Origin of the sequence: Streptomyces sp. NPDC087428, assembly GCF_044744085.1 — a bacterium.
GTDB lineage: Bacteria > Actinomycetota > Actinomycetes > Streptomycetales > Streptomycetaceae > Streptomyces.
In genome coordinates this window covers 112,678-164,126 of the sequence record NZ_JBIUXR010000020.1, presented here as the reverse complement: position 1 = coordinate 164,126, position 51,449 = coordinate 112,678, and the positions used below count along the sequence as shown (strand labels likewise).

General features: G+C 69.1%; 65 protein-coding genes, 1 tRNA gene and 1 pseudogene (1 of these 67 running past the window's edge). 22 read left to right on the top strand and 45 right to left on the bottom strand.

Going from position 1 to position 51,449, the window contains the following annotated elements; all coding sequences use genetic code 11:
* Positions 1 to 183: 183 nt before the first annotated feature.
* On the bottom strand, positions 184 to 1,803 hold the full coding sequence (locus ACIO3R_RS34835) for an ABC-F family ATP-binding cassette domain-containing protein (protein ID WP_385040543.1): 1,620 nt from the start codon (positions 1,801 to 1,803) through the stop codon (positions 184 to 186).
* A 90-nt stretch (positions 1,804 to 1,893) separates the two neighbouring features.
* On the opposite strand from ACIO3R_RS34835, the gene ACIO3R_RS34830 reads away from it, so the two are divergent.
* Both ACIO3R_RS34830 and ACIO3R_RS34825 read left to right on the top strand, forming a co-directional pair.
* On the top strand, positions 1,894 to 2,748 hold the full coding sequence (locus ACIO3R_RS34830) for a hypothetical protein (protein ID WP_385040541.1): 855 nt from the start codon (positions 1,894 to 1,896) through the stop codon (positions 2,746 to 2,748).
* 68 nt (positions 2,749 to 2,816) lie between these two features.
* Positions 2,817 to 4,772 carry a hypothetical protein gene (locus ACIO3R_RS34825; RefSeq protein ID WP_402110989.1) on the top strand — a complete coding sequence of 652 codons (1,956 nt, stop codon included), beginning with the start codon at positions 2,817 to 2,819 and terminating at the stop codon, positions 4,770 to 4,772.
* 18 nt (positions 4,773 to 4,790) lie between these two features.
* On the opposite strand, the gene truA is transcribed toward ACIO3R_RS34825, so the two are convergent.
* The 31 genes from truA to rpsJ all read right to left on the bottom strand — a co-directional run bounded on the left by truA (position 4,791) and on the right by rpsJ (position 22,179).
* Entirely contained in the window at positions 4,791 to 5,645 is an 855-nt protein-coding gene (gene truA / locus ACIO3R_RS34820; protein WP_402110988.1) for a tRNA pseudouridine(38-40) synthase TruA, read from the bottom strand.
* A gap of 88 nt (positions 5,646 to 5,733) precedes the next feature.
* The gene (rplQ, locus tag ACIO3R_RS34815) at positions 5,734 to 6,237 is read right to left on the bottom strand and encodes a 50S ribosomal protein L17 (RefSeq protein ID WP_362966950.1); all 504 of its coding nucleotides are present in this window, start codon (positions 6,235 to 6,237) and stop codon (positions 5,734 to 5,736) included.
* Positions 6,238 to 6,490: 253 nt separating this feature from the next.
* Positions 6,491 to 7,513 (bottom strand): DNA-directed RNA polymerase subunit alpha, encoded by a 1,023-nt coding sequence (locus tag ACIO3R_RS34810; RefSeq protein WP_024491600.1) that lies wholly within the window; start codon positions 7,511 to 7,513, stop codon positions 6,491 to 6,493.
* A 138-nt stretch (positions 7,514 to 7,651) separates the two neighbouring features.
* On the bottom strand, positions 7,652 to 8,056 hold the full coding sequence (gene rpsK, locus ACIO3R_RS34805; protein WP_003956432.1) for a 30S ribosomal protein S11: 405 nt from the start codon (positions 8,054 to 8,056) through the stop codon (positions 7,652 to 7,654).
* Between the two features lie 105 nt (positions 8,057 to 8,161).
* Positions 8,162 to 8,542, bottom strand: a complete 381-nt coding sequence (rpsM, locus tag ACIO3R_RS34800; protein ID WP_014047799.1) for a 30S ribosomal protein S13 — start codon at positions 8,540 to 8,542, stop codon at positions 8,162 to 8,164.
* Between the two features lie 194 nt (positions 8,543 to 8,736).
* Positions 8,737 to 8,850: a 50S ribosomal protein L36 gene (gene rpmJ, locus ACIO3R_RS34795; RefSeq protein ID WP_003956441.1), complete on the bottom strand. Its 114-nt coding sequence runs from the start codon at positions 8,848 to 8,850 to the stop codon at positions 8,737 to 8,739.
* 60 nt (positions 8,851 to 8,910) lie between these two features.
* Positions 8,911 to 9,132, bottom strand: a complete 222-nt coding sequence (gene infA / locus ACIO3R_RS34790) for a translation initiation factor IF-1 (RefSeq protein WP_014047798.1) — start codon at positions 9,130 to 9,132, stop codon at positions 8,911 to 8,913.
* A gap of 200 nt (positions 9,133 to 9,332) precedes the next feature.
* Positions 9,333 to 10,169, bottom strand: a complete 837-nt coding sequence (gene map / locus ACIO3R_RS34785) for a type I methionyl aminopeptidase (protein ID WP_363022027.1) — start codon at positions 10,167 to 10,169, stop codon at positions 9,333 to 9,335.
* Positions 10,170 to 10,291: 122 nt separating this feature from the next.
* Positions 10,292 to 10,951: an adenylate kinase gene (locus ACIO3R_RS34780; RefSeq protein WP_385035154.1), complete on the bottom strand. Its 660-nt coding sequence runs from the start codon at positions 10,949 to 10,951 to the stop codon at positions 10,292 to 10,294.
* Positions 10,951 to 12,270: a preprotein translocase subunit SecY gene (gene secY / locus ACIO3R_RS34775; protein WP_363031407.1), complete on the bottom strand. Its 1,320-nt coding sequence runs from the start codon at positions 12,268 to 12,270 to the stop codon at positions 10,951 to 10,953. Before secY ends, ACIO3R_RS34780 begins: the two co-directional genes overlap by 1 nt.
* Positions 12,271 to 12,494: 224 nt before the next feature.
* Complete coding sequence (gene rplO, locus ACIO3R_RS34770) at positions 12,495 to 12,950, bottom strand: 50S ribosomal protein L15 (RefSeq protein ID WP_123461069.1); 456 nt, start codon at positions 12,948 to 12,950, stop codon at positions 12,495 to 12,497.
* 1 nt (position 12,951) lies between these two features.
* Positions 12,952 to 13,134 carry a 50S ribosomal protein L30 gene (gene rpmD, locus ACIO3R_RS34765; RefSeq protein WP_024491595.1) on the bottom strand — a complete coding sequence of 61 codons (183 nt, stop codon included), beginning with the start codon at positions 13,132 to 13,134 and terminating at the stop codon, positions 12,952 to 12,954.
* Complete coding sequence (gene rpsE, locus ACIO3R_RS34760; RefSeq protein WP_123461068.1) at positions 13,134 to 13,736, bottom strand: 30S ribosomal protein S5; 603 nt, start codon at positions 13,734 to 13,736, stop codon at positions 13,134 to 13,136. The genes rpmD and rpsE overlap by 1 nt, the downstream gene beginning before the upstream one ends.
* A 47-nt stretch (positions 13,737 to 13,783) precedes the next feature.
* A complete protein-coding gene (rplR, locus tag ACIO3R_RS34755; RefSeq protein WP_024491593.1) occupies positions 13,784 to 14,167 on the bottom strand; it encodes a 50S ribosomal protein L18 in 384 nt (127 codons plus the stop codon).
* Positions 14,168 to 14,170: 3 nt separating this feature from the next.
* Positions 14,171 to 14,710, bottom strand: coding sequence for a 50S ribosomal protein L6 (gene rplF / locus ACIO3R_RS34750; protein WP_207318317.1), 540 nt, complete (start codon positions 14,708 to 14,710; stop codon positions 14,171 to 14,173).
* A 21-nt stretch (positions 14,711 to 14,731) separates the two neighbouring features.
* Positions 14,732 to 15,130, bottom strand: coding sequence for a 30S ribosomal protein S8 (gene rpsH, locus ACIO3R_RS34745; RefSeq protein WP_024491591.1), 399 nt, complete (start codon positions 15,128 to 15,130; stop codon positions 14,732 to 14,734).
* A 224-nt stretch (positions 15,131 to 15,354) separates the two neighbouring features.
* Entirely contained in the window at positions 15,355 to 15,540 is a 186-nt protein-coding gene (locus ACIO3R_RS34740) for a type Z 30S ribosomal protein S14 (protein WP_362966939.1), read from the bottom strand.
* 2 nt (positions 15,541 to 15,542) lie between these two features.
* Positions 15,543 to 16,100: a 50S ribosomal protein L5 gene (gene rplE, locus ACIO3R_RS34735; protein WP_018550615.1), complete on the bottom strand. Its 558-nt coding sequence runs from the start codon at positions 16,098 to 16,100 to the stop codon at positions 15,543 to 15,545.
* Positions 16,100 to 16,423 carry a 50S ribosomal protein L24 gene (gene rplX, locus ACIO3R_RS34730; protein WP_018550616.1) on the bottom strand — a complete coding sequence of 108 codons (324 nt, stop codon included), beginning with the start codon at positions 16,421 to 16,423 and terminating at the stop codon, positions 16,100 to 16,102. The genes rplE and rplX overlap by 1 nt, the downstream gene beginning before the upstream one ends.
* A gap of 2 nt (positions 16,424 to 16,425) precedes the next feature.
* Positions 16,426 to 16,794, bottom strand: a complete 369-nt coding sequence (gene rplN / locus ACIO3R_RS34725) for a 50S ribosomal protein L14 (protein WP_003966950.1) — start codon at positions 16,792 to 16,794, stop codon at positions 16,426 to 16,428.
* Positions 16,795 to 16,901: 107 nt separating this feature from the next.
* Complete coding sequence (gene rpsQ / locus ACIO3R_RS34720) at positions 16,902 to 17,186, bottom strand: 30S ribosomal protein S17 (RefSeq protein ID WP_024494977.1); 285 nt, start codon at positions 17,184 to 17,186, stop codon at positions 16,902 to 16,904.
* A complete protein-coding gene (gene rpmC, locus ACIO3R_RS34715; protein ID WP_024494976.1) occupies positions 17,186 to 17,410 on the bottom strand; it encodes a 50S ribosomal protein L29 in 225 nt (74 codons plus the stop codon). The genes rpsQ and rpmC overlap by 1 nt, the downstream gene beginning before the upstream one ends.
* Positions 17,410 to 17,829 (bottom strand): 50S ribosomal protein L16, encoded by a 420-nt coding sequence (rplP, locus tag ACIO3R_RS34710; protein WP_003966953.1) that lies wholly within the window; start codon positions 17,827 to 17,829, stop codon positions 17,410 to 17,412. Before rplP ends, rpmC begins: the two co-directional genes overlap by 1 nt.
* A 5-nt stretch (positions 17,830 to 17,834) precedes the next feature.
* Positions 17,835 to 18,674, bottom strand: a complete 840-nt coding sequence (gene rpsC / locus ACIO3R_RS34705; protein WP_362966935.1) for a 30S ribosomal protein S3 — start codon at positions 18,672 to 18,674, stop codon at positions 17,835 to 17,837.
* Entirely contained in the window at positions 18,674 to 19,021 is a 348-nt protein-coding gene (gene rplV, locus ACIO3R_RS34700; protein WP_073733141.1) for a 50S ribosomal protein L22, read from the bottom strand. Before rplV ends, rpsC begins: the two co-directional genes overlap by 1 nt.
* Positions 19,022 to 19,063: 42 nt before the next feature.
* Positions 19,064 to 19,345 (bottom strand): 30S ribosomal protein S19, encoded by a 282-nt coding sequence (gene rpsS, locus ACIO3R_RS34695; RefSeq protein ID WP_015610726.1) that lies wholly within the window; start codon positions 19,343 to 19,345, stop codon positions 19,064 to 19,066.
* Positions 19,346 to 19,357: 12 nt separating this feature from the next.
* Positions 19,358 to 20,194 (bottom strand): 50S ribosomal protein L2, encoded by an 837-nt coding sequence (rplB, locus tag ACIO3R_RS34690; protein ID WP_145765090.1) that lies wholly within the window; start codon positions 20,192 to 20,194, stop codon positions 19,358 to 19,360.
* A gap of 39 nt (positions 20,195 to 20,233) precedes the next feature.
* Complete coding sequence (gene rplW / locus ACIO3R_RS34685) at positions 20,234 to 20,557, bottom strand: 50S ribosomal protein L23 (RefSeq protein ID WP_356322373.1); 324 nt, start codon at positions 20,555 to 20,557, stop codon at positions 20,234 to 20,236.
* Positions 20,557 to 21,207: a 50S ribosomal protein L4 gene (rplD, locus tag ACIO3R_RS34680; RefSeq protein ID WP_363031408.1), complete on the bottom strand. Its 651-nt coding sequence runs from the start codon at positions 21,205 to 21,207 to the stop codon at positions 20,557 to 20,559. The genes rplW and rplD overlap by 1 nt, the downstream gene beginning before the upstream one ends.
* 4 nt (positions 21,208 to 21,211) lie before the next feature.
* Positions 21,212 to 21,856 carry a 50S ribosomal protein L3 gene (rplC, locus tag ACIO3R_RS34675; protein WP_014154591.1) on the bottom strand — a complete coding sequence of 215 codons (645 nt, stop codon included), beginning with the start codon at positions 21,854 to 21,856 and terminating at the stop codon, positions 21,212 to 21,214.
* Between the two features lie 14 nt (positions 21,857 to 21,870).
* Positions 21,871 to 22,179, bottom strand: a complete 309-nt coding sequence (gene rpsJ / locus ACIO3R_RS34670; protein WP_003948644.1) for a 30S ribosomal protein S10 — start codon at positions 22,177 to 22,179, stop codon at positions 21,871 to 21,873.
* Between the two features lie 507 nt (positions 22,180 to 22,686).
* Here rpsJ and ACIO3R_RS34665 point away from each other — a divergent pair.
* Positions 22,687 to 24,357 carry an RNA ligase family protein gene (locus ACIO3R_RS34665; protein ID WP_402110983.1) on the top strand — a complete coding sequence of 557 codons (1,671 nt, stop codon included), beginning with the start codon at positions 22,687 to 22,689 and terminating at the stop codon, positions 24,355 to 24,357.
* Positions 24,357 to 26,576, top strand: a complete 2,220-nt coding sequence (locus ACIO3R_RS34660) for an RNA repair domain-containing protein (RefSeq protein ID WP_402110981.1) — start codon at positions 24,357 to 24,359, stop codon at positions 26,574 to 26,576. Before ACIO3R_RS34665 ends, ACIO3R_RS34660 begins: the two co-directional genes overlap by 1 nt.
* A gap of 25 nt (positions 26,577 to 26,601) precedes the next feature.
* Here ACIO3R_RS34660 and ACIO3R_RS34655 read toward each other — a convergent pair whose 3' ends face one another.
* From ACIO3R_RS34655 to ACIO3R_RS34645, 3 genes and pseudogenes are all read right to left on the bottom strand, one after another.
* Positions 26,602 to 26,811: a DUF397 domain-containing protein gene (locus ACIO3R_RS34655; RefSeq protein ID WP_402110980.1), complete on the bottom strand. Its 210-nt coding sequence runs from the start codon at positions 26,809 to 26,811 to the stop codon at positions 26,602 to 26,604.
* A 52-nt stretch (positions 26,812 to 26,863) separates the two neighbouring features.
* Positions 26,864 to 27,073, bottom strand: a complete 210-nt coding sequence (locus tag ACIO3R_RS34650; RefSeq protein ID WP_402110978.1) for a DUF397 domain-containing protein — start codon at positions 27,071 to 27,073, stop codon at positions 26,864 to 26,866.
* Positions 27,070 to 27,947, bottom strand: a pseudogene (locus tag ACIO3R_RS34645) (helix-turn-helix domain-containing protein). Before ACIO3R_RS34645 ends, ACIO3R_RS34650 begins: the two are co-directional and overlap by 4 nt.
* 163 nt (positions 27,948 to 28,110) lie before the next feature.
* Between ACIO3R_RS34645 and ACIO3R_RS34640 the strand changes: the two are divergent.
* Both ACIO3R_RS34640 and ACIO3R_RS34635 read left to right on the top strand, forming a co-directional pair.
* Entirely contained in the window at positions 28,111 to 28,542 is a 432-nt protein-coding gene (locus tag ACIO3R_RS34640; RefSeq protein WP_402110976.1) for an ATP-binding protein, read from the top strand.
* A 1,247-nt stretch (positions 28,543 to 29,789) separates the two neighbouring features.
* Positions 29,790 to 30,668, top strand: a complete 879-nt coding sequence (locus ACIO3R_RS34635) for a hypothetical protein (RefSeq protein ID WP_402110974.1) — start codon at positions 29,790 to 29,792, stop codon at positions 30,666 to 30,668.
* Positions 30,669 to 30,789: 121 nt separating this feature from the next.
* Here ACIO3R_RS34635 and ACIO3R_RS34630 read toward each other — a convergent pair whose 3' ends face one another.
* The gene (locus ACIO3R_RS34630) at positions 30,790 to 31,407 is read right to left on the bottom strand and encodes a hypothetical protein (RefSeq protein ID WP_402110972.1); all 618 of its coding nucleotides are present in this window, start codon (positions 31,405 to 31,407) and stop codon (positions 30,790 to 30,792) included.
* Positions 31,408 to 31,511: 104 nt separating this feature from the next.
* On the opposite strand from ACIO3R_RS34630, the gene ACIO3R_RS34625 reads away from it, so the two are divergent.
* From ACIO3R_RS34625 to ACIO3R_RS34615, 3 genes are all read left to right on the top strand, one after another.
* A tRNA-Met gene (locus ACIO3R_RS34625) sits at positions 31,512 to 31,585 on the top strand.
* Positions 31,586 to 31,785: 200 nt separating this feature from the next.
* On the top strand, positions 31,786 to 32,049 hold the full coding sequence (locus ACIO3R_RS34620) for a hypothetical protein (RefSeq protein ID WP_402110970.1): 264 nt from the start codon (positions 31,786 to 31,788) through the stop codon (positions 32,047 to 32,049).
* A 36-nt stretch (positions 32,050 to 32,085) separates the two neighbouring features.
* Positions 32,086 to 32,550 carry a GNAT family N-acetyltransferase gene (locus ACIO3R_RS34615; RefSeq protein WP_402110968.1) on the top strand — a complete coding sequence of 155 codons (465 nt, stop codon included), beginning with the start codon at positions 32,086 to 32,088 and terminating at the stop codon, positions 32,548 to 32,550.
* Between the two features lie 154 nt (positions 32,551 to 32,704).
* Here ACIO3R_RS34615 and ACIO3R_RS34610 read toward each other — a convergent pair whose 3' ends face one another.
* Complete coding sequence (locus ACIO3R_RS34610) at positions 32,705 to 33,178, bottom strand: MarR family winged helix-turn-helix transcriptional regulator (RefSeq protein WP_385035131.1); 474 nt, start codon at positions 33,176 to 33,178, stop codon at positions 32,705 to 32,707.
* A 124-nt stretch (positions 33,179 to 33,302) separates the two neighbouring features.
* Between ACIO3R_RS34610 and ACIO3R_RS34605 the strand changes: the two genes are divergently transcribed.
* Both ACIO3R_RS34605 and ACIO3R_RS34600 read left to right on the top strand, forming a co-directional pair.
* Positions 33,303 to 34,181, top strand: a complete 879-nt coding sequence (locus ACIO3R_RS34605) for a DODA-type extradiol aromatic ring-opening family dioxygenase (protein ID WP_402110966.1) — start codon at positions 33,303 to 33,305, stop codon at positions 34,179 to 34,181.
* Between the two features lie 71 nt (positions 34,182 to 34,252).
* Complete coding sequence (locus tag ACIO3R_RS34600) at positions 34,253 to 35,188, top strand: NADP-dependent oxidoreductase (RefSeq protein ID WP_402110964.1); 936 nt, start codon at positions 34,253 to 34,255, stop codon at positions 35,186 to 35,188.
* Positions 35,189 to 35,325: 137 nt separating this feature from the next.
* On the opposite strand, the gene tuf is transcribed toward ACIO3R_RS34600, so the two are convergent.
* The 6 genes from tuf to ACIO3R_RS34570 form a co-directional block, all read right to left on the bottom strand.
* Entirely contained in the window at positions 35,326 to 36,519 is a 1,194-nt protein-coding gene (tuf, locus tag ACIO3R_RS34595) for an elongation factor Tu (RefSeq protein WP_073732686.1), read from the bottom strand.
* 163 nt (positions 36,520 to 36,682) lie between these two features.
* Positions 36,683 to 38,812, bottom strand: coding sequence for an elongation factor G (fusA, locus tag ACIO3R_RS34590; RefSeq protein ID WP_385035125.1), 2,130 nt, complete (start codon positions 38,810 to 38,812; stop codon positions 36,683 to 36,685).
* Positions 38,813 to 38,850: 38 nt separating this feature from the next.
* The gene (gene rpsG, locus ACIO3R_RS34585; RefSeq protein ID WP_014047773.1) at positions 38,851 to 39,321 is read right to left on the bottom strand and encodes a 30S ribosomal protein S7; all 471 of its coding nucleotides are present in this window, start codon (positions 39,319 to 39,321) and stop codon (positions 38,851 to 38,853) included.
* A 2-nt stretch (positions 39,322 to 39,323) separates the two neighbouring features.
* On the bottom strand, positions 39,324 to 39,695 hold the full coding sequence (gene rpsL, locus ACIO3R_RS34580) for a 30S ribosomal protein S12 (RefSeq protein ID WP_003948652.1): 372 nt from the start codon (positions 39,693 to 39,695) through the stop codon (positions 39,324 to 39,326).
* Between the two features lie 451 nt (positions 39,696 to 40,146).
* Entirely contained in the window at positions 40,147 to 41,028 is an 882-nt protein-coding gene (locus ACIO3R_RS34575; protein WP_402110962.1) for a hypothetical protein, read from the bottom strand.
* A 380-nt stretch (positions 41,029 to 41,408) separates the two neighbouring features.
* The gene (locus tag ACIO3R_RS34570) at positions 41,409 to 41,861 is read right to left on the bottom strand and encodes a helix-turn-helix transcriptional regulator (protein ID WP_385035122.1); all 453 of its coding nucleotides are present in this window, start codon (positions 41,859 to 41,861) and stop codon (positions 41,409 to 41,411) included.
* 289 nt (positions 41,862 to 42,150) lie between these two features.
* On the opposite strand from ACIO3R_RS34570, the gene ACIO3R_RS34565 reads away from it, so the two are divergent.
* The 3 genes from ACIO3R_RS34565 (at position 42,151) to ACIO3R_RS34555 (ending at position 43,703) form a co-directional block, all read left to right on the top strand.
* Positions 42,151 to 42,417 carry a WhiB family transcriptional regulator gene (locus tag ACIO3R_RS34565; protein WP_402110960.1) on the top strand — a complete coding sequence of 89 codons (267 nt, stop codon included), beginning with the start codon at positions 42,151 to 42,153 and terminating at the stop codon, positions 42,415 to 42,417.
* A 174-nt stretch (positions 42,418 to 42,591) separates the two neighbouring features.
* Positions 42,592 to 43,437: a hypothetical protein gene (locus tag ACIO3R_RS34560; RefSeq protein ID WP_402110958.1), complete on the top strand. Its 846-nt coding sequence runs from the start codon at positions 42,592 to 42,594 to the stop codon at positions 43,435 to 43,437.
* Positions 43,438 to 43,460: 23 nt separating this feature from the next.
* A complete protein-coding gene (locus ACIO3R_RS34555) occupies positions 43,461 to 43,703 on the top strand; it encodes a hypothetical protein (protein ID WP_385035156.1) in 243 nt (80 codons plus the stop codon).
* A 289-nt stretch (positions 43,704 to 43,992) separates the two neighbouring features.
* Here ACIO3R_RS34555 and ACIO3R_RS34550 read toward each other — a convergent pair whose 3' ends face one another.
* On the bottom strand, positions 43,993 to 44,244 hold the full coding sequence (locus tag ACIO3R_RS34550; RefSeq protein ID WP_385035118.1) for a hypothetical protein: 252 nt from the start codon (positions 44,242 to 44,244) through the stop codon (positions 43,993 to 43,995).
* 410 nt (positions 44,245 to 44,654) lie between these two features.
* Here ACIO3R_RS34550 and ACIO3R_RS34545 point away from each other — a divergent pair, with 410 nt between their 5' ends.
* From ACIO3R_RS34545 to ACIO3R_RS34530, 4 genes are all read left to right on the top strand, one after another.
* The gene (locus ACIO3R_RS34545) at positions 44,655 to 45,065 is read left to right on the top strand and encodes a hypothetical protein (protein WP_385035116.1); all 411 of its coding nucleotides are present in this window, start codon (positions 44,655 to 44,657) and stop codon (positions 45,063 to 45,065) included.
* Between the two features lie 152 nt (positions 45,066 to 45,217).
* Positions 45,218 to 45,814: a phage tail protein gene (locus ACIO3R_RS34540; protein ID WP_385035114.1), complete on the top strand. Its 597-nt coding sequence runs from the start codon at positions 45,218 to 45,220 to the stop codon at positions 45,812 to 45,814.
* Between the two features lie 181 nt (positions 45,815 to 45,995).
* Positions 45,996 to 46,286, top strand: a complete 291-nt coding sequence (locus ACIO3R_RS34535) for a hypothetical protein (protein ID WP_385035112.1) — start codon at positions 45,996 to 45,998, stop codon at positions 46,284 to 46,286.
* A gap of 65 nt (positions 46,287 to 46,351) precedes the next feature.
* On the top strand, positions 46,352 to 46,702 hold the full coding sequence (locus tag ACIO3R_RS34530; RefSeq protein WP_385035110.1) for a hypothetical protein: 351 nt from the start codon (positions 46,352 to 46,354) through the stop codon (positions 46,700 to 46,702).
* 86 nt (positions 46,703 to 46,788) lie between these two features.
* Here ACIO3R_RS34530 and ACIO3R_RS34525 read toward each other — a convergent pair whose 3' ends face one another.
* Positions 46,789 to 47,262 carry a hypothetical protein gene (locus ACIO3R_RS34525; protein ID WP_385041484.1) on the bottom strand — a complete coding sequence of 158 codons (474 nt, stop codon included), beginning with the start codon at positions 47,260 to 47,262 and terminating at the stop codon, positions 46,789 to 46,791.
* Positions 47,263 to 47,304: 42 nt separating this feature from the next.
* Between ACIO3R_RS34525 and ACIO3R_RS34520 the strand changes: the two genes are divergently transcribed.
* The 4 genes from ACIO3R_RS34520 to ACIO3R_RS34505 all read left to right on the top strand — a co-directional run.
* Complete coding sequence (locus ACIO3R_RS34520) at positions 47,305 to 47,823, top strand: hypothetical protein (RefSeq protein WP_385349710.1); 519 nt, start codon at positions 47,305 to 47,307, stop codon at positions 47,821 to 47,823.
* An 81-nt stretch (positions 47,824 to 47,904) separates the two neighbouring features.
* The gene (locus ACIO3R_RS34515; protein WP_402110957.1) at positions 47,905 to 49,098 is read left to right on the top strand and encodes a phage tail protein; all 1,194 of its coding nucleotides are present in this window, start codon (positions 47,905 to 47,907) and stop codon (positions 49,096 to 49,098) included.
* Positions 49,095 to 50,378: a hypothetical protein gene (locus ACIO3R_RS34510; protein WP_385041476.1), complete on the top strand. Its 1,284-nt coding sequence runs from the start codon at positions 49,095 to 49,097 to the stop codon at positions 50,376 to 50,378. The genes ACIO3R_RS34515 and ACIO3R_RS34510 overlap by 4 nt, the downstream gene beginning before the upstream one ends.
* Before the next feature lie 157 nt (positions 50,379 to 50,535).
* Positions 50,536 to 51,449: the 5' portion of a phage distal tail protein gene (locus ACIO3R_RS34505; protein ID WP_385041473.1), read on the top strand. Its footprint extends 34 nt past the window's final position; the window shows 914 of its 948 coding nt (coding positions 1-914); the start codon lies at positions 50,536 to 50,538; its stop codon lies beyond the right edge, outside the window.

The following is a 51,449-nucleotide window of genomic DNA, read 5'->3' as shown; positions in this document are numbered from 1 at the left end:
AGTCCCCGCAGGAAATGGCGTACGACCCGGGTCCCCCACGTACCCGGGTGAACACGCCATTTCTGAGGAGACGCCCCGGAGGGGCACCACCCCCCACCCACCGGGTAGAGCGCCCCTGCGGGGCACCCGCACAATCAAGCCCGTCCGGCGATTGAGGACAAAGACCCGCACCCGCCAAGCGCGTCACCGCACGCGCGACACCCGCCGCTCGTCCCACACCGGCTCCGCCGTCTCCCGGACGACCCCGTCCGAGCCGAAGACCAGATACCGGTCGAAGGACTTCGCGAACCACCGGTCGTGCGTGACGGCCATCACCGTCCCGTCGTAGACCTCAAGACCGTCCTGGAGGGCCTCCGCCGACTCCAGGTCCAGGTTGTCCGTCGGCTCGTCCAGCAGCAGCGCCGTCGTGCCGGACAGCTCCAGGAGCAGGATCTGGAACCGGGCCTGCTGTCCGCCGGACAGCTTCTCGAAGGGCTGGTCGCCCTGCCGCTCCAGCTCGTACCGCCGCAGCACGGACATCGCACCGCCCCGGTCCTTCGCCTGCTCCGTCCACAGGATCTCGACGAGCGTCTTGCCGAGCAGCTCCGGGTGGGCGTGGGTCTGCGCGAAGTGGCCGGCCACCACCCTCGCCCCGAGCTTCCACTCCCCCGTGTGCGCCACCGGCTCGCCGGCCAGCAGCCGCAGGAAGTGCGACTTGCCCGACCCGTTCGAACCGAGGACGGCGACCCGCTCCCCGTAGAAGATTTCCAGGTCGAACGGCTTCATCAGGCCGGTCAGCTCCAGGTTCTTGCAGGTCACCGCCCGCATCCCGGTCCGGCCGCCGCGCAGCCGCATCCTGATGTCCTGCTCGCGCGGCGGCTCCGGCGGCGGGCCCGCGTCCTCGAACTTCTTGAACCGGGTCTGCATCGCGTGGTACCGGTTCGCCATGTCGGGGCTGTTCGCCGCCTGCTGCCGCATCCGCAGGACGAGCGCCTTCAGCCGGGCGTGCTCCTCCTCCCAGCGCCGCAGCAGCTCCTCGAAGCGCGCGAACCGCTCCTTGCGCGCCTGGTGGTAGGTGGCGAATCCGCCACCGTGCACCCATACGTCGCTGCCGGCGGCGCTGGGCTCCACGCTGACGATCTTCTCGGCGGCCCTGGACAGCAGCTCCCGGTCGTGGGACACGAAGAGGACCGTCTTACGGGTCTCCTTCAGCTTCTCCTCCAGCCACCGCTTTCCGGGGACGTCCAGATAGTTGTCCGGCTCGTCGAGCAGCAGGACCTCGTCGGGCCCGCGCAGCAGCGCCTCCAGCACCAGCCGCTTCTGCTCACCGCCGGAGAGCGTGCGCACCTCGCGCCACTGCGCCTTCTCGTACGGGACGCCGAGCGCCGCCGTCGTGCACATGTCCCAGACCGTCTCCGCCTCGTACCCGCGCGCCTCCGCCCAGTCGCTCAGCGCCTGCGCGTACGCCATCTGCGCGGCCTCGTCGTCGACGGTGAGGATCTTCTCCTCGGCCAGGTCGACGGCCCGCGCGGCGTCCCGGATACGGGGCTGGGCGACGGACACCAGCAGGTCACGCACCGTGCGCTCGTCGCGCACCGAGCCGACGAACTGCTGCATCACCCCGAGCCCGCCGCTCACCGAGACGGAGCCGCCGTGCGGCTGGAGCTCCCCGGCGAGCAGCCGCAGCAGTGTGGTCTTCCCGGCGCCGTTCGCGCCGACGAGGGCGACCACCGCCCCGTCCGCCACACGGAACGAAGCATCGCCGAGCAGCACCCGCCCGTCCGGTAGGTAGTACTCCAGATGGCCTGCTTCAAGATGTCCCATGTACAGCATTGTCACGGCCCGCGAAGCTCTGGCCCAACCGGTTTGTGTTCCGTCCAGTGCCGTGACCGGGAGGGCACTACGATTCGCCGCATGAGCTTTGGGCAAGGGGGGCCCTCCTGGGGGCCGGGCGACAACGGGACTCCGGACTGGGTGGCGCTGGCCGAGCAGTCCGCGGCGCGGACCAGACGCAAGAGGTGGCTGATGATCGGCGGGGGCGCGGTGGCCACCGCCGCGGTCGCCGCGATCGTGGCCACCGCGGTCATCTCGACCAACAAGGACGACTCCGCCGCGTCCGGCGGGAAGGACGCGAGCCAGCTGCCGTCGGCCACCGACCTGCCGAGCGAGACGGCGCAGCCCGAGCCGTCCTTCTCCTCGGTGGAGCCGCCGCCCCCGCCGGACCCGAAGGACTACATATCCGACGTGAAGAAGGACCGGGCGCCCGTCGACGCCGACGCCTTCTTCCCCGGCAAGCAGCTGAAGATGGGCGACCGCGTCTACGCCAAGGGCGCCACGAACCGCACCACGAACTGCGCCGCGACCACCCAGGGCGCGCTGGGCTCGATCCTCGCCGCCAACGGCTGCGACCAGGTCATCCGTGCCACGTACAGCCGCAGCGGCGTGGCCGTGACCATCGGGCTGGCGGTCTTCGACACCGAGGCCCAGGCCAAGAAGGCCGCCCAGCAGGCCTCCGGCGGCATGGCGTCGCTCAGCGGCTCGGGTGTGCCGACCTTCTGCCGCGGCGGCACCGTCTGCCGTCGTACGGCCAACTCCTACGGCCGGTACGCCTACTTCACGGTCGGCGGGTTCACCAGCGGCAAGAGCGTCACCAAGGCCGACGAGAACGTGTTCGCCGTCGGCAACGACCTGACGAACTTCACGTTCCGGCAGATCCGCCACCGCGGCGAGGTCCAGGCATCGGCGGCGGCCACCGCCTCCACCACCTGACCCCGGCCCGTCGCCCCGTTCAGCCACTCCGTCCAGCCACCTCATCCGGATACGGAGGATCTGCCGCTGTGCGCCTCGCCTACCCGCTCGCGTTCCTGCGCATCGTGCGCCACCGCGACGCGATCGGCGCCGACCTCGCGCCCGACGAGGCCGTGACCCTCGACGCGCCGGACGCCCCGCTGCGCGCCGCCCTCGCCGCGGCGGTGACCGGTGACCACGCACCGGCCCGGGAGCTCCTCGCCACCACCCGGACGCACGCCCAGTGGGAACGCAGGGACGCGTACGTGAACCGGCTGGCCCGGACCGCGCTGCACCACGACGGCTGGCTGGAGAGCTGGATCCAGGAGGCGCCCGCGGACCCGGACGCGATCCTCGTGGTGGCCGACTTCCAGCTCCAGCAGGCCTGGCGGATACGGACGGACGCCGGCGCCGAGGACGTGGAACGCGACCGGTTCCAGGCCTTCTTCGCGCTCCTGGAGGACGCGGTTCCGGTGATCGGCGCCGCGGCCGAGCTGAACCCCGCCGACCCGGTCCCGTGGCGCATCGCCCTCGCGCACGCCCGCGGCATCCAGGCCCCGCGCGAGGTCTTCGACGCGTATCTGGCCGAGGCGCGGGCCCGCGACCCCCACCATTCCGGCTGCCACCAGCAGGCCCTCCAGTACCTGTGCGCCAAGTGGTACGGCTCGCACGAGGAGATGTTCCGGTACGCGGAGCGGGTGGCGGCATCGGCCCCGCCCGGCTCGAAGCTGCACGCACTGCCGCTCCGGGCCGCACTGGAGTACCGGCTGTCCGTACAGGACGAGCCGCACGTACAGGACGAGCAGCACAAGCCGCACGAGCCGCACACCCACGAGCCACACGAGCCACACGAGCCGCACACCCACAACCCGCACGACCACGACCCCTACGGCCCCGAGACCGAGGCGGCCCTCACCCGGGCCCTGGGCCTCTCCGACAGCTACCCGGCGGGCGAACCCGAGGCAGCCGGATTCCGCAACGAACTGGCCCTGCTGCTGATCATGGCGGACCGGCCGGCCGAGGCCCTCGACGCGTTCCGGGCCATCGGGGTGCACGCCACGGAGTTCCCCTGGGCCCGGCTCGGCGACCCCCGCGTCGAGTTCCTCGAAGCCCGCTCGGACGTCCGGCTCGACCTCGCCGCGCAGATCCCGTTCTTCGGCCGCCCGCCCGAGCCGCCCGCCACCGGTACGGACGCCCCGGACTGGGCGGAGCTGGCCCCGCGCGCGGTCGCCATCGTGCCCGCGCCCCCGGCCGAGGTCGCCCAGGCCGCCCTGCTCTGCGGCTTCTCCCTGCGCACGGCCCCGGCCGGCGAGGGCTCCAGCTATGTCGAGGTGGTCCCGGAGGCCGTCCGCAGCCGGCGTACGGGGCTGCTCCCCGAGGAGCCCCTGACCGCGGCGGCCGAGACCTTCACGACCGGGGAGAGCTGGCCGGCCCTGGTCCTGCACCGCGCCCCGGGACGCAGCAGCGTCACCGCGCTCCACCAGGGCCGGTCGCACGCCACGCACACCTGGCACACCGAGTCCCCGACCCCCGACCACGCCGAGGTCCGGGCCACCGCGCAGAGCCTCGCGGACCTCTACCGGCGGGACGACCCGCGCCCCCTGGCCCACATACTGCGCTCCACCGGCGACCCGGCCGGGCACCAGGAGGCCCTGGTGACGGCCCTGGGCCTGCCGCCCGTGCCGCCGGGCTTCGGCGGGGAGACCCAGGTCCTCGGTGAGCTCCCCGGAGCCAGGGTGCTGGCCCGGCGCGGCATCCTGGCGGGGATGCGCGACACGATGTCCACCGGCAACGGCGGCCACCCGCCGGAGCCCCGTCCCCCGCGCACCCCGCTCTGGCTGCTGGTCCGGACGCTGGTGCTGCTGATCCTCACCCAGGCGGCCGCCTTCGCCTGGTGGAGCCCGCAGATCGGCCGGCTCCGCGCCTGCGTACTGAGCGGTGCGGCGCTGTACGCGGCGGCGTCGCTCACGGGCGCGCTGCGCAGGCGCCGCCGTCCCCCGGCCTGACCGTACGGGCCCGCCCGGTCAGCAGCAGCCGGCCCCCGGCAGGGTCCGCACGTTACGGGCCTCGACCGCCCGCGCGGCCAGCAACTCATCGGCCGGGTAGGCGACTTCCTCCAGCGTCAGCCCGTGCGGCCGCACCACGTGCACCCCGGGGTCCCGCACCCCGGCCGCCAGCACCTCGGCCGGCCAGGCCGCCGGGCGCCGCCCGTCCCCCACGAACAGGGCCGCGCCGATCAGCGCCCGCACCATGTTGTGGCAGAACGCGTCGGCCCGCACGGTCGCCGTCAGGATCCCGGACGCCTCGTCCCGTACCCAACTCAGCCTCTGCAGAGTGCGGATGGTCGTCGCACCCTCGCGCTTCTTGCAGTACGCGGCGAAGTCGTGCTCCCCGGTCATCCGCGCCGCCGCCTCGTTCATCGCGTCGACGTCCAACGGCCGGTCGTGCCACAGGACATGACCCCGAATCAGCGGGTCCACCCCGCCCGGCCGGTCCGCCACCCGGTAGGCGTACCGGCGCCACAGCGCCGAGAAGCGGGCGTTGAACCCGGCGGGCGCCTCCGCGATCCGCCACACCCGTACATCGGGCGCCATCCGCCCGGCCATCCGCCGCAGCAGCTTGTCCGCGTGCTCGGCCCACACCTCGGCCGGCAGGTCCACGTGCGCGACCTGGCCACGGGCGTGCACCCCGGCATCGGTGCGCCCGGCCACGGTCAGGTCGTACGTCCGCGAGGAGCGGGTCACCGTGCGCAGGGCGTCCTCGATCTCTCCCTGGACGGTCCGCCGGCTGGTCTGCTTCGCCCAGCCCGAGAAGTCCTTGCCGTCGTAGGCCAGGTCCAGCCGCACCCGTACGAACCCGGGCTCCACTACGTCACTCACCAGCGATCCTCTCAAGATCCGTACACAGCAGAACGGGCCCGCACCGCCCCGAAGGGTGATGCGGGCCCGTCCAGTGGTCTCAGAACGCTCAGGCGTCCTTCGACTCCTCGTCGGCCTCGGCCGGCTTGGCGTCCTCGACGGACTCGACCGGGGTCTCGTCCTTCTTGAGGGCGTCTTCCTTGACCGCACGCTTTGTGGCGGCCTCGGCCTCACCGGTGGCAGCCTGCGCCACGGTCAGGGCCTCGACCAGCTCGATGACGGCCATCGGGGCGTTGTCGCCACGACGGTTGCCGATCTTGGTGATACGGGTGTAACCACCGGGGCGGTTCTCGTACCGCGGGGCGATCTCGGTGAAGAGCGTGTGCACGATGCCCTTGTCCGTGATCGACTGCAGCACCAGGCGACGGTTGTGGATGTCGCCCTTCTTCGCCTTGGTGATGAAACGCTCCGCGACCGGACGCAGGCGGCGGGCCTTGGCCTCGGTCGTGGTGATGCGGCCGTGCTCGAACAGCGCCTTCGCGAGGTTGTTGAGAAGGTGCTTCTCGTGCGCAGCGCTGCCGCCCAGACGGGCGCCCTTGGCGGGCTGAGGCATGGTATTTCTCCTTGTGTGCTGCACCGGCCGTATCAGGTACCGGTGTCAGTTCCCGAGCGGCGGTCGCCACACGGAAGTATTCATCCGCCACACGCACTCGACATCACACCCGCATGTCGAGCCCGTCCGGCGCTTGAGGACACCCCCCCCCTCGCGCCCGGGCCCGAAATTCAAGCCCGTCCGGCGATTGAGGACAGAGCCCTCGCCCGGTCCGGGGCACCCAGCAAACCCGGGCACCCCAGCCGGAGGCGTACTAGTACTGCTCGGTCTCCACGAAACCCGCATCCGCGTCGTCGTCCGCGCCGAACGCGTCCGCAGCGGCGGTGGGGTCGAAGCCGGGAGGCGAGTCCTTCAGCGCCAGGCCCATACCGGCCAGCTTCGCCTTGACCTCGTCGATCGACTTCGCACCGAAGTTGCGGATGTCGAGCAGGTCGGCCTCGGAACGCGCCACGAGCTCACCCACGGAGTGGATGCCCTCGCGCTTGAGGCAGTTGTACGAGCGGACCGTGAGCTCCAGCTCCTCGATCGGCAGCGCCAGATCGGCGGCGAGCGCGGCGTCCGTCGGCGACGGGCCCATGTCGATGCCCTCGGCATCGATGTTGAGCTCGCGCGCCAGACCGAACAGCTCGACCAGGGTCTTACCGGCCGACGCCATGGCGTCACGGGGACGCATGGCCTGCTTGGTCTCGACGTCGACGATCAGCTTGTCGAAGTCGGTGCGCTGCTCGACACGGGTCGCCTCGACCTTGTACGTGACCTTGAGCACCGGCGAGTAGATGGAGTCGACCGGAATCCGGCCGATCTCCTGGCCCACCTGCTTGTTCTGGACGGCGGAGACGTAGCCGCGACCGCGCTCGACGGTCAGCTCCATCTCCAGCTTGCCCTTGCCGTTCAGCGTGGCCATGACGAGGTCCGGGTTGTGGACCTCGACACCGGCCGGCGGGGCGATGTCAGCAGCGGTGACCAGGCCGGGACCCTGCTTGCGCAGGTACATCACGACCGGCTCGTCGTGCTCGGAGGAGACGACCAGCTGCTTGATGTTGAGGATGAGGTCGGTGACGTCCTCCTTGACACCCGGCACGGTGGTGAACTCGTGCAGGACGCCGTCGATCCGGATGCTGGTGACAGCGGCACCGGGGATCGAGGAGAGGAGCGTACGGCGAAGAGAGTTACCGAGCGTGTAGCCGAAACCCGGCTCCAGGGGCTCGATGACGAACCGCGAACGGAACTCGTCAACGACCTCTTCGGTCAGCGACGGACGCTGAGCGATAAGCATGGTGTGAATCCTTCAGTCGTGGACGCCCACTATTTGACGTCCTACAGATGAAACAAAGATACGGGCGGCACACCCCCGTAGGGGGCATACCGCCCGTACCCACGCTACTGACGCACGGCCGTCACCGGCCGTCGCGGATCAGACGCGGCGACGCTTCGGCGGACGGCAGCCGTTGTGCGGCGTCGGGGTGACGTCCTGGATCGAACCGACCTCGAGGCCCGTGGCCTGGAGGGAGCGGATCGCGGTCTCGCGGCCGGAGCCCGGACCCTTCACGAAGACGTCGACCTTGCGCATGCCGTGCTCCTGCGCGCGGCGGGCGGCCGACTCGGCGGCCATCTGCGCGGCGAAGGGGGTGGACTTGCGCGAGCCCTTGAAGCCGACGTGGCCGGCGGAGGCCCAGGAGATCACGTTGCCCGAGGGGTCCGTGATCGAGACGATGGTGTTGTTGAACGTGCTCTTGATGTGCGCGTGGCCGTGAGCGACGTTCTTCTTTTCCTTGCGACGCACCTTCTTGGCTGCGCCCTGACGACCCTTGGGGGGCATGTCTTTACTCCAGATGGAGAGGGGAGGTGATCGGTCCTACAGCGAAGACCGCTGGATGCTGCGGATGCCCGGGAACCCGGACGTTCGCAGTGCGTCCGCTGAGGACTACTTCTTGCCCGGCTTCTTCTTACCGGCGATCGCGCGACGCGGGCCCTTGCGGGTACGCGCGTTCGTGCTGGTGCGCTGACCGTGCACCGGCAGACCACGGCGGTGACGAATGCCCTGGTAGCAGCCGATCTCGATCTTGCGGCGGATGTCGCCCTGGATCTCGCGGCGGAGGTCACCCTCGGTGCGGAGGTTGGCGTCCACGTACTCGCGGATCTTGACCAGGTCTTCCTCGGCCAGGTCACGAACGCGGGTGTTCGGGTTCACGCCGGTGGTGGCGAGGATCTCCTTGGACCGGGTGCGCCCGATACCGAAGACGTAGGTGAGGGCAACCTCCACGCGCTTTTCGCGCGGGATGTCAACACCTGAAACGCGTGCCATTCAATGGCTCCAGTTGTCATTTCGGGGGTCTTCCGCAGTGCCGCTCCCGATCGCCGACCGCTCACGGGGAGAGGTGGTACGCCCGGGTCTCCGGCCCCCGCCGGAGGTGTCGTCAGCCGTGGCTTGGACGGGCACTGCGTATGTACGTTTACGTGCGTCGCGCGAAGTACTGCGAGATGCGAGGGGGTCGTGCGTCAGCCCTGGCGCTGCTTGTGGCGCAGGTTGTCGCAGATGACCATGACCCGACCGTGACGGCGGATCACCTTGCACTTGTCGCAGATCTTCTTGACGCTCGGCTTGACCTTCATGGGATGTCAGGTTCTCCGGGTCAGTGCCAGCACCCCGCCGAAGCGGAATGTGGGCAAGATCTACTTGTAGCGGTAGACGATCCGGCCACGCGTCAGGTCGTACGGGGAGAGCTCCACGACGACCCGGTCATCGGGAAGGATTCGGATGTAGTGCATCCGCATCTTCCCGCTGATGTGCGCGAGGACCTTGTGACCGTTCTGGAGCTCCACCCTGAACATGGCGTTCGGGAGAGACTCGATCACGGTGCCCTCAATTTCGATGGCACCTTGCTTCTTGGCCACGCTTCGCCTTTCGAATCGGCTACCTTGATCGGCTCTGCACAATCGTGTGCATACATACGGGCACACGGATGCACGAGAGCCGACGAGTCAGTCTACGTCAGCGGACTCCAAAAGACGAATCCGTCAAGTTTGCCCACCTCGGGAGATCCTTAGACCTCCGGGTCACCGCCAATCACCCCGGCGAGCACGGTGCGGATCATTCAGCCCAGCGGGTCCGGCGCGGCCTCCACGCCGTACTGCGCCAGCTTCTCGCGGCCGCAGTCCGGTGCGGTGAGCACCAGCGGGCCCTGCTCCGTGAGCGCGATGGAGTGCTCCCAGTGGGAGGACCAGCTGCCGTCGGTCGTGAGGACGGTCCACTCGTCGGCCAGCACCTCGGTGCGTGCGGTGCCGAGGGAGACCATCGGCTCGATGGCCAGGCAGACACCGGGCACCAGCTTGATGCCCTTGCCGCGCTTGCGGGCGACGTAGTTCAGCACGTGCGGGTCCATGTGCATCTCGGTGCCGATGCCGTGGCCGCCGTAGTCCTCGACGATCCCGTACTTGCCGCTCGACGGGCGGGGCTGGCGGCGGATGTAGGACTCGATCGCCTTCGAGATGTCGACCAGGCGGTTGTTCACCTTCATCGCGGCGATGCCGGCCCACATCGACTCCTCCGTCACCCGGGACAGCTCGACGAGCTCCGGAGCGTGACCGGTGCCGACGAAGGCCGTGTACGCGGCGTCGCCGTGCCAGCCGTCGACGATCGCGCCGGCGTCGATGGAGATGATGTCGCCGTCCTTGAGGACGGTCTTGTCGTCCGGGATGCCGTGGACGACGACCTCGTTGACCGAGGTGCAGATCGTCGCGGGGAATCCGCCGTACCCGAGGAAGTTCGACTTCGCACCGTGGTCGGCGATCACCTTGCGCGCGACCTGGTCCAGGTCCAGCGTGGTGGCGCCGGGCACCGCGGCCTCTCGCGTGGCCGCGTGAATGGCAGCGACCACCAGCCCCGCCTCACGCATCTTCGCGATCTGCTCGGGGGTCTTGATCTGCACCATTGCGCGGCGCCTCTCTCCATGGACGGTGACGGGTGCGGCGTACTCCACGATACGGCCGCAAACAGTCGGCCGCGGCGCCCATGGACGCCGCGGCCGACTGCACTGGTACTACGGGTTCGCTCTCAGCCCTCGTCGGACTTCTGAAGCGCCTCCATGGCCCGCTCGGTCACATCGGTGACCTTGCCGAGCGCGGAGATGGTGACCACCAGGTCCTGTGCCCTGTAGTAGTCGATGATCGGCTCGGTCTGCGTGTGGTAGACCTCGAGCCGGGTACGGACCGTTTCTTCGCTGTCGTCGTCGCGCTGGTACAGCTCGCCACCGCAGGTGTCGCAGACACCCTCGGTCTTCGGCGGGTTGTACGTCACGTGGAACACGTGCGCGCTCTCGTTGCGGCAGACGCGGCGGCCCGCGATCCGCTTCACGACCTCGTCCTCGGGGACTTCGAGGTCGAGAACCGCGTCCAGCTTTACGCCCTCGTCCTTGAGCATCACATCGAGGGCCTCGGCCTGTCCCACGTTGCGCGGGAAGCCGTCGAGCAGGAAGCCGTTGACCGCGTCCGGCTGGGACATGCGGTCCTTGGCCATCCCGATCGTGACCTCGTCCGGCACCAGCTGCCCCGCGTCCATGAAGGCGCGGGCCTGCTTGCCAAGGTCGGTGCCCTGGCTGATGTTGGCGCGGAAGAGGTCGCCCGTGGAGATGTGCGGAATCGACAGGTTCTTGGCAAGGTACGCAGCCTGCGTTCCCTTGCCGGCACCCGGCGGGCCGACGAGGACGATTCGCATCAGCGGAGGAACCCTTCGTAATTGCGCTGCTGGAGCTGACTCTCGATCTGCTTCACGGTTTCCAGACCCACACCCACGATGATCAGGATGCTTGTCCCGCCGAACGGGAAGTTCTGGTTGGCGCCACCGAAGCCTGCCAACGCCATCGTTGGCACAAGAGCGATCAGACCCAGGTACAGCGAGCCCGGCCAAGTGATCCTGTTGAGCACGTAGCTCAGGTACTCGGCAGTAGGTCGACCAGCCCGGATACCCGGGATGAAGCCACCATACTTCTTCATGTTGTCGGCGACTTCCTCGGGGTTGAACGAAATCGCCACATAGAAGAAGGCGAAGAAGACGATCAACAGGAAGTACGCGGTGATGTAGTACGGGTGGTCGCCCTTGACGAAGTGGTCCTTGATCCAGGTCGCCCAAGCAGCTTGGGAGTTGGAGAACTGGACGATCAGGGCCGGGATGTAGAGCAGCGAAGAAGCGAAGATGACGGGAATCACACCCGCCTGATTGACCTTCAGCGGGATGTAGGTGGACGTACCACCGTAAGACCTGCGGCCGATCATGCGCTTCGCGTACTGCACCGGGATACGGCGCTGGGCCTGCTCGACGAAGACCACGAGGGCCACCATCACGAAGCCGATCAGGATGACGGTGCCGAACTCGATCCAGCCGTCCGCGAGCTTGCCGCTCGTCTTGATGGCCCACAGGGCGCCGGGGAAGCTGGCCGCGATCGAGATGAACATCAGGATCGACATGCCGTTGCCGATGCCGCGGTCGGTGATGAGCTCACCGAGCCACATGACGGCGGCGGTGCCGGCGGTCATCGTGGTGACCATGACGATCGTCGTGAAGATCGAGTGGTTCGGGACGATCTGATCGGCGACGGGGCAGCCGCTGAACAGTGCGCCACTGGTGGCCGTGGCCACCAGGCCGGTGCCCTGGAGGATGGCGAGCGCGACCGTCAGATAACGCGTGTACTGCGTGATCTTTGCCTGGCCGGACTGCCCCTCCTTCTTGAGCGCCTCTAGTCGGGGAATCACCACGGTCAGCAGCTGAAGAATGATGCTGGCCGTGATGTACGGCATGATGCCGAGCGCGAAGATCGTGATCTGCAGCAGTGCACCACCGCTGAACATGTTCACCAGGCCGAAGAGGCTGTTGTTGCCCTTGCTTGCCTGATCAACACAGGTCTGGACGTTCTCGTAACTCACCCCCGGGACCGGGATGTGCGCCCCGAGCCGGTAGAGCACGATGATGCCGAGCGTGAAGAACAGCTTCTTGCGCAGGTCGGGCGTCTTGAACGCCCGGGCGAACGCGGTGAGCACGGTGCCTCCTGCGACCCCCGCGCAATGCGTAGAGGTGACGGTCTTGAGGATTGACGAATACGTAACAGCCAAAGGTCCCCGGGCGACTTGCGTCCAGGGCTTACCACAGCAACGGACGCCACCTTACCGGCGTACATGCCCCCCTAGGAACGACCAACCGGGGATGCCCCATATGAGAGGCATCCCCGGTCGGATGTTCAGGCCACCTATGTGTCCGAGTTGTCTCAGACCAGCTCGGTGACAGTGCCGCCGGCAGCGGCGATCTTCTCCTTGGCGGAGCCGGAGACGGCGTCAACCGAAACCTGCAGCGCCACGGAGATCTCGCCCTGTCCGAGGACCTTGACGAGGTGGTTGTTGCGCACCGCACCCTTGGCGACCAGATCGGCCACCGTGACCTCTCCACCCTCGGGGTAGAGCGTCGCGAGCTTGTCCAGGTTCACGACCTGGTACTCGGTGCGGAACGGGTTCTTGAAGCCCTTGAGCTTCGGGAGACGCATGTGGAGGGGCATCTGCCCGCCCTCGAAGCGCTCCGGAACCTGGTAGCGGGCCTTGGTGCCCTTGGTGCCACGTCCGGCGGTCTTACCCTTGGACGCCTCGCCTCGACCCACACGGGTCTTGGCGGTCTTGGCGCCCGGGGCAGGCCGGAGGTCGTGGGCCTTCAGCGGCTGGTTCTCCGCCATGTCAGTCGACCTCCTCAACCGTCACGAGGTGGCGGACGGTGTTAGCCATTCCGCGGAACTCGGGGCGGTCCTCCTTGACAACCACGTCGTGCAGGCGCTTGAGCCCGAGCGAACGCAGGGTGTCGCGGTGGTTCTGCTTGCTGCCGATGTACGACTTGGTCTGTGTGATCTTCAGGCGAGCCATCACATACCTGCCGCTCGGGCACGGAGCAGAGCGGCGGGGGCCACGTCCTCGAGGGGCAGACCACGGCGAGCCGCGATCTCCTCGGGACGCTGGAGACCCTGAAGGGCCGCCACCGTCGCGTGCACGATGTTGATCGGGTTCGAAGAACCGAGCGACTTCGACAGGATGTCGTGAACGCCGGCGCACTCCAGAACGGCGCGCACCGGGCCACCCGCGATCACACCGGTACCGGGGGAAGCAGGCTTGAGCAGGACAACGCCCGCAGCCTTCTCGCCCTGGATCGGGTGAGGGATGGTGCCCTGGATACGCGGAACCTTGAAGAAGCTCTTCTTGGCCTCTTCAACGCCCTTGGCGATGGCCGCGGGAACTTCCTTGGCCTTGCCGTATCCGACACCGACGCTGCCGTCACCATCGCCCACCACGACCAGCGCGGTGAAGCTGAAGCGACGACCACCCTTCACGACCTTGGCGACGCGGTTGATCGCGACGACACGCTCGACGTACGCGGTCTTCTCGGCGGCGCTGGCGCCACCGTCACGGCCCTTCCGGTCCCGCCGCTCGCCGCCACCGGCACCGCTTCCGCGGCGCTGGGGTCCAGCCATTGGAATTACCTCTCTCTGTTACGTCCGCTGTGCGTAGGAACCGGGGCTTAGAACTTCAGCCCGGCTTCACGGGCGGCGTCAGCCAGAGCGGCAATCCGCCCGGCGTACTGGTTGCCACCGCGGTCAAACACGACGGCCTCGACGCCTGCGGCCTTGGCGCGCTCGGCGACCAGGGCCCCGACCTGCTTGGCGAGGGCACTCTTGTCACCCTCGACGCCGCGGATGGAGGCGTCAAGCGTCGACGCCGACGCGAGCGTGTGGCCCGCGATGTCGTCGATGACCTGAGCGACCATGTGGCGGTTCGAACGCGTCACAACCAAGCGCGGACGCTCGGGCGAACCGGAGATGTGCTTCCGGACGCGGATGTGGCGGCGCTTGAGGGCGGCACGCTTGTAGGCGTCGCCCTTGGCGATCTTTACACCGTATGCCATGGCTTACTTACCCGCCTTTCCGACCTTGCGGCGGATAACCTCGCCGGCGTACTTGACGCCCTTGGCCTTGTACGGGTCAGGCTTCCGCAGCTTGCGGATCTTCGCCGAAACCTCGCCGACCTTCTGCTTGTCGATGCCCTCGACACTGAACTTCGTGGGCGACTCGACCTTGAAGGTGATGCCTTCGGGGGCCTCGATGAGGATCGGGTGGCTGTAGCCCAGGGCGAACTCCAGGTTGGAGCCCTTCGCCTGGACGCGGTAACCGACACCGCTGATCTCGAGCGCCTTGATGTATCCCTGGGTCACACCGGTGATCATGTTCGCCACCAGCGTGCGGGACAGGCCGTGAAGGGCCTTGTTCTGACGCTCGTCGTTCGGGCGGACGACGTTCAGAACGCCGTCCTCACCCTTGGTGACCTCGATCGGCGCGGCGACGGTGTGCGAGAGGGTGCCCTTGGGCCCCTTCACCGCGACCGTGCGGCCATCGATGGTGACGTCCACACCGGCGGGAACCTGGATGGGGAGCTTGCCGATTCGCGACATGAGCTTTTCCTCCGTTCCCGACTACCAGACGTAGGCGAGGACTTCCCCACCTACGCCCTTCTTGCTGGCCTGCTGGCCGGTCAGGAGACCGTGGGACGTGGAGATGATCGCCACGCCCAGGCCGCCGAGAACCTTCGGCAGATTGGTGGACTTTGCGTATACACGCAGACCCGGCTTCGAAATACGCTTGATGCCGGCGATCGAACGCTCGCGGTTCGGACCGAACTTCAGGTCGAGAACGAGGCTCTTGCCGACCTCGGCGTCCTCGACCTTCCAGCCGGTGATGAAGCCCTCCTGCTGGAGGATCTCCGCGATGTGCGACTTGATCTTGCTGTGCGGCATCTTGACGTCGTCGTGATACGCCGAGTTCGCGTTACGCAGACGCGTGAGCATGTCTGCGATGGGATCAGTCATGGTCATGAGTTGGCCTTCGGCCTCTCTCGCCGGGGTTTCCTGTATGCGCCATCCCTCTCCCCACTCAGTGGCGGGACGGGTGCGGTGCGGGGACCTACGGCGTAGTAAGTCGGTCTAGGGCGGCAGGCGCCCAACCACACAAGCCTACGGCATGTGGGGGCGGGCTCCTGCCGACCAGATACTTACCGAGAGCTTCCGGATAATCCCAACGCCCAAAGGGCGAAGGAGGATTACCAGGAGCTCTTGGTCACGCCCGGCAGCTCGCCACGGTGAGCCATCTCACGAAGGCACACGCGGCACAGGCCGAACTTGCGGTAGACGGAGTGGGGCCGGCCGCAGCGCTGGCAGCGGGTGTACCCGCGGACAGCGAACTTCGGCTTGCGAGCGGCCTTAGCGATCAGGGACTTCTTCGCCACGGTCAGTTCTCCTTGAACGGGAAGCCGAGGTGACGAAGGAGGGCACGACCCTCGTCGTCATTGGTCGCCGTGGTGACCACGGTGATGTCCATGCCCCGGACCCGGTCGATCTTGTCCTGGTCGATCTCGTGGAACATGACCTGCTCCGTGAGACCGAAGGTGTAGTTGCCACGGCCGTCGAACTGCTTCGGCGACAGGCCACGGAAGTCACGGATACGCGGAAGCGCGAGCGACAGCGTACGGTCCAGGAACTCCCACATGCGGTCACCGCGGAGGGTGACGTGGCAGCCGATCGGCTGCCCCTCGCGCAGCTTGAACTGCGCGATCGACTTGCGGGCCTTGGTGACGGCCGGCTTCTGGCCGGTGATCGTGGTGAGGTCGCGCACGGCGCCATCGATCAGCTTGGAGTCGCGGGCGGCGTCGCCCACACCCATGTTGACCACGATCTTGACCAGACCGGGGATCTGCATGACGTTCTCGTAGGAGAACTCCTCACGCAGCTTGCCGGCGATTTCCTCGCGGTAGCGCGTCTTGAGACGCGGCGCTGTGGTGGTAGTCATCAGATGTCCTCACCGGTGCGCTTGGCAACGCGGATCTTGTTGCCCTCGTCGTCAAAGCGGTAGCCGACGCGAGTAACGACCTTGTTGCCGTCCTTCTCAACAACCAGCTGCACGTTGCTGACGTGGACGGGGGCCTCGGTCGTCACAATGCCACCGGTCTGCGAACCGCGAGCGGTCTGACCGGCCTTCGTGTGCTTCTTGACCCGGTTGACACCCTCGACGAGGACGCGGTCCTGAGCAGGGTAGGCAACGATGACCTTGCCCTGCTTGCCCTTGTCCTTACCGGTGATGACCTGAACCAGGTCGCCCTTCTTGATCTTCATGCTTACAGCACCTCCGGCGCGAGCGAGATGATCTTCATGAACTTCTTCTCGCGCAGCTCACGGCCCACCGGGCCGAAGATACGGGTGCCGCGGGGGTCGCCGTCGTTCTTCAGAATGACGGCGGCGTTCTCGTCGAAGCGGATGTACGAGCCATCCTGACGACGACGCTCCTTGACGGTGCGAACGATGACGGCCTTGACGACGTCACCCTTCTTCACGTTGCCACCGGGGATCGCGTCCTTGACGGTGGCGACGATGACGTCACCGATGCCCGCGTAGCGGCGACCCGAGCCACCGAGAACACGGATGGTGAGAATTTCCTTCGCACCCGTGTTGTCGGCGACGCGCAGTCGCGACTCCTGCTGGATCACGTCTATCTCCTGATCGTCTGCCGGTTCCCGGCGGGGGCCGCTCCGTTACCGGAGCGAGCCCCCACCGAGCCTGGCGGAACCTGCCTGAGGGGAATGCCCCTCAGGAATTACTTGGCCTTCTCGAGGATCTCGACGACGCGCCAACGCTTCGTGGCGGACAGCGGCCGGGTCTCCATGAGGATGACACGGTCGCCGACGCCGGCGGCGTTCTGCTCGTCGTGAGCCTTGAGCTTGTTCGTACGGCGGATGACCTTGCCGTACAGCGCGTGCTTGACGCGGTCCTCGACAGCGACGACGACGGTCTTGTCCATCTTGTCGCTGACGACCAGACCCTCACGGGTCTTACGGAAACCGCGGTCAGTGTTCGTCTCAGTCACAGTCTTCTCGCTCATCAGACGCTCTCCACCGTCTCGATGCCGAGCTCGCGCTCACGCATCAGGGTGTAGATCCGGGCGATGTCCTTACGGACGGACTTGAGCCGGCCGTGGTTCTCGAGCTGACCAGTCGCCGCCTGGAAGCGGAGATTGAACAGCTCTTCCTTGGCCTCGCGGAGCTTGTTGAGGAGCTCCTCGTTGCCCAGCTCGCGCAGCTCGGACGTCTTGGTACCGGCCGACATCACGACTCACCTGCCTCGCGCCGAACAATCCGGCACTTCATCGGAAGCTTGTGAGCAGCGCGGGTGAGCGCCTCACGAGCAATCTTCTCGTTCGGGTAGGACAGCTCGAACATCACCCGACCGGGCTTGACGTTCGCGATCCACCACTCGGGAGAACCCTTACCGGAACCCATGCGGGTCTCGGCAGGCTTCTTCGTCAGGGGGCGGTCCGGGTAGATGTTGATCCAGACCTTGCCGCCACGCTTGATGTGACGGGTCATCGCGATACGAGCGGACTCGATCTGACGGTTCGTCACGTACGCCGGGGTCAGCGCCTGGATGCCGTACTCGCCGAACGCAACCTGCGTGCCACCCTTGGACATACCGCTGCGCTTCGGGTGGTGCTGCTTGCGGTGCTTGACCCTACGGGGGATCAGCATTTCGGTCAGGCCTCCGTTCCGGTGCTCTCAGCCGCCGGAGCAGCGGCGGACGCCTCGGCCTTGGGGGCCTCGGCGGCCGGAGCCGACTGCTGCGGCTTGCGGCCGCGACCGCCACGCTCGCCGCCACCGCGGCCACCGCGGCCGGCCGGACGGTCAGCGCCGCCACGGGCCGGGCGGTTGCCCGCACGGGCAGCAGCGTTCTCGGCGCGGACCTCGGCGATGTTCTTGACGTCGCCCTTGTAGATCCAGACCTTCACACCGATACGGCCGAAGGTCGTCTTGGCCTCGAAGAAGCCGTAGTCGACGTTCGCACGGAGGGTGTGCAGGGGCACGCGGCCCTCGCGGTAGAACTCCGAGCGGGACATCTCGGCGCCGCCGAGGCGACCGCCGCACTGGATCTTGATGCCCTTGGCGCCGGCCTTCATCGTGCTCTGCATGCTCTTGCGCATCGCACGACGGAAGGAGACGCGGGAGGAGAGCTGCTCGGCGACGGCCTGGGCCACCAGCTGAGCGTCCACCTCGGGGTTCTTGACCTCGAGGATGTTCAGCTGGACCTGCTTGCCGGTCAGCTTCTCCAGCTCGCCACGGATGCGATCGGCCTCGGCGCCGCGGCGGCCGATGACGATGCCCGGACGGGCGGTGTGGATGTCAACGCGGACGCGGTCGCGGGTGCGCTCGATCTCGACCTTCGAGATGCCGGCCCGCTCCATGCCCTTCGTCATCATGCGACGAATGGCAACGTCTTCCTTGACGTAGTCCTTGTACAGCTTGTCGGCGTACCAACGGGACTTGAAGTCCGTGGTAATGCCGAGTCGGAACCCATGAGGGTTAACCTTCTGGCCCATTACCGGGTTCCTTCCTTGCTGCTGACGACCACGGTGATGTGGCTGGTCCGCTTACGGATCCGGTAGGCACGGCCCTGAGCACGCGGACGGAACCGCTTCAGGGTCGGACCCTCGTCCACAAACGCCTCGCTGATGACCAGCGAAGAGGCGTCGGGGTGGTCGTAGTTGTGTGCAGCGTTGGCGATGGCGCTGTCAAGCACCTTGCCAACCGGCACGCTCGCGGCCTGCGGGGCGAAACGCAGGACCGCCTGAGCCTCCGTGGCATCCATGCCACGGATGAGGTCCACCACTCGGCGGGCCTTCATGGGCGTGACGCGGATGTACCGCGCCTGGGCCCTGGCTTCCATGGTTGTCCCTTCGGTGTGAGTCATAGTCGTTTCCACCCCGCGCTAGCGGCGCTTCGACTTCCGGTCGTCCTTGACGTGGCCGCGGAAGGTGCGAGTCGGCGAGAACTCGCCGAGCTTGTGGCCGACCATCGACTCGGTGACGAACACCGGGACGTGGATCTTGCCGTTGTGCACCGCGATGGTGTGACCCAGCATGGCCGGGATGATCATCGAGCGACGGGACCAGGTCTTGATGACGTTCTTGGTGCCGGCTTCGTTCTGTACGTCCACCTTCTTGACGAGGTGGCCGTCGACGAAGGGCCCCTTCTTGAGACTGCGCGGCATCTAAACCCGCTCCTAGCGCTTCTTGTTCGTCTTGCGGCGGCGGACGATGTACTTGCTCGATGCCTTCTTCGGCGAGCGAGTACGACCCTCCTTCTGACCCCACGGCGAGACCGGGTGACGTCCACCGGAGGTCTTGCCTTCACCACCACCGTGCGGGTGGTCGACCGGGTTCATCGCAACACCGCGGACGGACGGGCGAACGCCCTTCCAGCGCATGCGACCGGCCTTGCCCCAGTTGATGTTCGACTGCTCGGCGTTGCCGACCTCACCGATCGTGGCGCGGCAGCGGGCGTCGACCAGGCGGATCTCACCCGACGGCATACGAAGGTGGGCCATGGTGCCCTCCTTCGCCAGCAGCTGCACGGAGGCACCCGCGGAACGGGCGAACTTCGCGCCGCCGCCGGGCCGCAGCTCGATGGCGTGGATGGTCGTACCGACCGGGATGTTGCGCAGCGCCAGGTTGTTACCGGGCTTGATGTCGGCGGCCGGGCCGTTCTCGACACGGTCGCCCTGCGTCAGGCCGCGCGGCGCGATGATGTAGCGCTTCTCGCCGTCGGCGTAGTGCAGGAGCGCGATGCGCGCGGTGCGGTTCGGGTCGTACTCGATGTGCGCGACCTTGGCCGGCACGCCGTCCTTGTCGTGACGACGGAAGTCGATCACACGGTAGGCGCGCTTGTGGCCACCACCCTGGTGGCGAACGGTCACACGACCGGTGTTGTTACGGCCGCCCTTGCTGTGCAGGGGGCGGACCAGCGACTTCTCCGGCGTGGACCGCGTGATCTCGACAAAGTCGGCGACGCTGGAGCCACGACGGCCCGGGGTCGTCGGCTTGTACTTGCGGATACCCATTTCTCAGTCCTCGTCCGATTCCGGACGACTCGACCTCCGTTAGGAGGTCGGGCCGCCGAAGATGTCGATTCGGTCGCCCTCAGCGAGGGTCACGATGGCGCGCTTGGTGTCAGCGCGCTTGCCGAAACCGGTCTTGGTGCGCTTGCGCTTACCCTGCCGGTTGATCGTGTTGACCCCGGTGACCTTGACCGAGAAGACCGCTTCCACGGCCTGCTTGATCTGGGTCTTGTTGGAGCCGGGCGCGACGATGAACGTGTACTTGTTCTCGTCGAGCAGCGCGTAGCTCTTCTCCGAGACAACCGGCTTGACGAGAACGTCACGCGGGTCGTCGTAGGTCTTGCTGGTAACGGTCGCCTCGCTCATCAGGCGTCGCTCCCTTCGGTCTCAGCGGTCTGGGGGCCAGACACGAAGGACTCGAAAGCGGCCTGGGTGAAGACCACGTCGTCAGAGACGATCACGTCGTACGTGTTCAGCTGGCCCGGGTCCAGGATGTGCACCTGGGGCAGGTTGCGTGCGGAGAGCCACGCGGCCTCGTCGCTGCGGTCGACGACCAGGAGCACGTTCTTGCGCTCCGAGATCTTGCCGAACAGCGTCTTCGCGGCCTTCGTGGAGACTCCACCCTCGACCACGCCGGTGACGACGTGGATGCGGGAGTGGCGCGCCCGGTCGGAGAGGGCACCGCGCAGGGCGGCGGCCTTCATCTTCTTCGGGGTGCGCTGCGAGTAGTCGCGCGGCTTGGGGCCGTGAACGACGCCACCGCCGACGAACTGCGGCGCGCGGGTCGAGCCCTGGCGCGCACGGCCGGTGCCCTTCTGGCGGTAAGGCTTGCGCCCACCACCGCGGACTTCACCGCGGCGCTTGGTCGAGTGCGTGCCCTGACGGGCAGCTGCCAGCTGTGCGACAACGACCTGGTGGATCAGCGGAACGCTGGTCTTCGCGTCGAAGATCTCCGCGGGGAGCTCGACGGTACCGGCCTTGTCGCCTGCCGGCGAAAGGATGTCAATGGTGCTCATTACCTCAAGCCCCCTTGGCCGCGGTACGGACCAGGACGAGGCCGCCGTTCGGACCGGGGACTGCGCCCTTGATGAGCAGCAGACCCTTCTCCGCGTCAACCGCGTGGATGGTCAGGTTCTGGGTGGTGACGCGCTCGTTGCCCATCCGGCCGGCCATGCGCATGCCCTTGAAGACACGCCCAGGGGTGGCGCAGCCACCGATCGAACCGGGGGAACGGTGCTTGCGCTGGACGCCGTGGCCGGCGCCGAGGCCCTTGAAGTTGTGACGCTTCATGACACCGGCGAAGCCCTTGCCCTTGCTCTTGCCCGTGACGTCAACCTTGACGCCGGACTCGAACACCTCGGCAGTGACCTCCTGGCCCAGCGTGTACTCGCTGGCGTCAGGGGTGCGGAGCTCCACCAGGTGGCGGCGCGGGGTCACGTCGGCCTTGGCGAAGTGGCCCTTGAGGGGCTTGTTCACCTTGCGCGGGTCGATCTCGCCGAAGGCGATCTGGACCGACTCGTAGCCGTCGCTGTCGTTCGTACGAACCTGCGTCACGACGCACGGCCCGGCCTTGACGACGGTCACCGGGACGACCCGGTTGTTCTCGTCCCAGACCTGGGTCATGCCGAGCTTCTCGCCCAGGACGCCCTTGATGTTCTTGCTCATCTCGGCCCGTCCCCTCAGAGCTTGATCTCGATGTCGACGCCCGCCGGCAGGTCGAGACGCATCAGCGAGTCAACCGTCTTCGGCGTGGGGTCGAGAATGTCGATGAGGCGCTTGTGCGTGCGCATCTCGAAGTGCTCGCGAGAGTCCTTGTACTTGTGCGGCGACTTGATGACGCAGTACACGTTCTTCTCAGTGGGCAGCGGCACCGGGCCTGCGACCGACGCACCAGTGCGGGTCACCGTCTCGACGATCTTCTTCGCCGAGGAGTCGATGACCTCGTGGTCGTAGGCCTTGAGCCGGATGCGGATCTTCTGTCCCGCCATGGCTACTAGTAGTCCTGTCTCTCGTAACGCTCTGGAACCCGGGGTTCTCATTACTCCGCCGCCGACCCACGCGGTCGGGCGTGTCGCATCCCCTCTACGAAAATCTCCCGAAGGAGATCCCAACCAAGGGGGTGCGGGCCTGAGACCGCGGATGCCGGGGGAGGAACCCCACCGGGCGCCTGGCCGGTGCCACACATACGCTTCCCGAAAGATTCCCGTACGTCCGGCCCATGGGGCCGACGAGTACTGTGGGACTCGCTTCCGGTCCTCCCGGCGGGAGGCGCGCAGCATTGACACTCAACCGAGCAACCTGGTCAGTGTGCCATACGGGGTGTGAGCCTGGCCAATCGGCCGGGAATCTTACCCCCCGGGGATGAATGGTCAAACGCGGGCACGCCTCCACAACCCCCGTTCTCCTCCCCCCGGCGGCTAAATCGGTCGAGTACCGCAGCTCACCGCCCCTACAGTGACCGGCCGGGCAAGGCGTCGTCACCGGGGGCAGAGATCATGCGCACGCACTATCCGCGGACACCGCACCTGCCCTGGTCACCGGGGGCCACCACGGACGACGTGCGCCTCACGGACCTCGCCGGACTCACCGGTACGGAGGTCGTGGTCACCGAGAAGCTGGACGGCGAGAACACCACGCTGTACGCCGACGGACTGCACGCCCGCTCCCTCGACTCCGCGCACCACCCCTCGCGGGGCCGCGTCAAGGCGCTCCAGGGACGCGTCGGCCCCCGCATCCCGGCAGGCCGGCGGATCTGCGGCGAGAACGTGTTCGCCCGCCATTCGATCCCGTACGAGGACCTGGCGGGCCACTTCTACGGCTTCTCCGTCTGGGACGGCGACCGCTGCCTCGGCTGGGACCGGACCGTGGCGTTCCTGCGCGACCTGGGCATCCCGACCCCGCCGGTGCTGTGGCGCGGGGTGTTCGACGCCCGCGCGGAACGGACGCTGCGGGCGCTGCGCCCGGACACCGGACGCCAGGAGGGTTACGTCGTACGTCCCGCGGAGGGCTTTCCGGCCGCCGCGTTCGGGCGGCGGGTGGGCAAGTGGGTACGGCCCGGCCACGTCCGTACGGACACCCACTGGATGCACGCCGCGGTGGTGGAGAACGGGCTGGGGCCGTCCGCCGCCCTGTGGGACGTGCGCTCGGGCGCTCCGGTGGACCCCGCCGCCCTCGCCACCGCCGTGGGAACCGCCCCCGGCGACGCCCCGGCCGCCCGCGCGACGGCCGACGCCCTGGACGGGCTGAGCCTCACCGGCGACGACCGGCTGGCCGGGGTACTGGCCGTCCTGCTGCACCGCACCCGTCGCGCGGCCCTGGCCCCCGCGACGGCCGGCCCCCTCGGTATGCCGCTCGCCCGCCGCATCGCGGACCTCGCCGGGCTGGCCCCCTCGCTGCACCGCCCGTACCCGGACGAGGAGCGCCGCGGCGGACTGGCGCGGATGTCGCTCGCGGCCGGGCTGCCGGTGCTGCACGCGGTGGCCGGCTCACTGGCCACCACCCCGGAGGCCCGCGAGCAGGTGGAGTGGTCCCGGCTGCACGCCGAGGAGGTGTGCGAGCCGGACGGGCTCCGGGAGGCGTTCGCCGGTCTGGAGCGGGAGGCGGCCGACCGCTGTCTGGCGCAGGCCCGTCAGGCGTACGCCCTGGGCCGGATCAGTACGGCGCGGGAGGCGGTCGCGGCGACCTGGCGGTGGCGCGACGGGGACTTCCCCCGGCTGGTCCACCTGGTCGGCCCGTCCGGCAGCGGCAAGAGCACCTTCGGGCGGGGCCTGCCGGGCACCGACACCTATGTCTCCCTGGACGACCTGCGCCTCGCCCGCGGCTCCCGCGCCGACCAGAGCGCCGCCGCGGACGTCCTGCGCGAGGGGCTGCGCCGCCTGGAGGCGGCGCTGGTCCCCGGTGCCACCGTGGTCTGGGACGCCACCTCGCTCAACCCGCACCAGCGCAACCTGGTGCACGCGGCCGCACACCGCCGGGACGCGCTGGTCACCCATGCCGTGGTCTGGATCGGCGAGGAGGAACTGACCGCGCGCAACGCCCGGCGTGCCCATCCGGTCCCCCCGGAGGTGCTGGCCTCCCAGCTGCGCCGGTTCGTACCGCCGTACCCGGGCCAGGCGCACCGCACCTGGTACATCGGCACCAGCGGAACGGTGGAGGACCGGGCCTGATGCGTACGAGCGAGGAGATCTACCACCGGGTCCGCTGGGACCCCCGGTTCGACCCGGCGCGCTTCGTCCTGGGCGTCGCCCAGCGTTCCGCCGCCCCCAAGCGCGTACCGCTGGAACGGTTCACCCCCGGCGGGGACATCCCCTGGCACCGGGTGCTGTTCTTCGAGGCGGACGGCGAGACGGTGTGGGACCGGTCCTCGGGCACCGACCGGATCGACGCGACCGACGCCGGCCGGATACGCACTCCGCGCAGGCTCCCGTCCCCTTACTTCACGTCCCGCACCCCACACGCCTTCTCCCCTACTACGGGCACCTGGGAACCGGCACCGGCCGGACCGCCGAGCCCGGTCGCCCCGCTGACCGTCCTCACCTGGAACACCCTCTGGGACCGGTACGACAGCGACCGGATCGACACGGCCCGCCGCCGCCCCCTCCTGGTGGACGCCCTGTACGCGGCGGACACGGACGTCATCGCGCTCCAGGAGGCGGAGCCCGCGCTGCTGGACCTGCTGCTGGGGACCGGCTGGGTGCGGGACGGATACACACTGGCCACGGACCCGGCGGGCCGGGACGCGGCGGACTGCGGTCTGCTGCTGCTCAGCCGGCTCCCGGTGCGCGAGGCGGGGCTGCACGTCCTGGGCCCGCACAAGGCCGTGGCCGCAGCGGTCGTGGAGACGGGCGACGGGCCCGTCACGGTGGCCGTGACCCACCTCAGCAGCGACCACTCCCCCGCGGGCGCCGCCCGCCGGGACACCGAACTGGCGGACCTGGCAACGGGTTTGGCCGGCGTCGAGGGCGAGGTGCTGCTCGTCGGGGACTTCAACGACGGCGGCGACCGCCCGCAGACCCGGCTGGCGATGACGGACGCCTGGCACGAGGTGCACGGCCCCGCCGACGGGACCCCGACCTTCGACCCGTCCGTCAACCCCCTGGCCGCCGTCTCCTCACTGGCGGGCCGCGTCTCCCGGCTGGACAGGGTGCTACTGCGCACGGACCGGCTGCGGGCCCGGTCGGCGGAGCTGACCGGCGACGCGCCGGGTCCGGACGGGCTGTACGTCTCCGACCACTACGGGGTACGGGTGGGGCTGGGCCCCACCCCACCGGTCGCCGATACCGACTGCCTCGCGCGACGCGTCGCCGCGGCCCTCCCCGGCGCCCGGGTCCATGTCGTCGGCTCCCGGCGCACGGGCTGCGCGCTTCCGGGCGCGGACCTGGACCTGGTGGCGGCACTGCCCGGCACGCCCGACCCCGTCCTCCTCCGGCAACGGCTCGCGGCCGCGCTCCCGGAGGCCCGGGAACTCCGCGAGGTCACCGGCGCCCGGGTGCCCGGCCTGCGCTGGCACCTCGACGGCCTCCGGGTGGACCTGGTCACCGTGGCGACCGGGGCGCTCTCCCCCGCCGAGGCGGTCGACCGCCGTGCCGAACTGGGCGAGGCGGCGGCCGTCGCGCTGAGCGCGGTGAGCGACGCGGAGGCGGTACTCGCGGCGGCGGAACCCCACGGGGCGGCCTTCAGCGACCTTGCCCGGGACGTGAAGGCGTGGGCGAGGGCCAGGGGCCTGAACTCCGCGCCCTGCGGCGGGCTGCCGGGCCTCGCCTGGACCGTCCTCGCGGCCCGTACCGCGCACGAGGCGGGCGAGCTGCCACAGCTCGCGCTGCTCCGGCACTTCTTCGCGACCTGGGCGGCGTGGGACTGGGACGAGGCGGTGGGACCGGCCGCGTCCGCCGGGACGCCCGTCACGGTGCTGACCCCGACGTCCCCCGTACGTTCCTGCACCACGCAGGTCTCCGCCGCCGGCCGCGATCTCCTGGCTGCCGAGCTCTACCGCGCCTGGGAGATCCTGGAGTCCGCCGAGGACGGCGACGACCCGCGCTCCCGGCTGTGCACGCCGCCACCGCTGCCCGAGCAGCACACCGCCTGGGCCCTCGCCTCCGTCCACCCCGGCCCCGACCAGGGCCGGCTGCGCGGCAGGCTCCTCGCTCTGACCACCGCCCTCGCCGACGCGGGCGCCGCCGACTGCCGCGTCTGGCCCCGCCCACTCACGGCCGACGGCCGCACGGGATACGCGATCGGGCTGGGCGCGACGCCCCCGGACGGGCCCCGGCTGGCGGAGATCGGAACGGAGCTGCTGCGCGGAATCAGGGGCGCCTCGCTGGCACCGGTGGGGCTGTCGGCGCTGCGATCGAGCGGGGACCGGGCGTTCGCGGACGGGCCCGTCTGAAGTAACGCGTACGTACGTAGGGGGATCAGCGCCCGGCGGCGTAGGGGACGAAGCCCGCCCACGCGCCCTCGCCGAAGGCAAGCCGTGGCCCCGGCAGGTTCTTCGAGTCGCGGACATGCACTGCGTCGGGGGTGGTCGCGACCTCGACGCATTCGTTGCTATTGCTGCTGTCGCTGTAACTGCTCTTGAACCACTCCAGCAGGGAAGCGTCTCCGGCAGAGGTCTCGCTGATCATGTCTCTCCCAGCAGTTGCTCGATGAAGGCCAGCGAGTCCCGGAGGCGGGAAATTACTCAGCGGCGGCGTAGGACACAAAGCCCGCCCACGCGCCCTCGCCGAAGGCAAGCCGTGGCCCCGGCAGGTTCTTCGAGTCGCGGACATGCACTGCGCCAGGGGCCGCCGCAACCTCGACGCACGAGTCCCCCTCACTGCTGCTGCTGTAGCTGCTCTTGAACCAGGCCAGCTCGGAAGCGGCCCCAGCAGAGGTCTCGCTGCTCATGTCTCTCCCAGCAGTTGCTCGATGAAGGCCAGCGACTCTCCTGGCGGGAGAGCCTGGGCCCGGATCATCCCACAGCGCAGCTCCAGGATCCGGAGCTGCTTCGGGTCGAATACCGGCCGGCCAGCGAAGGCACCATCCGACCGTCCCACCGCAGTGCCATCCTCGAACTTCAATACCTCGACCCCGCCATCCATTCCCGCGTGGTCCTCGCGGCTGGTCGGCATCACTTGAATCTCGACATTCCGCAACTGTCCGACCTCCAGAAGCCGTTCGAGCTGGTGGCGCAACACGATTGTGCCCCGATAGGACGGCGTAGGGTCACCTCCTCCTGCACGAAGCTGAGCGTGGGAGCGGGCGACCTCTCGAAAATGCGCTGCCTGGCCATGCGCGCGGCCAACACTCGCTCCACTTCGTCCTCCGAGTACGCAGGTCGCCTCATCTCGAACAAGGCCCGCGCATACTCCGGCGTCTGCAACAGGCCGTGGATGTTGTGGTTGCTGTACAACTCCATCTCAACGGCCCGCTCCTCCATCTTCGCCAATTCCCGGATCTTCTTCGGGTACCTGACCTCCGCCACATCCCGCTTCATCGCGGCGATCTTCCCGTCCGCGCCCAGCACGTCGTCCGCCCGGTCCAGGAACTCCGGGCGAGGGATGCGCCGCCCGCCCTCGACCTTGTAGACCAGGTCCTCCCCGTAACCGATCGCCGCCCCGAACGCGCCGGCCCGCATCCCGGCCGCCTCCCGCCAGGCCTTGATCTGGCGCCCCACGGCGGCGATCACCGCAACACCCGGCTCGTCGTCGGGATCGACGTCCCAACCGGGCTCGTCCGCCCCGCCGCCGCCCTGCTCCGTACCGATCCCGTCCACACTCATCCGTGCCCCACTTCCGACGTGCGTGCCGTTCTTCCTCAACCGCCTCTGTTCCCCGCACGTCACACCGGACAGCCGGGACAGCACTGGACAAGCCCGGGACAATCACCGTACGCAAGGGCTCCGTCACTGGGCACGGCACGCAGGACCGGCCACGCTGAGTGACGTGAACCAGAAATCCGCCACCCCCCAACGCTCCACCGCCGAGCGCACGTTCACCGTGCGGCTCTCCCCCACCCGCCGAGGGGCCCGGCTCGCCCGCCTCCTCGCGGTGGCCCATCTCGGCCTCTGGGGGCTGCCGTCCGAGTCGGCGGCGTACATCGTCGCGGAGCTCGCCGCCAACGCCACGGTCCACGGGCGCGTACCGGGACGGGACTTCCAACTGCGCCTCACCGTGCACGCGGACCAACGGCTGCGGATCGAGGTCACGGACACCCGGGGCGACCGCCTGCCCGTCGCGGCGGTCCCGGACCGGCACGCGGAGAGCGGGCGCGGCCTGCTCATCGTCGAGGCCCTCGCCGACCGCTGGGGCATCATCCCGGGCCCGGGCCCGGTCCCGCGCAAAACGGTCTGGGCGGAACTCGACCTCGTACCGTGACCGAACCCACCGGGTCGCGGGCGCCCACGACGTCTAAAGGCTTTTAAAGAACTCGGGAAAACAACCCATCCAAACCACACCCGACCCCGTCCTGACCTGCGTCACTCGCACGGGTGAAATATGGCAACTGGGCTGGATTTGGGCCGGGTTGGCTGGCATATGCTCGCCGCGACCACCACAGAACGAGACGGCCCCCGGCGAGACGCGAATCTCAACCAGGGGCCTGACCACGAGGAAGTAGACCCTTCCCGATGGATACCCAGCAGGTTATCGCGCCCCCGTGCGCACCGCCCAGCTCCCCCGACTCCTCCGGCACCCGGCCCGACGTCACGCCGACATCCGGCGTCCTCCACGTCAACGTCCGCCACGTCTCCGGCTTCACGGTCATCGGCAATCACCTCGCCCAGCACCACGAGCTCTCCCTCGTCGCGATCGGGCTCGCCGCACACATCCAGTCACTGCCCGCCGGAGCGAAGGTCGGCATCAAGGTGCTCACCGACCGCTTCCCGGAGAGCGAGGCCCGCATCACGGCGGCCCTGCACGAGCTGGAAGCGGAGGGCTACCTGCGCCGCGGCCGCGTACGCCTCCCCAGCGGCCGCGTGGTCACTCGCACGGTCTCGTACAACCAGCGTCCACGACCACAGCACGGCAACCCCGGCCCCAGCCCCGCCGCAGCACACCGCCGACCGCACCCACCGCCCCACCGCCACGCGAGGCCACCCCACCCGCCGCGCCTCCGCCGCCCGCGCCCGTCCACGTACCGCCGCCCACCGCCCCCAGGACACCGCCCCGGCCACTCCCCCAGCCGCACGCACCGACCGAGGAGCTGCACCGGGCCACTTCCGCGCTCCTGGCCGACCTACGCCGCCACGTACCCCAACTCGCCCTCACCGGGGGCGACATCACCACCTTCGCCCCCGGCATCACCACCTGGCTGGAAAGCGACACCCACCCCGACACCATCCGCCACACCCTCACCAGCGACCTCCCGGCCCCCGTCAAGCACCCGGCGAAGCTCCTGCGCCACCGGATCACGACCCTCCTGCCGCCCCCGCTCCCCGGCACCGCCGACCTCACCCCGCCCCGCCGCCGGACCGTCGTCATCCCACTCCAGAACTGCGACACCTGCGAACGCGCCTTCCGCGCCCCGCACCCCGGCCACTGCCGAGACTGCCGAACCGAACACCCGGCCGTCACGCACAGCGCCGCATGACACAACATCCACCCTCAACCCCGAACGGACCTACATGGTCAGCTCACCGCACGAGGCAATGCACCGCATCTTCCAGGAGTACCCGGGCCTCTTCTCCCGCGTCTCCGAAGTGCTCGGCATCGACATCCCCCACCCCACCTCAGCCACCGTCCTGCCCACCGACCTCACCGAAGCCAAACCCGTCGAACGCCGCGTCGACACCCTCCTGCGCATCGAAACAGAAACCGACGGCCCCTACCTCCTCGCCATCGAAGCCCAGGGCAAGAAGGACCGGCGCAAGACAACCAGCTGGCCCTACTACGTCAGCTACCTCCACAACAGATACGACGGCCTGCCCGTCCTCCTCCTGGTCGTCTGCCAGGACCACACCACCGCCCAATGGGCCGCCCGCCCCCTCACCATCGGCCTCCCCCAATGGCCCACCCTCACCCTCAACCCCCTCGTCGCAGGCCCCCACAACATGCCCGTCATCACCGACATCGCCGAAGCCCGCAAAGACCTCGCACTCGCCACCCTCGCCGCCATCACACACGCCGACAATCCGGACGTCGGTGCCATACTGAAAACACTCTCCGCCGCACTGCGCGAAGCACCCGAAACCATCGCCGACCCCATCGTCGAACTCACCGCACAAGGCCTGGGCAACCGCCCGGCCGCACAACAATGGAGGAACCTGGTGGCCGTGGATACCTCTTTCTACAAGTCCTTCATGTCAGAAGAAATCCGCGACGAAGGCCGCGCAGAAGGACGAGCCGAAGGCCTCCTGCTCGTCCTCGAAGCACGCGGCATCGCCCTCACCGACGAGACCCGCGAAAAGATCACCACCTGCACCGACCCCCAGCTCCTGCACCGGTGGCTCCACCGCGCCACCACTGCCAGCACCGCCGAAGAGGTCGTCGCCGAGGACCACTGAAATCGGCCCTTGAACCGCTCAGGGTCTGAGCGCGCATGCCTCCGCGCCCCTTGGTCGGTCCCTGCCTGGGCCGGGACCGACCACCCTCCACCGGACTCCGGGCCAGTTGCCGTGATCTTGCTCAGACTGCACGCTTCCAGATCTCCGTCCACCGCTCGGCTCTGGCCACATGGACATTGCGGTTGGCGGCGGTCCGCTCCGCGCTGAGACTCACCCCGCATCGCGGGCACAGCCGGTACACGAAGTACTCGGATCTCCAACGAGTCGGCGCCTCGTCCATGCCGCAGACACGGCACCACGAGGGCATTGCCGTACGCGGTACTGCCGAGCGGAGTACGCGTTCCACCACTACCGGAAGCAATTCGTCGGGATGGGACTCCGGATTGGGACAGTAGGCCAGACCTCCTGGCGAGAGGTGTCCCGGCTCCCTCCAGCTGCCATCGCTCTTGGGTCGGCGCAGTCCGGCGGCCTTCTCCTGCCGACGGCGCACGACAAACGCGGCCTCGTCCGCCAGCCAGTGCCGGCGGGCCTCGTGAAGCTCCTCCACCGCGCGGATCAGCGAGGCCGGATCCTTCTCCAGATCGGCGGGGATCCCTGCGCTGCGACACAGGTGGTGGTACGTGGCGCGGAAGCCATAGGGCGCGAAAGCGACCAGACAAGTCCGCAGCGCGGAGTGACGAGCGTGTACGGGTCGGCCCGTGTCGTGCACTCGCCCACGATGAGTCTCGAAGCTGGCCATCCGCGTGAGAATACGGTCGCGCCCAGCACCCTCGCATTCGACTATTGATGCCAAAAACTGGAGAGCGCCGGAGCGCAGGTGCCCTATAGGCTCACCCGCGGGACGGGGCGCGTAGCGCAGTGGTCGTCGCGCCTTCACCTCATGTGGGAAGACGCCGGTTCGAATCCGGTCCGCCCCGTTCCACCCGTACATGGTCGCCATCGGCGCGACCAAGGCCCTCGACCTCATCGACTCGGCCCCGCTCCGCCTGTGTGCGGTCCGCGGCGTGACACCAGGTCGAACGCGAGGAGTTGGCAGGGCTGATGAGCACACCCGAACCACTGACCGACGAGGCACTCGCCGAAATCGAGGAGCTCACCGAGGCGACGACGATGGGCCATGGGCCTCGTCGCCATCAGCACCGTTCCCGACACCGGGCGCGATGAACACCGGCCGGACTTCGACCACCACCAGATCGTGGCGGCCTCCCTCGTCCAACAGCCGCGCTATGTCGATGTCGCAGACGCACACTGGGACGAGAACGCCCGGTTCATCGCCAACGCCCGCCAGGGCATCCCCCGCCTGACCGCCGAGATCCGCCACGTCCGCGCTCTGCTGAGTGCCGGCGACCCCGCCGAGGCCGTGTCCGCAAAGGGCCACTGACCCGAACCCGGATTCCGGCTCTGACAGAATCCGGCCATGCATGTACGTACCACTCAGGCGTGGGCCCTGCGCCCCGCCACCCCCGAGGACGTCGACGCCATAGCCGATCTCAGGGCCATCGTGATGCGCCCTGACCTCGTCCGCCTGGGGCGGTACGACGAGCACCGGGTGCGCCGGCGGCTGCGGGACTCCTACCTCCCCGAGTACACCTCGGTGATCGTCGTCGACGGCCGCTTCGGCGGCTGCGTCACCCTGCGGCCGGACGCGGACGGCCGGTGCCTGGAGAGCTTCTTCCTGGCCGAGGAGCTCCAGGGCGGCGGCATCGGCTCCGCGGTCCTGTGCGAGCTGCTGGCCCGTACCGACGCCGAAGGGATCCCGGTCCGGCTCAACGTGCTCCAGGGCAGCGCCGCCCGGCGGCTGTACGAGCGGTACGGGTTCACCCTGGAGCGCGAGGACGCGGTCGACGTCCATATGGTGCGCGAGCCCGGCGGCACCGTCTGAGACACGCTCGGCAGCATGGGCAGGGCGGCGCGGCTCTCGATGCCGCCCGCTTCGGACGCGAGTGCCGCGCGAGGGCCCGTCAGGGTCACGGGCACCCTCCGCCGCACGGCCGGCGTCGCCGAGTGACGTAAGACAGCCCCGCCCGGGAGGGTGCTCAGCCTCCTTCGAGTTCCTGGCGCACGGTAGCGGCGATGCGGGTGAGCGCGGCCTCGGCGTGACGGCGCTGAACGGCGCTGAGCGGATCGAACACGAGCCGCTTCACCTGCGCGACGTGCGCCGGTGCGCTCTCGGCGAGCTTCTGCCGGCCGGCGCCGGTCAGGGCGCCGAGGGTGTACCGGCCGTCACCGGGATCGGGCCGACGGGCGACCCAGTCGCGGGCCTCGAAGCGGTCCATCACCTTCGACAGGCGGGGCTGAGTGCTGTCGCAGACCCGGGCCAGGTCGCTGAGCCGCATCGTGGACTCCTCCGCCATGGACAGCTGGGCCAGGACCCCGTACTCGAAGTTGGAGATGCCCGCGTCCCGCTGCAACTGGCGGTCGAGGGCCGCCGGTAGGGCGATGACGACCGTGAGGAGCGCCTGCCACAGGTCCTGCTGGTCGTTGTCGAGCCAGGGCGACTGAGTGTCCATGAGCCCCATCCTACTTGCCCAGGCAACTCGCATCACTTGCCTGGGCAAGTCCCGCCGGGTTAGCTTATGACTTGCCCAGGCAAGTAACACGACTTTCCGGGGCAAGCGAAGGAGTTGAATTTCGATGACCGCCACGAGCAGCGTGGCTTCCCTCTTCCCGTCGCGCAGACCAGCCGCGGCATACGACGACCTCCTTGCCCGGGTCCTGCCACAGGCAGCCGAGCACCGGACGTGGACCCCCTCCGACGGGCCGCTGCCCAGCCTCTTCGTCAGCCACGGGGCCCCGTTCACCCTCGACGATCCGCAGTGGCTCGGCGACCTCTTCGACTGGGCGCGGTCGATGCCCAGACCGCGGGCCGTCGTCGTCGTCTCGGCCCACTGGGAACGGGCACCGGTCGCGATATCCGGAGCCGCGGCCGGCACCCCGCTCTTCTACGACTTCAGCGGCTTCCACCCCCGCTACAAGACCCTTCCCTACGCGACCCCGGACGCCACCGACCTGGCTCGGCGGCTCAGGGGGCTGCTGGGCCGGACGCCGGTGCACGAGTTCGCCGACCGCGGCCTCGACCACGGCGCGTTCATCCCGCTCATGGCCATGTATCCCGCGGCCGACGTCCCGGTCGTGCAGCTGTCGATGCCCAGCCTCGACCCCGGCGCCCTGCTCGAACTCGGCGCCCGCCTGCGGCCCCTGCGCGAGGAAGGCATCCTCGTGCTCGGCTCGGGCTTCATGACGCACAGCTTCGCCGTCTTCCACCGGCCGGAGCTCGCCGCCGCCACCGCGGCCTTCGACGAGTGGGCCGTCGACGCCCTCGCCCGGGGCGACGCCGACGCCCTCACCGACTACCGAGACAAGGCGCCCGGCGCCGCGGTCGCCCATCCGACGGCCGACCACTTCGTCCCGCTGCTGCTCACCGTCGGCGCCGCCGACGACCCCGGCAGCGCCGTGAGCGCCATCGACCGCATGGTGATGGGCAACTCCACCCGGTCGCTACAGCTGACCTGAGCGCCTCGACGCGCTCCGGCAGAACATCCCGTACCAGACACCTCGCTTCACACACCCTGAAGGAAAGCGCCATGAAGGCAATACGTTTCCACGAGTTCGGCAACAGCGACGTCCTGCGCTACGAGGACGTCGACCGCCCGGTCCCCGGCGCCGGGCAGGTGCTGGTGCGGGTGGCGGCCACGTCGTTCAACCCGGTCGACGACCACATCCGCGCCGGCGTCATGGCCGAGATGCTCCCGATCGCCCTCCCGTACGTGCCGGGGATCGACCTGGCGGGCACCGTCGCCGAACTCGGCGCGGACGTCACCGGCCTGGAGATCGGCGACCGCGTCGTGGCGATGCTGCCCCTCGACTCCGCCGGCGGCGCCGCCGAGTACGTGCTCGCCCCGGCCGAGTCCCTGGCCCCGGCGCCCCGGACCATCGAGCTGGTCGACGCCGCGGCGCTGCCGCTGACCGGTCTGGCTGCCTGGCAGACGGCGTTCGAACTCGCCGGGCTCAAGCCCGGTCAGACCGTCCTGATCAACGGGGCCGGGGGCGCGGTGGGCAGCCTCGTGGTGCAGCTCGCCGTCGACGCGGGAGCGCACGTGACCGCGGTGGACGCCCCGCAGCACGCCGACCGCCTTCGGGGCTACGGCGCGGACCGGGTCGCGGCCCCCCTCGACCTCGCCGCGGGCCCGGCCGCTGTGGGCGGTCCGTTCCAGGTCGTGGTGAACCATGTGCGGGTCTCCCCGGAGGAGCTCGCGCGGCTGACGGACTACGTCGCCGACGGCGGGGTCGCCGCCAGCACGGCCGGTCCGGTTCCCGAGGACCCCGCCCGGGGAGTGCGCAGCGCGAGCCTCTGGGTCCGCAGCGACGGAGCCCAGCTGGCCGAGCTGGTCGCCAAGGTGGATGCCGGCACGCTCAAGGTCCACGTCGCCGACCACCGCCCGGTGGCCGAACTCGCCGCCGTGCACGCGGACGCCGGCGCCGGGCGGCTGTCCGGCAAGACGGTCCTGCTCGCCCCCTGACCCCGACCGCACCCGCGACAGCGGGCCCGCCCGGCACCGGGGCCCCACGCAGAAGGGCCCCCTCCCACCGCTTGCGCGACGGGAGGGGGCCCTTCTTGGTGCTCTGTGCGGAGCTACCAGGTCAGACGCTCAAGTACTTACTTGAGGATCTTGGTGACCTGGCCGGCGCCCACGGTCCGGCCACCCTCACGGATGGCGAACTTCAGGCCCTCTTCCATGGCGACCGGCTGGATCAGCGCGACGTTCATGAGGGTGTTGTCACCCGGCATGACCATCTCGGTGCCCTCGGGGAGGGTCACAACGCCCGTTACGTCCGTGGTACGGAAGTAGAACTGCGGGCGGTAGTTGTTGAAGAAGGGGGTGTGACGGCCACCCTCGTCCTTCGACAGGATGTAGGACTGGGCCTCGAACTCGGTGTGCGGCGTGACCGAACCGGGCTTGATGATGACCTGGCCGCGCTCGACGTCCTCGCGCTTGATGCCTCGGAGGAGCAGACCGACGTTCTCACCGGCCTGGCCCTCGTCGAGCAGCTTGCGGAACATCTCGATGCCGGTGACCGTGGTGGTGGTCTTCTCGGTCTTGATGCCGACGATGTCGACGGTCTCGTTGACCTTGAGGACACCGCGCTCGATACGACCGGTGACGACGGTGCCACGACCGGTGATCGTGAAGACGTCCTCGATCGGCATGAGGAACGGCTTCTCGACGTCACGCTCGGGCTGCGGGATGGACTCGTCGACGGCCTTCATCAGGTCGAGGACGGTCTGGCCCCACTCCTTGTCACCCTCAAGAGCCTTGAGCGCCGAGACCTTGACGACCGGAAGGTCGTCGCCCGGGAACTCGTACTCGGAGAGGAGCTCACGGACCTCGAGCTCGACGAGCTCCAGGATCTCCTCGTCGTCCACCATGTCGGCCTTGTTCAGCGCGACGACGATGTACGGAACGCCGACCTGGCGGGCCAGGAGCACGTGCTCCTTGGTCTGCGGCATCGGGCCGTCGGTCGCGGCGACGACGAGGATGGCGCCGTCCATCTGCGCCGCACCCGTGATCATGTTCTTGATGTAGTCAGCGTGACCGGGGCAGTCGACGTGCGCGTAGTGACGCGACTCCGTCTGGTACTCGACGTGCGCGATCGAGATGGTGATACCGCGCTGGCGCTCCTCGGGAGCCTTGTCGATCTGGTCGAAGGCCGAGGCCTCGTTCAGGTCCGGGTACGCGTCGTGCAGCACCTTGGTAATGGCGGCCGTGAGGGTCGTCTTACCGTGGTCGATGTGACCGATGGTGCCGATGTTGACGTGCGGCTTAGTCCGCTCGAACTTTGCCTTCGCCACTGGGTCCTCCTGCGGAGTGGTTCTGTACGCCTTGCTTCATCGGCGCCAGGTGATCTTTGCTGGGATGCCGGGACCCGGGGGCATTTCGGCGCGGCGCTTGCGCACTGCGCCGAAATGCCCCACCGGGCTCCGGTGACAAGCCTAAAGCGTGAGCTCGGGAGAGTTACTCGCCCTTGGCCTTCGCGATGATCTCCTCGGCGACGTTCCGCGGAACCTCGGCGTAGGAGTCGAACTGCATCGAGTAGCTTGCGCGACCCGAGGTCTTGCTGCGGAGGTCTCCGACGTAGCCGAACATCTCCGAGAGGGGCACGAGGCCCTTCACGACGCGAGCGCCGTGGCGCTCCTCCATGGCCTGGATCTGGCCACGGCGGGAGTTGAGGTCGCCGATCACGTCACCCATGTAGTCCTCGGGCGTGGTGACCTCGACGGACATCATCGGCTCCATGAGCACGGGGGACGCCCTGCGGGCACCCTCCTTGAACGCCTGCGAACCGGCGATCTTGAAGGCCAGCTCCGAGGAGTCGACCTCGTGGTAACCACCGTCGAGCAGGGTGACGCGGACGCCGACCATCTCGTAACCGGCCAGGATGCCGAACTGCATGGCTTCCTGGGCACCCGCGTCCACCGAGGGGATGTACTCCCGGGGGATGCGGCCACCGGTGACCTTGTTGACGAACTCGTAGGACGCGTCGCCACCCTCGATGGGCTCGATGGCGATCTGCACCTTCGCGAACTGGCCGGTACCACCAGTCTGCTTCTTGTGCGTGTAGTCGATGCGCTCGACGGCCTTGCGGATCGTCTCGCGGTACGCGACCTGCGGCTTGCCGACGTTCGCCTCGACGCGGAACTCGCGCTTCATGCGGTCGACGAGCACTTCGAGGTGAAGCTCGCCCATACCACCGATGATGGTCTGGCCGGTCTCCTCGTCGGAGTGCACCTGGAAGGACGGGTCCTCCTCGGAGAGGCGCTGGATGGCGACACCCAGCTTCTCCTGGTCGCCCTTGGACTTCGGCTCGATGGCGACCTCGATGACCGGTGCCGGGAAGTCCATGGACTCCAGGATCACCGGGTTCTTGTCGTCACAGAGCGTCTCACCGGTCGTGGTCTGCTTGAGCCCCATGACAGCGATGATGTCGCCCGCGCCCACCGACGCGATCTCCTCACGCTTGTTCGCGTGCATGCGGTAGATCTTGCCGATGCGCTCCTTCTTGCCCTTGACCGAGTTCAGCACCGCGGTGCCGGCCTCGAGGCGACCGGAGTAGATCCGGACGAAGGTGAGCTTGCCCAGGTGCGGGTCGCTCGCGATCTTGAACGCGAGGCCGGAGAACGGCTCGTCGTCCGAGGGGCGCCGCTGGATGACCTTCTCCGGGTCCTTGACGTCGTGGCCTTCGATGGCCTCGACGTCCAGGGGGGAAGGCAGGTAGCGGACGACCGCGTCGAGCAGGGGCTGAACGCCCTTGTTCTTGAACGCGGTGCCACAGAACACCGGGGTGACCGTGACGGAGTCGGCCGTGCCCTTCGATGCGAGGGTGATCCGGCGGACCGCCTCGTGCAGCTGCTCCTGGGTGGGCTCGACGCCCTCCAGGTACAGCTCCATCATCTCGTCGTCGTTCTCCGAGACGGCCTCAAGGAGCTTGCCGCGCCATTCCTCGGCGGCCTCCTTGAGGTTGTCCGGGATCTCGATGACGTTGTACATCTCGCCCTTGGCGGCCTCTTCGGGGTACACGAAGGCCTTCATCGACACGAGGTCGACGACACCCGTGAAGTCGGCCTCGGCGCCGATGGGGAGCTGCATGACGATGGGGACAGCGCCGAGGCGCTGGACGATCATGTCGACGCAACGGAAGAAGTCGGCACCGGTGCGGTCGAGCTTGTTGACGAAGCAGATACGCGGCACGCCGTAGCGGTCCGCCTGACGCCAGACGGTCTCGGACTGCGGCTCGACGCCGGCCACACCGTCGAACACGGTGACGGCACCGTCGAGGACGCGGAGCGAACGCTCCACCTCGACGGTGAAGTCGACGTGACCGGGGGTGTCGATGATGTTGATGGTGTGGTCAACATCATTGAGCGGCCAGTGACAGGTCGTCGCGGCCGACGTGATCGTGATGCCGCGCTCCTGCTCCTGCTCCATCCAGTCCATCGTGGCTGCGCCGTCGTGGACTTCACCGATCTTGTAGCTCACACCGGTGTAGAAGAGGATCCGCTCGGTGGTGGTCGTCTTCCCCGCGTCGATGTGGGCCATGATCCCAATGTTGCGGACCTTGGCCAGGTCAAGCGAAGTGGTGGCCATAAGGCTCAATCTTCTCTCGGTCTCGATGGGGTGAGCGACTACCAGCGGTAGTGCGCGAAGGCCTTGTTCGACTCGGCCATCTTGTGCGTGTCCTCGCGCTTCTTGACTGCAGCGCCAAGACCGTTGGAGGCGTCGAGCAGCTCGTTCATGAGCCGCTCCGTCATCGTCTTCTCGCGACGGGCGCGGGAGTAACCGACGACCCAGCGCAGCGCGAGAGTGGCGGCGCGACCGGGCTTGACCTCGATCGGCACCTGGTAGGTGGCGCCACCGACACGGCGGGACTTGACCTCGAGCGAGGGCTTGACGTTCTCAAGCGCGCGCTTCAGCGTGATGACCGGGTCAGCGCCGGTCTTCTCGCGGAGGCCTTCCATGGCGCCGTACACGATCCGCTCGGCGGTGGAACGCTTGCCGTTGAGCAGGATCTTGTTGATCAGCGAGGTGACAAGAGGAGAACCATAGACCGGGTCAATGATGACCGGGCGCTTCGGGGCGGGGCCCTTACGAGGCATTCTTACTTCTCCTTCTTGGCGCCGTAGCGGCTGCGGGCCTGCTTGCGGTTCTTGACACCCTGGGTGTCAAGGGAGCCGCGGATGATCTTGTAACGAACACCCGGCAGGTCCTTCACACGGCCACCACGCACGAGCACGATGGAGTGCTCCTGCAGGTTGTGTCCCTCACCCGGGATGTAGGCCGTGACCTCGATACCGGAGGTCAGACGCACACGCGCGACCTTCCGGAGCGCGGAGTTCGGCTTCTTCGGGGTGGTCGTGAACACACGCGTGCAGACGCCGCGGCGCTGGGGAGAACCCTCGAGCGCGGGCGTCTTGTTCTTCTCGACCTTGTCCTGCCGGCCCTTCCGGACCAGCTGCTGAATCGTAGGCACTACTTCTCCGGTTTCTGTGTGCCGTCGGTGAAACTAACCTGGAACAACTCCGACCCACGCGGTCGGGTGTGTCGGATACTGCGGGTCACTGCCCTGAAGGCGGTTCATCCACAGATCACGGTGGCCAAAGACGGGCTCGCCGTGCGGTTGAGGACACGCACACGAGCCCAGGCACAACCCAGGCACAAGGTCTGAGCGTACCTACCTCATCGACTTGGGTCAAAACAAATGCGGAGCCCCGGAAACGCCGGGGTCAAGCCCTGCCGACACCGGGGCCATGGGGACGCCGGGTCAGCCGCCGGCACATCTCACCACCGTACTCGGCCGACGCCCCCGAGACCCGCGCACGGCTCGGCCGGAGCGGAACCGGAGCCGGGGCCGGGCACCGGAAGCAGAGGGGCGGAGGGTCACCCCCCCCTCAGCGCTGTCTCTTCACTTCGCCGCTGTCCGTTCAGTGCTGTCCGTCGGGGCTGCCCTGGCGGCGCGGGCGAGGCAGGCGCGGAATGGTGGGCACCTTCGAGCGGCGGCTCTTGGAGGCGAACGCCGGAGGGGACGACGACGTGGACGGCGACGAGGGGGGCGACGACGTGGACGGCGGACCCGCAGGGCGGGAGAGGACCGCGGGGCCCGGCCGCACCTCGTCCGCCCGCGCGGCGTCGGCGGATGCGGAGCCGGGCTCCGCCGCCCCGGTCCCGGCGCGTGCGGGAGGTACCGGAGGACTCGGGGGCGCCGGGGCCTCCACCCCCGGCCGGGTGGGACCAGGGGCGCCGGGTGCGGGGGCGGCGGGCCCTGGGGCCATGGGTGTGGCGCTCGCGGGCCCGGCGGCGGGGTCGGGGGCGGGCCGCGTGGGGTCGGCGGCCTCACGGGCCGCGGGGTCCGCGGCGCCGGTGGCGGGACGGGGGGAACGGATGAGCGCCTTGGCCGGCCCCGTACCGGCGAGTTCCGATCCGTCGCGCCGTGCCTCGTCGCGCGCACCGCGCGCGACCCTGCGGCGGAACGGGATGACCGCGGCCTGGCCGGGCGTCCGGTTGTCGGCGTCCGTCACCGGGAGGCCTTCGACCCATTCGGCGAGCTGGTGGTACTGGGCCGCCGCGTCGCGCCAGCCGTGTCCGTACGCGGCGAACTCGCGCCGCTCCAGCTCCTCCCGCGGCACGACCACCAGATCAGCTGCCGCATGGCTCCCCAGCAGGACGCCGACGGCGGCGAGCAGGCGGGCGAGATCGCCGGGAGGCATCTCCTCGCCCTCCCCCGCATCCGGCACCGGCCGCCGCTGACGCGAGACGGCCTCGGACGAGCCGTTCGCCTGCCGGGAGCCCTTTTCGCCCTCGACCATGCGCGGCTCTTCCTGACGTCTCCTTCACCACCGTTTCCGACACGGTAGTGCGGCACTCACACCCTCGATCGGCGCGCAGTCTCCCCATCACGGTGAATCGGTTCCGGCGACTGACGGCCCCCTCGCCGAACGGACCGGGAACAGCTTAGCGATCACCTCTTCACCGCGGCCCGGCAGCGTGGGCGGCGGAGGGGCAGGTCACAGCCGCGGCGCAGGATCGCGACGCCGTCCGCCCACGACCGGGGTACGCGCGGGACAGCCTGCCCGGACGAGCGGGGCGGCCTGCGTACGTGCGCGGCAACGTGTGTGCGCGAGGACGGGGACCGCGTACGTACGGGGGGGGACGCCGGTCGGACGAGCGGCGACGGCCCGCCCGTCCGTCAGCCCCTGCGGGTGCGCCGGGCCGGGAGATCCTGTTCCACCGGGTCCGCGGGCAGGAACTGTCCGGCGACCCGCATGAACATCTCGCGCTGTTCGGCCGGTACACCGAGCGCGGTGGCGGCCTCCTCCAGAGTGATCCGCTCGCTGCCCGCGTTCTGGCGGTCGAGGTCGTCCGGGGCCTGCGGCATCGGGAGCTCGTCCTCGGTGAGCCGGCCCGAGCGGATGAGCATCTCCCGCACGGGCAGGCCCAGGACATGCGCGAGCCTGCGCATCGTCTCCAGGTCCGGCATGCTCTGCCGCTGCAGCAGCCGTGTGATGGCTGCCCGGTGTACGCCCGCCTCGTCGGCGAGGCGGGACTTGCCGCCGCCGCGCGGGCTGTCGATGTCGTATCCACGCCGCCGGATCACGTCTTCGATCCAGGCCGTGAACTGTTCCAGTTCACTGACGGTCACAGGCCTTCGCCTCCCTCCGAAGCGAATTCCAGGCTACCGCGCTTGCGCGCACATAATTATGAGCTTTCGCGCGCGCAATGTGGAGATTCGCTGAAGACTCGCATCTTTCCGTGCGCGTGGCAACCTCCTCGTCACCCTGCGCAATCGACCGAAGAGCGTCCGTCGAGGGGTTCGCCATCGAAATACGTTGCGCGCTCGCAAGCAATCTGCCACTCTGCATCTCCGGCCGGACCCTCCCGTCCGTTGCGCCACCTCCTCCCGTCCCATCGCTCGCGCACCAGGAGCCTCCATGGATCCTTCGCTCCTCTCCCTCCCCTCAGACACCTGGACCGCGTCGGCCGCCTGCCTGGGGCTGTCCCCGGAGACGGTCTTCGCCCGGCATCCGGCCGACGCCGCGCCCGCCCTCGGCGCCTGCGCCCGCTGCCCGGTCGTCCGGCAGTGCGAGGAAGCGGTGGCACCGGCCGACAGCTGGTTCGACGGGGTGTGCGCCGGACGGCTCTGGCGCAACGGGCGACCCGTCGCCCTGGAGCGCGGCCGGCGCCGCGCGGCCGCCTGACCGGCGCGCTGGGCACCGACGCGAGGCCCGCGCACATCGACCGCCGAACACCGACCGCCGACCGCCGACCGCCGACCAGCGCATCGCGGACCGCGGACCGCAGATCACAGAGCGCAGATCACAGACCGCACGCCGTACGTCGCACACCGAGCAGCACGCAGAAGGAGGCCCGCCATGGGTGAGTCGAAGGTTTCCGGAGCCGTCGGACTGTACGGGGGGCAACCCGGAACGGGCCGCGACCGAACCGCCGATGAGGCGGACGGCACCGGCATCGCCCGGGACGCGGCCCTGTGGGCCGCCACCCTGTCGCGTCAGTTCCCGGACCTCATCGACGAGTTGGCGCCCTCCACGGGCAGCCGCCCGGCTGCCGTCCGGCACGTCCCGGGGCCCGCCGAGCGGGCTGCTCGTGCCGCGCTGAGCCGTACCGAACGCGAGGAGGCGCTGCGCAACGAGCAGCGCGGGCTGGCCGTTCCAGGCCACTCCGCCGCTCCCGTGCGGCTGCACATCTCGGACGCGCTGCGCGATATCAGTGACGGTGTCGTGGAACTGGAGGAGGCGCTCCTCGGCCGGCTCGGCTCCGACCGCCCCCGCCGCGCCCCGGTGCTCGAACGGCTCTCCCGGATCGCCGGGCTCCTGGGGCACACCGCCTCCGATCCGACGCTCGCCCGGCACGCCCGCGACGAGCTGCGCCGGATGGCCCGGCGGTGTGCCCGAGCCCTGGGTGAGACGGAGACGATGGTCCGCCTGCCGGGCCGCTGCCCCTGGTGCGACTCGGTCTCCCTGCGCGCCTTCCCCGACCGCGAAGCCGTGCTCTGCGTCAATCCGGGGTGCCGTTGCGGGGACGACGCGTGCGACTGCACGACCGATCCGGCCTTCCGCCACCTCTGGGAGGGGGACGCCTGGCCGGCCGCGGCAGCCGAGCGCCCGACGGCCGCGGCGACGGCCTCCGTCCGCCCGTCCGTCCCGGGCACGGGGAACACGGTAGAGGCCGACGTCGAGGCCGGGGGCGAGAACCGATGAGCTCCCACCGGCATCCGTACGACATGCTCACCGGCGTCACTCTGGTGACCGGCGCCCTGGCGGCCCAGGAGGCGGGAGTGGTGCCCGCGACGATCAGGAAGTGGGCGCAGCTCGGCCATCTGCGGCCCTCCGGACAGCAGGGCAGGAGCCACCTGTACCGACTGGAGGACGTGTTCGCCGCCGAACGCGCCACCCGCCGCGCACCTCGCCGCAAGGCCTTCGCGGCCGCCCCGGCGGCGGCCCCCGGCCCGGCGCCGCACGGCTGACCGGACCGACGCGCTTCCGCGCCGCAGACATCTCCGCCCCCGGTTCCCGCACAGGGAACCGGGGGCGTTCGCCTGCCCCGGGCGGGGCCGCGGGCCGCTCCGACGTCTTTTCTCTCACTGCGGCGCGCGGGGCGCGCCCGGAGGCGCGGCGCGGGGCGCAGGGGATCGTCGAGCCGGGGCCCGCTCGTCCGTGGGGGCGACCGCGGGCCCTCGCCGCCGTCGGGGCGCGAGGTCCGGATGAGACGCGCGCGGCCTCGCGCGGTGAGGGGCGGCGGAACGGCGCCGGCCTTCAGACGTGGGCGCGGGCGGCGCGTAGCGGCCGCACTCCGGCAGGTCTCACGGCCATCGCCTCCTGCCAGCCGGTGGAGAAGCCGCGGAGTTCGGCCTCCCCGACGATCCGGGCCCCGACCTCGCCCACGACCGCGGCCAGGGTTCTTCCCACCTCTCCGGTGTAGTGACCCGCTTCCGCCGATTCCACGGCCACCGTGACGGCGGCGGCCACGACGTCGGCAAGCCGCTGCCCCGGCTCCCCGGTCACCACGACCGCTCACTGCCGGGGACCGGCGTCCATTCGCTGTTCGTCGTCACGACCCCACACCGTCCTTAAGCCTGCGTCGGTCCATGCCTTGTTCAGTCTTAATCGAATGCACGTTCGATTGAATGCCCAGGGTAGCGCAGAACTCGCCGCGAACGCCTGGCATATGGCGTCGTGGCACACCTCCACCCCGCCCGCGCCACCTCGGCGTTCGAAGACCCGGAGAACCCGCACCATCACCCGCTCCGCATCGAAGTTGGTTGCGCGCACGCAATCTATGGATCACTATGGATGCAGCGGCGGAGCTGTGCCCACCTCCCTCCGAGGGGCACGGTTCCGCCGCCGCCGTGTCCGGCGTGCGTACGGGCCGTACGCACGGACGTCCGTCCCCGGCCCGTACAAAAGGAGTGACCACCATGCCCTCATCCGCGCCAGGGACGTTCCCGGATGTCCAGGCGATCGCGCGGGATCTGCTCAGGACCCGCCCGGAGCTGGCGGACGCGTACGTCGATGACGCACCGCCGGCCGGCTTCGACGGGACCCAGAAGGCCGTACTGATCTCCCGGATGGGCGGTGCCTGGGTCGACGACCTGCACGTGGACCGCCCGCTGATCCAGCTGGAGGTCTACGGGCCGGAGAAGTCGGTGGCCCACACCCTCGCCAACGCGGCCCGCGCCACCCTGCTGGCCGCGACGGGCACCGTCTTCGGCACCTCGTTCGTCAGCGAGGTGATCGAGGAGGACGGCCCCCGCTGGCTGCCCGACTACATCTACGCGGGCGCCAACCGGTACATCTGCATCCTCCGCTTCACCGTCCGCACGGACTGACGGCGCATCCGCTGTCCGCCCCGCTCCCCCGGGCCGCGCGACGCCCCACGAACCAGGCCCCGCCGAACAGACGGCGGGGCCTTCGCCGTACCCGTCCCGGATACGGCGGCCCCCGCACGGGGGCGACCATCCCTGGAAAGGAAGCCACCTTCATGGCTGGTAACAACTCGTCCGAGATCCGCATCGCCGGTACGGGCCGCATCCTCGTGGCCCCGGCAGGCACTCCCGCGCCGACCGCGTTCTCCAACGACCCGTCGGCCGACTGGGACAAGGCCGTGTGGCGGGACCTCGGCTACACGTCCACCGACGGCGTGACCTTCTCCAAGAAGGACAAGCTCGACCCGGTCGAGACGTGGCAGGCGGTCAGTCCGGTCCGCTTCATCTACGCCGACCGCGACCTGACGCTGAAGTTCGCCATGCTCCAGTTCAACGAGGCCACCCTGCCGTTCTTCATGGGCGGCGACACGGTCTCGGCGGTGAACGCCACCGAGAACCCGGGCGTCTACTCCTACAACGTGCCGGACGGCCCGCAGTTCGACGAGCGCGCCCTCGGCCTGGAGTTCCACGACGGGGCGGACGTCACCTACCGCTTCGTCATCCCGCGCGGCCAGGTCACCGCGTCGGACGACATCAAGCTGGCCCGCAAGGCCGCCGCCTCGCTGGGCGTCACCTTCACGGCACTGTCATCCGGCGAGACCCAGCCGCTGGCGACCTTCGTCATGAAGGACCCGGCGTACGCCACGGTGTGACCCGGCGCCCCCGCGATCCCGGGGGCCCCGTCCCGCGGGGCGCCGGTGCACCCGCCCGGCCCGGCGCCCCGCGTCATCGCGCCACACGCACCACACCCCCCACCCCCAGCACGTACCGCACCGCACTGCCGCACCTCGGCACCCGACCGGGGTGCGGCCCCCTTCCCGAAACGGAGACCCCATGGCCACCTTCGACGTGTCCGCAGCCCGCGCCCAGCGCATGGAGGCCCTCGGCCGTTCCTGGTCGTTCACCATCGACGGCGACACCTTCGAACTGCCGACCGAACTGACCCGCGTGACCGCCAGGGCGCTGCGCGGCCTGGACGACAACGACGTCGACGGCCTGCTCGAACTCCTCATGGGCAAGAAGCAGTTCGCCCGCTTCGCACAGCTCGACGTGACCATGCAGGACATCGCCGCGATCCTGGAGGCGTACGGCAAGGAGACCGGGCTCGGCCTGGGGGAAGACTGAGCCTCGTCGCGTTCGCCGAAGAACACGCCGAGGCTCTGGAAGCCGACCTGCTCCGTCACTACGGGGTGGACCTGCTCGACTGGCACCGGGGCGGGCTCTCCTCCCGTCGGCTGGCGCTCCTGATCAAGCACCTGCCGCGGGACAGCGCCACCATCCGAGACACCGACGGTGAGGCCGCCGACTGGACGGTCACCGACTACCTGCTGGCGGCCGTCGTGGACCATCTCGCCGCGGCCAACTGGATGTTCTCCGTCGTCAACGGCGACGGGGAGTCCGACGCGCCGGAACAGCCGGTGCCGGTGCCGCGGCCGGGCGACCCGGCCGAACGGAGGCAGCGGGACGAAGACTCGCCCGCCGACGACAGCGCTTCGCCGGCCCGTCCGAGCTCCTCCGAGCTGGCCCAGTTCTTCCGCTGATGTGTCTCCGTCGGCCGCCCCCCGGTGCGGGCGGCCGACGGCTGCGCCGGCCCTGGGCGAGGGCGTCACTCACCGGGCGGAAGACATCAGACCAACAGCCCCGCGCAGAGCAGCGCCAACGCGACGACAGCCACCCCTGCCGTGACGATCAGAAAGACGCGCCTCTTCGCCGGGTTCCTGGATGCGGCGTCAACGAATTCGGATCGCCCAGGATTCAGCGGGTCATAAATGACCTTCGCCCCTTCAGGCACATAAGAGAGACCGAATCTCGTTATGGTGTATCGCTTCTTCTCGGGGGTGACGTACGCGAAAACCACATCAATTTTTCCGTCATTCGGGATGGATTTTCGGGCCACGGTCGCATGGGTTTCCACTCCGCGCTTCCGCAGGGGAGCCTGCAGAACAAAAGGAATCCCGAAGCCCAGAAGCAATATGACGGAAATGACAAATATTACGCCGACAATGATAAACGGCACCGGGCCTCCAGGGCGATTTTTGGGCCAATGATCGCACGGCACCTGGTCACACAGCAACACCCTCAGCGACAGGACCGTGAGCACAAATACACAAAAGGGCCAAAATAATCGAAAGGGAGTACCGTCATGACAGCAGCCGAGTCGTCCGGCGGTTCCGGCGGGTCTGAACAGTCAGGGTCCTCCGGAGGAATCCCGGAGGACCTCATAGCGACACTGAAGTCCCTGGCGAATCAATTCACGGACAAAGACCTCATCACCGCCATCAAGGAGATGAAGCCCTCCACCCTCTCCATCAGCGCGACATCGGGTTTGATCATCGCGGCGGCCGGTGTGCTGGGCATTGAGATATTCAACTTCAAGACCTTCGTGAAATCTCTGCTCACCTCGGCCAACCTGGAGATACGGACCACCGGTCGCGGATTCTCCTATCCCGCGAAGAAGAGAGAAGAGCCGGCCGCGCTTCCGACGGTCCCCGCCGACGGAGTGACCAGGAGCAACACCGCCCACCTGCAACTGGCCGACCGTCTCAAAACGGATGAGGCCCGCTCCGCCGTGCTCAAGATCGAAACCGCGACCCAGCGTCTCGGCACCGCCATCGACGGCCTGCACACGAAAGTTGACGGGCTGCTCGCCGAGTTCGCCTGACGTTCGGCATTTCTTTACCGACAACCGGCCGCCGGTTTCCATCCGGCCGGCCGGACGGGCCCATGAACGATTGGACATGGAATGGCGTTCACAGCCACGCTCAAACGGGCTTCGGACAGTCTCCGCACCTTCAAGACCAATCTCGACCAGGCCGGCCGGGCGGCGAACGGCCTGAAGCAGAGCACCCAGAGCAGCACCAGCGGGATCACCAGCATCAGGGCCTCCTCCCAGCAGTCCGCCAAGGAGCTGAAGTCGCTCCAGCAGGCGGCGGACAAGGCCGAGAAGTCCGTCACCAGGGCCGGGAAGTCCGGTCAGACCGGCGGGAAGCAGATCGGCACGTTCCAGTCCGGCGCCGCCAAGGCCGACAAGGGCATGAAGGGGCTCAACAAGTCGATGAAGGGCAACCTCATCGGCGTCCTGCTGGCGCTGCTGGCCCCGCTGATCGCCAAGGTCGTGGACATGGCGATGCAGTCGAAGACCATGCAGAAGATCCTGAACACCGCGTTCACCGTCATCAAGAGTGTGATCAGCTCGGTGATGAAGGCCGTCGGCCCGATCATGCAGGCGGCCGGCAAGCTCATGAAGAGCGTGTGGAACGGGATCAAGACCGCGGTCTCGGCCGTCGTCAAGGCCGTCGCGACCGTCATCAAGACCTACTTCACCCTCTGGAAGACGATCATCACCACGGCCATGACCGCCGTGCGGAAGGTCATCACCACCGTCTGGAACGGCATCAAGTCCGTCATCTCCCCGGTGGTCAACTGGATCAGGAGTGTCGTCCCCGCCGCGTTCAGCGCCGTCAGGAGCAAGCTCTCGAGCGCCTGGAACGGTCTGAAGTCCATCGCGAGCAACGCGTTCGGCGCGATCAAGGGAGCTGTAAGCGGGCCGATCAACGCCGTGATCGGCCTGATCAACTCCGCGATCGGCAAGCTCAACGGCATCAGGGTCTCGGTGCCCGGCTGGGTGCCCGTCGTCGGCGGCAAGTCCTTCGGCATCCACCTGCCGACCATCCCGCGCCTGGCCCAGGGCGGCATCGTCCAGCCCCGCAACGGCGGCGTGCACACCATCGTCGCCGAAGCCGGCGAGGCCGAGGCCGTACTGCCGCTCTCCAAGCTCAGCCGGCTGCTCGGGCACACCACCCGGGCCGGCCAGACCGGCACCGGCGCCGCCGCCACCGACGGCGGCTTCTACATCGAGCAGTACTACGAGGCATCCAGCAGCAGCCTCCAGGACACCGCCTCCGCCCTGCTGTTCCTTTCCAAGGCCCGAGGATGAGGAGCGCCCGACGGGATCCGACGTCCGGCGGCGCCCGGCCCGCCGCCGCCCTGGACACCTTCCGCACCGCGGCCCTGGGAACGGGCACCTCCGTCCAGAGCCTGCGGCGCGGCCTCGTCGGGGCCCGTACCCCGCTCGGCAGAATTGCCACCCTGACGGCCACCACCGCCCCCGCCCTGCGGCAGTTGCGCACGGCCGCCGCACGGGCGGGGAGCTCCGTCCGCAGGACCGGCGCGTCCGCCGCCACCGCCGCGACGCGCATCCGCGCCGGTGCCACGAAGATCCGCGGTCCCGTCGGGGTGCTGGGCACGCTCGCCGCCGGCGCCGGAGCCTTCGGGTCGCTGTCCGATCTGTTCGGCACGTACACCCCGGCGGTCACCAAGGCCATGGCCCTCTTCGGCACCGCCATGACGGTCGGCTCCGTCGTCATGACCGGGATCAACACGGCCATGAAGGCGAATCCGCTCGGCTTCGTGCTCGGCGTCATCACCCCGCTGGTCGCCCTGCTCATCGACTACGCGGTGAACTCGGCCACCGGACAGAAGGTGATCCAGCAGGTCTTCCAGTCCGCGCTGGACATGTTCCGGGCCGTCTGGGCGTTCATGGGTCCGGTCGTCCAGGGGTGGGCCGCCACCGTCTCCGAGGTGTTCGAAGGGGTGCGGCGCACCGTCGGCTCCGTGCTGAAGGCGATCGGCTCCGGACTCAGGAGCGGCTTCGAAGGCGCGCGAAGCACCATCTCCACGGCGACCCATGCGGTCACCTCGGTCGTCAAGGGTGCCTGGAACGGCTTCAAGGGCGTCGTCCAGCCGACCCTGAACTGGCTGACGAAGACGCTCCCTTCGGCCTTCACCCGGGTACGCGACGCCATGTCGAAGTCCCTGCACGGCATGGGCACGTTCATGTCCACCGGCATCCAGACCGTCGCCGGGGTCATCACCGGGCCCGTCAAGGGGCTGATCGCCTTCGCCAACTGGATCATCGACGGGCTCAATCACCTGAGCTTCAGCTTCCTCGGCAAGAAGTTCGGCGTGCACCTGTCCAAGATCCCGCAGCTCGCCGAGGGCGGTGTCGTGCTGCCGGCCGCCGTTCCGGGAGCCTCTTCCGTGCAGCCGCTCTCCCGGCTCGGCCGCCTCCTCCCCGCGCCGTCCGGCGCCTCCGTCACCACCGGGCCCGCCTTCTTCGCAGGCCGCCCCGGTGTCCGGATCTACGAGGAACGGGAGGGCAGCAGCCCGATGACCGTCGCGGGCGACCTGCTCTTCCTGCACCGCACCGCGGCCTGAGCCCGTTCCGTACCCGTGGCTCCCGGCCCGGATCCGGCCGGACACCCCGTCTCCGAACCGCCCCGCCGCGCTCCGGCACGCCCGGACACCGCCCCGGCCCCGCCCACGCGGCGCCCCCGCCCGTACGCCAAGCCCCGAAGCGAGGTGACGGCCCGACATGGCCGATACCGTCTCCACCCTCCCGACCCCCCTCTCCGACGACACCACCCCCGGCTCACTGATCACCCGCGACGGCCAGATCCAGTGGGGCGGGCTCCTGATGGGCGCCGGAACGCCCTACCCGGTCGACCGCTCCGGGATCACCGGCTGGGAGGACCTGCCCGAGCTGGACCTCGGAGACGTGCTCCGGCCCGACCAGCACGGTTCCTGGCCCGGCGACCGCTGGGCGCAGCCCCGTCTGATCGGGGCGACCGTCTGGCTCGCGCCGCCCGCCGGGACCGACCCGCTCGCCACCGCCACCCGCTTCCGCGCCGCGACCGGCCCGGACGGTCAGGAGCGCTGGCTCGCCGTCCGGCTGCTGGGCGAGACCCTCGCGGTCCGCGCCCGGGTCAGCCGCCGCGTCGTACCGCAGGACCGCTCCTACGCCGTCCAGGGATTCGCCAAGGTCAGCATCCAGTGGACGGCCACCGACCCCCGCCGCTACGGCACCGTCCGGCACCAGGCCCTCACCGGTCTGCCGGTCAGCGAGTCCGGGATGGCCTGGGACGACGACGGCGGGTCCGGTCTGGTGTGGCCGCTGGCCTGGGGGACGAACGGCACCGCCGGTTCGATCACGGCGGTCAACGACGGGGGCGCGGCCGTGCGGCCCGTCGTCGAGTTCCGCGGACCGGTGCAGCGCCCCTCGCTGACCCGGCTCTCCGACGGCCGCCAGCTCCAGTACGACCTGGCGCTGGGCGCCGGGGACCTTCTCACCGTCGACACCGAGACCGGCACGGTGCTGCTCAACGACACCGCGTCCCGCATCTACACCGCCACCCCGGACTCCTCGCCCGAGCAGCTGTTCCAGCTGGAGCCGGGCGCCACCGACCTGGCGTTCCGCTCGGACGACGTCACCGCGTCCCCGGATGCCTC

Bases quoted from the DNA above. Each gene is read 5' to 3' on its own strand.
- ACIO3R_RS34630 (WP_402110972.1), bottom strand. From the start codon at position 31,407: ATGGCCAGCTTCGAGACTCATCGTGGGCGAGTGCACGACACGGGCCGA.
- rpsK (WP_003956432.1), bottom strand. From the start codon at position 8,056: ATGCCCCCCAAGGGTCGTCAGGGCGCAGCCAAGAAGGTGCGTCGCAAG.
- rpsC (WP_362966935.1), bottom strand. From the start codon at position 18,674: ATGGGCCAGAAGGTTAACCCTCATGGGTTCCGACTCGGCATTACCACG.
- ACIO3R_RS34650 (WP_402110978.1), bottom strand. From the start codon at position 27,073: ATGAGCAGCGAGACCTCTGCTGGGGCCGCTTCCGAGCTGGCCTGGTTC.
- map (WP_363022027.1), bottom strand. From the start codon at position 10,169: ATGGTGCAGATCAAGACCCCCGAGCAGATCGCGAAGATGCGTGAGGCG.
- ACIO3R_RS34560 (WP_402110958.1), top strand. From the start codon at position 42,592: ATGGGTGAGTCGAAGGTTTCCGGAGCCGTCGGACTGTACGGGGGGCAA.
- rplQ (WP_362966950.1), bottom strand. From the start codon at position 6,237: ATGCCTCAGCCCGCCAAGGGCGCCCGTCTGGGCGGCAGCGCTGCGCAC.
- rpsM (WP_014047799.1), bottom strand. From the start codon at position 8,542: ATGGCACGCGTTTCAGGTGTTGACATCCCGCGCGAAAAGCGCGTGGAG.
- ACIO3R_RS34600 (WP_402110964.1), top strand. From the start codon at position 34,253: ATGAAGGCAATACGTTTCCACGAGTTCGGCAACAGCGACGTCCTGCGC.
- rplX (WP_018550616.1), bottom strand. From the start codon at position 16,423: ATGAAGATCAAGAAGGGCGACCTGGTTCAGGTCATCACCGGTAAGGAC.
- ACIO3R_RS34515 (WP_402110957.1), top strand. From the start codon at position 47,905: ATGGCGTTCACAGCCACGCTCAAACGGGCTTCGGACAGTCTCCGCACC.
- rplE (WP_018550615.1), bottom strand. From the start codon at position 16,100: ATGACTACCACCACAGCGCCGCGTCTCAAGACGCGCTACCGCGAGGAA.
- ACIO3R_RS34540 (WP_385035114.1), top strand. From the start codon at position 45,218: ATGGCTGGTAACAACTCGTCCGAGATCCGCATCGCCGGTACGGGCCGC.
- rplC (WP_014154591.1), bottom strand. From the start codon at position 21,856: ATGAGCAAGAACATCAAGGGCGTCCTGGGCGAGAAGCTCGGCATGACC.
- ACIO3R_RS34810 (WP_024491600.1), bottom strand. From the start codon at position 7,513: ATGCTTATCGCTCAGCGTCCGTCGCTGACCGAAGAGGTCGTTGACGAG.
- rplV (WP_073733141.1), bottom strand. From the start codon at position 19,021: ATGGAAGCCAGGGCCCAGGCGCGGTACATCCGCGTCACGCCCATGAAG.
- rplR (WP_024491593.1), bottom strand. From the start codon at position 14,167: ATGGCATACGGTGTAAAGATCGCCAAGGGCGACGCCTACAAGCGTGCC.
- ACIO3R_RS34655 (WP_402110980.1), bottom strand. From the start codon at position 26,811: ATGATCAGCGAGACCTCTGCCGGAGACGCTTCCCTGCTGGAGTGGTTC.
- ACIO3R_RS34535 (WP_385035112.1), top strand. From the start codon at position 45,996: ATGGCCACCTTCGACGTGTCCGCAGCCCGCGCCCAGCGCATGGAGGCC.
- ACIO3R_RS34660 (WP_402110981.1), top strand. From the start codon at position 24,357: ATGCGTACGAGCGAGGAGATCTACCACCGGGTCCGCTGGGACCCCCGG.
- fusA (WP_385035125.1), bottom strand. From the start codon at position 38,812: ATGGCCACCACTTCGCTTGACCTGGCCAAGGTCCGCAACATTGGGATC.
- ACIO3R_RS34665 (WP_402110983.1), top strand. From the start codon at position 22,687: ATGCGCACGCACTATCCGCGGACACCGCACCTGCCCTGGTCACCGGGG.
- rplF (WP_207318317.1), bottom strand. From the start codon at position 14,710: ATGTCGCGAATCGGCAAGCTCCCCATCCAGGTTCCCGCCGGTGTGGAC.
- rpsE (WP_123461068.1), bottom strand. From the start codon at position 13,736: ATGGCTGGACCCCAGCGCCGCGGAAGCGGTGCCGGTGGCGGCGAGCGG.
- rpsG (WP_014047773.1), bottom strand. From the start codon at position 39,321: ATGCCTCGTAAGGGCCCCGCCCCGAAGCGCCCGGTCATCATTGACCCG.
- rplB (WP_145765090.1), bottom strand. From the start codon at position 20,194: ATGGGTATCCGCAAGTACAAGCCGACGACCCCGGGCCGTCGTGGCTCC.
- rplW (WP_356322373.1), bottom strand. From the start codon at position 20,557: ATGAGCGAGGCGACCGTTACCAGCAAGACCTACGACGACCCGCGTGAC.
- rpmJ (WP_003956441.1), bottom strand. From the start codon at position 8,850: ATGAAGGTCAAGCCGAGCGTCAAGAAGATCTGCGACAAGTGCAAGGTG.
- ACIO3R_RS34620 (WP_402110970.1), top strand. From the start codon at position 31,786: ATGGGCCTCGTCGCCATCAGCACCGTTCCCGACACCGGGCGCGATGAA.
- ACIO3R_RS34555 (WP_385035156.1), top strand. From the start codon at position 43,461: ATGCTCACCGGCGTCACTCTGGTGACCGGCGCCCTGGCGGCCCAGGAG.
- ACIO3R_RS34565 (WP_402110960.1), top strand. From the start codon at position 42,151: ATGGATCCTTCGCTCCTCTCCCTCCCCTCAGACACCTGGACCGCGTCG.
- ACIO3R_RS34605 (WP_402110966.1), top strand. From the start codon at position 33,303: ATGACCGCCACGAGCAGCGTGGCTTCCCTCTTCCCGTCGCGCAGACCA.
- rplP (WP_003966953.1), bottom strand. From the start codon at position 17,829: ATGCTGATCCCCCGTAGGGTCAAGCACCGCAAGCAGCACCACCCGAAG.
- ACIO3R_RS34545 (WP_385035116.1), top strand. From the start codon at position 44,655: ATGCCCTCATCCGCGCCAGGGACGTTCCCGGATGTCCAGGCGATCGCG.
- ACIO3R_RS34835 (WP_385040543.1), bottom strand. From the start codon at position 1,803: ATGGGACATCTTGAAGCAGGCCATCTGGAGTACTACCTACCGGACGGG.
- rplD (WP_363031408.1), bottom strand. From the start codon at position 21,207: ATGAGCACCATTGACATCCTTTCGCCGGCAGGCGACAAGGCCGGTACC.
- rplO (WP_123461069.1), bottom strand. From the start codon at position 12,950: ATGGCGGAGAACCAGCCGCTGAAGGCCCACGACCTCCGGCCTGCCCCG.
- ACIO3R_RS34510 (WP_385041476.1), top strand. From the start codon at position 49,095: ATGAGGAGCGCCCGACGGGATCCGACGTCCGGCGGCGCCCGGCCCGCC.
- rpsJ (WP_003948644.1), bottom strand. From the start codon at position 22,179: ATGGCGGGACAGAAGATCCGCATCCGGCTCAAGGCCTACGACCACGAG.
- ACIO3R_RS34635 (WP_402110974.1), top strand. From the start codon at position 29,790: ATGGTCAGCTCACCGCACGAGGCAATGCACCGCATCTTCCAGGAGTAC.
- ACIO3R_RS34780 (WP_385035154.1), bottom strand. From the start codon at position 10,951: ATGCGAATCGTCCTCGTCGGCCCGCCGGGTGCCGGCAAGGGAACGCAG.
- ACIO3R_RS34610 (WP_385035131.1), bottom strand. From the start codon at position 33,178: ATGGACACTCAGTCGCCCTGGCTCGACAACGACCAGCAGGACCTGTGG.
- rpmD (WP_024491595.1), bottom strand. From the start codon at position 13,134: ATGGCTCGCCTGAAGATCACACAGACCAAGTCGTACATCGGCAGCAAG.
- ACIO3R_RS34830 (WP_385040541.1), top strand. From the start codon at position 1,894: ATGAGCTTTGGGCAAGGGGGGCCCTCCTGGGGGCCGGGCGACAACGGG.
- rpsS (WP_015610726.1), bottom strand. From the start codon at position 19,345: ATGCCGCGCAGTCTCAAGAAGGGGCCCTTCGTCGACGGCCACCTCGTC.
- rpsH (WP_024491591.1), bottom strand. From the start codon at position 15,130: ATGACCATGACTGATCCCATCGCAGACATGCTCACGCGTCTGCGTAAC.
- ACIO3R_RS34575 (WP_402110962.1), bottom strand. From the start codon at position 41,028: ATGGTCGAGGGCGAAAAGGGCTCCCGGCAGGCGAACGGCTCGTCCGAG.
- ACIO3R_RS34615 (WP_402110968.1), top strand. From the start codon at position 32,086: ATGCATGTACGTACCACTCAGGCGTGGGCCCTGCGCCCCGCCACCCCC.
- rpsQ (WP_024494977.1), bottom strand. From the start codon at position 17,186: ATGAGCGAGAAGACTGTGACTGAGACGAACACTGACCGCGGTTTCCGT.
- rpmC (WP_024494976.1), bottom strand. From the start codon at position 17,410: ATGTCGGCCGGTACCAAGACGTCCGAGCTGCGCGAGCTGGGCAACGAG.
- ACIO3R_RS34520 (WP_385349710.1), top strand. From the start codon at position 47,305: ATGACAGCAGCCGAGTCGTCCGGCGGTTCCGGCGGGTCTGAACAGTCA.